This is a genomic window from Pseudomonas sp. PKS, from assembly GCF_051913525.1.
GTDB lineage: Bacteria > Pseudomonadota > Gammaproteobacteria > Pseudomonadales > Pseudomonadaceae > Aquipseudomonas > Aquipseudomonas guariconensis_D.
In genome coordinates this window covers 223026-278140 of the sequence record NZ_JBEGDO010000003.1, presented here as the reverse complement: position 1 = coordinate 278140, position 55115 = coordinate 223026, and the positions used below count along the sequence as shown (strand labels likewise).

Annotated in this window: 54 protein-coding genes, 1 tRNA gene and 2 pseudogenes (2 of these 57 cut by a window edge); 23 read left to right on the top strand and 34 right to left on the bottom strand. The window is 62.5% G+C overall.

Translation table 11 applies throughout. From position 1 onward, the window contains the following. Positions 1-823, bottom strand: the 5' portion of a protein-coding gene (locus tag ABOA88_RS05395; protein ID WP_367851075.1) for an NAD(P)/FAD-dependent oxidoreductase. 467 nt of this gene lie to the left of the window's left edge; only the first 823 of its 1290 coding nucleotides appear in the window; its start codon is at positions 821-823; the stop codon falls past the left edge of the window. Between the two features lie 153 nt (positions 824-976). Between ABOA88_RS05395 and ABOA88_RS05390 the strand changes: the two genes are divergently transcribed. The 3 genes from ABOA88_RS05390 (at position 977) to ABOA88_RS05380 (ending at position 4165) form a co-directional block, all read left to right on the top strand. Beyond that, positions 977-1864: a LysR substrate-binding domain-containing protein gene (locus tag ABOA88_RS05390; RefSeq protein WP_043212206.1), complete on the top strand. Its 888-nt coding sequence runs from the start codon at positions 977-979 to the stop codon at positions 1862-1864. Between the two features lie 94 nt (positions 1865-1958). Beyond that, on the top strand, positions 1959-3068 hold the full coding sequence (aguA, locus tag ABOA88_RS05385; protein WP_196168800.1) for an agmatine deiminase: 1110 nt from the start codon (positions 1959-1961) through the stop codon (positions 3066-3068). Next, positions 3068-4165, top strand: a complete 1098-nt coding sequence (locus ABOA88_RS05380) for an extracellular solute-binding protein (protein WP_367851074.1) — start codon at positions 3068-3070, stop codon at positions 4163-4165. The genes aguA and ABOA88_RS05380 overlap by 1 nt, the downstream gene beginning before the upstream one ends. Before the next feature lie 70 nt (positions 4166-4235). On the opposite strand, the gene ABOA88_RS05375 is transcribed toward ABOA88_RS05380, so the two are convergent. From ABOA88_RS05375 to ABOA88_RS05340, 8 genes are all read right to left on the bottom strand, one after another. After that, a complete protein-coding gene (locus ABOA88_RS05375) occupies positions 4236-6209 on the bottom strand; it encodes a DNA topoisomerase III (protein ID WP_196168798.1) in 1974 nt (657 codons plus the stop codon). 218 nt (positions 6210-6427) lie between these two features. Continuing rightward, positions 6428-6862 carry a GNAT family N-acetyltransferase gene (locus ABOA88_RS05370; RefSeq protein ID WP_196164039.1) on the bottom strand — a complete coding sequence of 145 codons (435 nt, stop codon included), beginning with the start codon at positions 6860-6862 and terminating at the stop codon, positions 6428-6430. After that, on the bottom strand, positions 6855-8021 hold the full coding sequence (locus ABOA88_RS05365) for a ribosomal protein uL16 3-hydroxylase (RefSeq protein WP_196168797.1): 1167 nt from the start codon (positions 8019-8021) through the stop codon (positions 6855-6857). The genes ABOA88_RS05370 and ABOA88_RS05365 overlap by 8 nt, the downstream gene beginning before the upstream one ends. An 81-nt stretch (positions 8022-8102) precedes the next feature. Beyond that, the gene (purB, locus tag ABOA88_RS05360) at positions 8103-9473 is read right to left on the bottom strand and encodes an adenylosuccinate lyase (protein ID WP_043212220.1); all 1371 of its coding nucleotides are present in this window, start codon (positions 9471-9473) and stop codon (positions 8103-8105) included. 140 nt (positions 9474-9613) lie between these two features. Beyond that, positions 9614-10234, bottom strand: a complete 621-nt coding sequence (gene hflD / locus ABOA88_RS05355; RefSeq protein ID WP_043212222.1) for a high frequency lysogenization protein HflD — start codon at positions 10232-10234, stop codon at positions 9614-9616. Next, positions 10231-11355, bottom strand: a complete 1125-nt coding sequence (gene mnmA / locus ABOA88_RS05350; RefSeq protein WP_196168796.1) for a tRNA 2-thiouridine(34) synthase MnmA — start codon at positions 11353-11355, stop codon at positions 10231-10233. The genes hflD and mnmA overlap by 4 nt, the downstream gene beginning before the upstream one ends. A 58-nt stretch (positions 11356-11413) precedes the next feature. Then, positions 11414-11854: an NUDIX hydrolase gene (locus ABOA88_RS05345; protein WP_196168795.1), complete on the bottom strand. Its 441-nt coding sequence runs from the start codon at positions 11852-11854 to the stop codon at positions 11414-11416. A gap of 183 nt (positions 11855-12037) precedes the next feature. Beyond that, positions 12038-14263 (bottom strand): NADP-dependent isocitrate dehydrogenase, encoded by a 2226-nt coding sequence (locus ABOA88_RS05340; RefSeq protein WP_196168794.1) that lies wholly within the window; start codon positions 14261-14263, stop codon positions 12038-12040. A 487-nt stretch (positions 14264-14750) separates the two neighbouring features. Here ABOA88_RS05340 and icd point away from each other — a divergent pair, with 487 nt between their 5' ends. Continuing rightward, entirely contained in the window at positions 14751-16007 is a 1257-nt protein-coding gene (icd, locus tag ABOA88_RS05335; RefSeq protein ID WP_196168793.1) for an NADP-dependent isocitrate dehydrogenase, read from the top strand. A 72-nt stretch (positions 16008-16079) separates the two neighbouring features. Here the strand turns inward: icd and cspD are convergent, their stop codons facing one another. Next, on the bottom strand, positions 16080-16337 hold the full coding sequence (gene cspD, locus ABOA88_RS05330) for a cold shock domain-containing protein CspD (RefSeq protein WP_196168792.1): 258 nt from the start codon (positions 16335-16337) through the stop codon (positions 16080-16082). Positions 16338-16567: 230 nt separating this feature from the next. Between cspD and clpS the strand changes: the two genes are divergently transcribed. Both clpS and clpA read left to right on the top strand, forming a co-directional pair. Then, on the top strand, positions 16568-16930 hold the full coding sequence (clpS, locus tag ABOA88_RS05325) for an ATP-dependent Clp protease adapter ClpS (protein ID WP_043212233.1): 363 nt from the start codon (positions 16568-16570) through the stop codon (positions 16928-16930). Between the two features lie 30 nt (positions 16931-16960). Next, positions 16961-19231, top strand: a complete 2271-nt coding sequence (clpA, locus tag ABOA88_RS05320; RefSeq protein WP_196168791.1) for an ATP-dependent Clp protease ATP-binding subunit ClpA — start codon at positions 16961-16963, stop codon at positions 19229-19231. Positions 19232-19378: 147 nt separating this feature from the next. Here clpA and infA read toward each other — a convergent pair whose 3' ends face one another. From infA to aat, 3 genes are all read right to left on the bottom strand, one after another. Then, on the bottom strand, positions 19379-19597 hold the full coding sequence (gene infA / locus ABOA88_RS05315; protein WP_002553999.1) for a translation initiation factor IF-1: 219 nt from the start codon (positions 19595-19597) through the stop codon (positions 19379-19381). A 103-nt stretch (positions 19598-19700) separates the two neighbouring features. Further along, a complete protein-coding gene (locus tag ABOA88_RS05310; RefSeq protein ID WP_043212238.1) occupies positions 19701-20408 on the bottom strand; it encodes an arginyltransferase in 708 nt (235 codons plus the stop codon). 55 nt (positions 20409-20463) lie between these two features. Further along, on the bottom strand, positions 20464-21144 hold the full coding sequence (aat, locus tag ABOA88_RS05305) for a leucyl/phenylalanyl-tRNA--protein transferase (protein WP_196168790.1): 681 nt from the start codon (positions 21142-21144) through the stop codon (positions 20464-20466). A 367-nt stretch (positions 21145-21511) separates the two neighbouring features. Here aat and ABOA88_RS05300 point away from each other — a divergent pair, with 367 nt between their 5' ends. From ABOA88_RS05300 to cysG, 6 genes are all read left to right on the top strand, one after another. Then, positions 21512-24010: a DNA translocase FtsK gene (locus tag ABOA88_RS05300; RefSeq protein WP_437437077.1), complete on the top strand. Its 2499-nt coding sequence runs from the start codon at positions 21512-21514 to the stop codon at positions 24008-24010. A gap of 62 nt (positions 24011-24072) precedes the next feature. Continuing rightward, positions 24073-24696 (top strand): outer membrane lipoprotein chaperone LolA, encoded by a 624-nt coding sequence (gene lolA / locus ABOA88_RS05295; protein ID WP_196168788.1) that lies wholly within the window; start codon positions 24073-24075, stop codon positions 24694-24696. A gap of 12 nt (positions 24697-24708) precedes the next feature. After that, the gene (locus ABOA88_RS05290; RefSeq protein ID WP_196168787.1) at positions 24709-26034 is read left to right on the top strand and encodes a replication-associated recombination protein A; all 1326 of its coding nucleotides are present in this window, start codon (positions 24709-24711) and stop codon (positions 26032-26034) included. Continuing rightward, positions 26031-26405, top strand: a complete 375-nt coding sequence (crcB, locus tag ABOA88_RS05285) for a fluoride efflux transporter CrcB (protein WP_070572549.1) — start codon at positions 26031-26033, stop codon at positions 26403-26405. The genes ABOA88_RS05290 and crcB overlap by 4 nt, the downstream gene beginning before the upstream one ends. A 28-nt stretch (positions 26406-26433) precedes the next feature. Next, a complete protein-coding gene (gene serS / locus ABOA88_RS05280) occupies positions 26434-27714 on the top strand; it encodes a serine--tRNA ligase (protein ID WP_196168786.1) in 1281 nt (426 codons plus the stop codon). Continuing rightward, on the top strand, positions 27715-29106 hold the full coding sequence (gene cysG, locus ABOA88_RS05275; protein ID WP_367851072.1) for a siroheme synthase CysG: 1392 nt from the start codon (positions 27715-27717) through the stop codon (positions 29104-29106). Positions 29107-29139: 33 nt separating this feature from the next. On the opposite strand, the gene ABOA88_RS05270 is transcribed toward cysG, so the two are convergent. From ABOA88_RS05270 to ABOA88_RS05235, 8 genes are all read right to left on the bottom strand, one after another. Beyond that, on the bottom strand, positions 29140-30099 hold the full coding sequence (locus tag ABOA88_RS05270) for a glutathione S-transferase family protein (RefSeq protein ID WP_367851071.1): 960 nt from the start codon (positions 30097-30099) through the stop codon (positions 29140-29142). 96 nt (positions 30100-30195) lie between these two features. Next, positions 30196-31197, bottom strand: coding sequence for a glycosyl transferase family protein (locus ABOA88_RS05265; protein WP_196168783.1), 1002 nt, complete (start codon positions 31195-31197; stop codon positions 30196-30198). Then, positions 31194-31529, bottom strand: coding sequence for a TusE/DsrC/DsvC family sulfur relay protein (locus tag ABOA88_RS05260; RefSeq protein WP_367851070.1), 336 nt, complete (start codon positions 31527-31529; stop codon positions 31194-31196). The genes ABOA88_RS05265 and ABOA88_RS05260 overlap by 4 nt, the downstream gene beginning before the upstream one ends. After that, positions 31526-31822: a sulfurtransferase complex subunit TusB gene (gene tusB, locus ABOA88_RS05255; protein WP_367851069.1), complete on the bottom strand. Its 297-nt coding sequence runs from the start codon at positions 31820-31822 to the stop codon at positions 31526-31528. Before tusB ends, ABOA88_RS05260 begins: the two co-directional genes overlap by 4 nt. Continuing rightward, positions 31822-32181 carry a sulfurtransferase complex subunit TusC gene (gene tusC / locus ABOA88_RS05250; protein ID WP_196168781.1) on the bottom strand — a complete coding sequence of 120 codons (360 nt, stop codon included), beginning with the start codon at positions 32179-32181 and terminating at the stop codon, positions 31822-31824. Before tusC ends, tusB begins: the two co-directional genes overlap by 1 nt. Before the next feature lies 1 nt (position 32182). Next, a complete protein-coding gene (gene tusD, locus ABOA88_RS05245; RefSeq protein WP_196168780.1) occupies positions 32183-32575 on the bottom strand; it encodes a sulfurtransferase complex subunit TusD in 393 nt (130 codons plus the stop codon). Positions 32576-32664: 89 nt separating this feature from the next. Next, positions 32665-34044, bottom strand: coding sequence for a nucleobase:cation symporter-2 family protein (locus tag ABOA88_RS05240; protein WP_367851068.1), 1380 nt, complete (start codon positions 34042-34044; stop codon positions 32665-32667). 239 nt (positions 34045-34283) lie between these two features. Beyond that, the gene (locus ABOA88_RS05235; protein WP_196164061.1) at positions 34284-34955 is read right to left on the bottom strand and encodes a Bax inhibitor-1/YccA family protein; all 672 of its coding nucleotides are present in this window, start codon (positions 34953-34955) and stop codon (positions 34284-34286) included. 140 nt (positions 34956-35095) lie between these two features. On the opposite strand from ABOA88_RS05235, the gene ABOA88_RS05230 reads away from it, so the two are divergent. After that, positions 35096-35183 (top strand) — tRNA-Ser (locus tag ABOA88_RS05230). 121 nt (positions 35184-35304) lie between these two features. On the opposite strand, the pseudogene ABOA88_RS05225 reads toward ABOA88_RS05230, so the two are convergent. The 3 genes and pseudogenes from ABOA88_RS05225 to ABOA88_RS05215 all read right to left on the bottom strand — a co-directional run bounded on the left by ABOA88_RS05225 (position 35305) and on the right by ABOA88_RS05215 (position 38771). Continuing rightward, positions 35305-36471, bottom strand: a pseudogene (locus tag ABOA88_RS05225) (Arm DNA-binding domain-containing protein). A 570-nt stretch (positions 36472-37041) separates the two neighbouring features. Further along, on the bottom strand, positions 37042-37968 hold the full coding sequence (locus ABOA88_RS05220; protein ID WP_367851067.1) for a hypothetical protein: 927 nt from the start codon (positions 37966-37968) through the stop codon (positions 37042-37044). After that, positions 37956-38771: a hypothetical protein gene (locus ABOA88_RS05215; protein ID WP_367851066.1), complete on the bottom strand. Its 816-nt coding sequence runs from the start codon at positions 38769-38771 to the stop codon at positions 37956-37958. The genes ABOA88_RS05220 and ABOA88_RS05215 overlap by 13 nt, the downstream gene beginning before the upstream one ends. A 151-nt stretch (positions 38772-38922) precedes the next feature. Between ABOA88_RS05215 and ABOA88_RS05210 the strand changes: the two are divergent. Both ABOA88_RS05210 and ABOA88_RS05205 read left to right on the top strand, forming a co-directional pair. Continuing rightward, positions 38923-39060: pseudogene (locus ABOA88_RS05210) on the top strand (IS3 family transposase); the annotation flags it as partial. Between the two features lie 299 nt (positions 39061-39359). Then, complete coding sequence (locus ABOA88_RS05205) at positions 39360-39743, top strand: hypothetical protein (RefSeq protein WP_196168776.1); 384 nt, start codon at positions 39360-39362, stop codon at positions 39741-39743. Between the two features lie 61 nt (positions 39744-39804). Here the strand turns inward: ABOA88_RS05205 and ABOA88_RS05200 are convergent, their stop codons facing one another. Beyond that, entirely contained in the window at positions 39805-40119 is a 315-nt protein-coding gene (locus ABOA88_RS05200; protein WP_196168851.1) for a phage holin, lambda family, read from the bottom strand. Positions 40120-40389: 270 nt separating this feature from the next. Between ABOA88_RS05200 and ABOA88_RS05195 the strand changes: the two genes are divergently transcribed. The 5 genes from ABOA88_RS05195 (at position 40390) to ABOA88_RS05175 (ending at position 45377) form a co-directional block, all read left to right on the top strand. Next, positions 40390-41163, top strand: coding sequence for an ABC transporter ATP-binding protein (locus tag ABOA88_RS05195; RefSeq protein WP_196168775.1), 774 nt, complete (start codon positions 40390-40392; stop codon positions 41161-41163). Positions 41164-41492: 329 nt separating this feature from the next. Beyond that, positions 41493-42014: a hypothetical protein gene (locus ABOA88_RS05190; RefSeq protein WP_367851065.1), complete on the top strand. Its 522-nt coding sequence runs from the start codon at positions 41493-41495 to the stop codon at positions 42012-42014. Positions 42015-42163: 149 nt separating this feature from the next. Beyond that, on the top strand, positions 42164-43018 hold the full coding sequence (locus ABOA88_RS05185; protein ID WP_367851064.1) for a DUF6502 family protein: 855 nt from the start codon (positions 42164-42166) through the stop codon (positions 43016-43018). Continuing rightward, a complete protein-coding gene (locus tag ABOA88_RS05180; protein WP_367851063.1) occupies positions 43015-44526 on the top strand; it encodes a DUF5666 domain-containing protein in 1512 nt (503 codons plus the stop codon). Before ABOA88_RS05185 ends, ABOA88_RS05180 begins: the two co-directional genes overlap by 4 nt. Before the next feature lie 98 nt (positions 44527-44624). Further along, a complete protein-coding gene (locus ABOA88_RS05175; protein WP_196168772.1) occupies positions 44625-45377 on the top strand; it encodes a hypothetical protein in 753 nt (250 codons plus the stop codon). A 73-nt stretch (positions 45378-45450) separates the two neighbouring features. Here the strand turns inward: ABOA88_RS05175 and ABOA88_RS05170 are convergent, their stop codons facing one another. Then, positions 45451-45627, bottom strand: a complete 177-nt coding sequence (locus tag ABOA88_RS05170) for a hypothetical protein (RefSeq protein ID WP_196168771.1) — start codon at positions 45625-45627, stop codon at positions 45451-45453. A 421-nt stretch (positions 45628-46048) separates the two neighbouring features. Here ABOA88_RS05170 and ABOA88_RS05165 point away from each other — a divergent pair, with 421 nt between their 5' ends. Beyond that, positions 46049-46540 (top strand): GNAT family N-acetyltransferase, encoded by a 492-nt coding sequence (locus tag ABOA88_RS05165; RefSeq protein ID WP_367851062.1) that lies wholly within the window; start codon positions 46049-46051, stop codon positions 46538-46540. A gap of 545 nt (positions 46541-47085) precedes the next feature. On the opposite strand, the gene ABOA88_RS05160 is transcribed toward ABOA88_RS05165, so the two are convergent. Further along, positions 47086-47991, bottom strand: a complete 906-nt coding sequence (locus tag ABOA88_RS05160) for a LysR family transcriptional regulator (RefSeq protein WP_196168769.1) — start codon at positions 47989-47991, stop codon at positions 47086-47088. A gap of 98 nt (positions 47992-48089) precedes the next feature. Between ABOA88_RS05160 and ABOA88_RS05155 the strand changes: the two genes are divergently transcribed. Next, positions 48090-48851 carry a sulfite exporter TauE/SafE family protein gene (locus tag ABOA88_RS05155; protein WP_367851061.1) on the top strand — a complete coding sequence of 254 codons (762 nt, stop codon included), beginning with the start codon at positions 48090-48092 and terminating at the stop codon, positions 48849-48851. A 1-nt stretch (position 48852) separates the two neighbouring features. Here the strand turns inward: ABOA88_RS05155 and ABOA88_RS05150 are convergent, their stop codons facing one another. The 5 genes from ABOA88_RS05150 to ABOA88_RS05130 all read right to left on the bottom strand — a co-directional run bounded on the left by ABOA88_RS05150 (position 48853) and on the right by ABOA88_RS05130 (position 53540). Further along, positions 48853-50262 (bottom strand): GGDEF domain-containing protein, encoded by a 1410-nt coding sequence (locus ABOA88_RS05150; protein WP_196168767.1) that lies wholly within the window; start codon positions 50260-50262, stop codon positions 48853-48855. A 161-nt stretch (positions 50263-50423) separates the two neighbouring features. Further along, the gene (locus ABOA88_RS05145) at positions 50424-52253 is read right to left on the bottom strand and encodes an SLC13 family permease (protein WP_196168766.1); all 1830 of its coding nucleotides are present in this window, start codon (positions 52251-52253) and stop codon (positions 50424-50426) included. Positions 52254-52395: 142 nt separating this feature from the next. Then, positions 52396-52788, bottom strand: a complete 393-nt coding sequence (locus ABOA88_RS05140) for a glycine zipper domain-containing protein (RefSeq protein WP_043211693.1) — start codon at positions 52786-52788, stop codon at positions 52396-52398. 79 nt (positions 52789-52867) lie between these two features. Beyond that, on the bottom strand, positions 52868-53086 hold the full coding sequence (locus ABOA88_RS05135; RefSeq protein ID WP_230387671.1) for a hypothetical protein: 219 nt from the start codon (positions 53084-53086) through the stop codon (positions 52868-52870). 163 nt (positions 53087-53249) lie between these two features. Beyond that, positions 53250-53540 carry an RcnB family protein gene (locus tag ABOA88_RS05130; RefSeq protein WP_196168765.1) on the bottom strand — a complete coding sequence of 97 codons (291 nt, stop codon included), beginning with the start codon at positions 53538-53540 and terminating at the stop codon, positions 53250-53252. Between the two features lie 116 nt (positions 53541-53656). Between ABOA88_RS05130 and ABOA88_RS05125 the strand changes: the two genes are divergently transcribed. Further along, the gene (locus tag ABOA88_RS05125; protein WP_367851060.1) at positions 53657-54007 is read left to right on the top strand and encodes a hypothetical protein; all 351 of its coding nucleotides are present in this window, start codon (positions 53657-53659) and stop codon (positions 54005-54007) included. A gap of 1 nt (position 54008) precedes the next feature. Here ABOA88_RS05125 and ABOA88_RS05120 read toward each other — a convergent pair whose 3' ends face one another. Then, positions 54009-54707 carry a YoaK family protein gene (locus tag ABOA88_RS05120; RefSeq protein ID WP_367851059.1) on the bottom strand — a complete coding sequence of 233 codons (699 nt, stop codon included), beginning with the start codon at positions 54705-54707 and terminating at the stop codon, positions 54009-54011. Positions 54708-54722: 15 nt separating this feature from the next. Beyond that, positions 54723-55115: the 3' end of a PAS domain S-box protein gene (locus ABOA88_RS05115; RefSeq protein WP_367851058.1), read on the bottom strand. Its footprint extends 681 nt past the window's final position; 393 of the gene's 1074 nt are visible here — the last part of the coding sequence; its start codon lies beyond the right edge, outside the window; it ends in the stop codon at positions 54723-54725.

The following is a 55115-nucleotide window of genomic DNA, read 5'->3' as shown; positions in this document are numbered from 1 at the left end:
GGGCCATGGCCGGATCCAGCGGCGCGGTGGCCACCTGGTAGGAGCCGACCGGCAGCAGACGGCGCGACAGGTCGCGGTCGAGGCGGTCGATGTAGGCATTGCAGGCCAACACCAGCACCTGGCTGCGAACTTCGCCCAGGCCTGTTCGGGCGACGAAGCCGCTCGGGCTTTCGTGGTAGTCGAGCACCTGGCTTTGCTCGAAGATCTGTCCGCCAGCGGCCTCGATGGTGGCGGCCAGGCCCTGGGCCAGCTTGAGGGGGTTGAGGTGGGCACCGTTGGGGTCGTACAGGGCGGCCTGGTAGCGGGGGCTGTCGATCCAGTCGGGCAGCTCGTCGCGGCCAATCAAGCGCAGGCAGTCATAGCCCCATTTCTGTTCGGCTTCGTGCTTGGCCTCTTCAAGTATCTTCACGCGGCGAGGCATCACCGCGGTCCACAGGCTGCCGACCCGGTAGTCCACGTCGAAGCCGTGCCGCCCCGGCAGCTCGCGCATCTCTTCGGCGGCCCAGCGCATGCTGTCCCAAAGGCGCCGGGCGCCCTCGACGCCCAAGGCCTTTTCCAGGGGCGGCATGTCGCAGGACCAACCCAGCAGCGCCTGGCCTCCGTTGCGCCCGGAGGCGGCCCAGGCCACCCGGCTGGCCTCCAGCACGACCACGCGCTTGCCGGCCAGGGCCAAGCGCAGTGCCGTGTGCAGGCCGCTGAAGCCCGCGCCGATGATCAGTACGTCAGTGTCCACGGCGCCTTGCAGGGCAGGGCGCAGAGGGATCGTAGTGGGGTAGGTCTGGGCGTAGTAGCTGGCAACGTGCTGCGCGGACTGCTTGAACATGCGGACCTCGTGAAATTTGTTGTTATTAATTTCATGAAAAAGTAACAGAAAAAATTCACGGCGCCAGCCCCTTCATGGGTAAAGGCTTAACGGGAGTCTGAAAATGCCCTATATGATTCGGCTCTGATTACCTCGACCCGCGGAAAGACCTCCATGCGCCGTCTGCCTTCCCTGACTGCCCTGCGCACGTTCGAATGCGCCGCCCGCCATGGCCACTTTGGCCGTGCTGCCGCCGAGCTGTGCGTGACCGACAGCGCGGTCAGCCACCAGATTCGCCAACTGGAGGATCAGCTTGGCGTGGCCCTGTTCGAACGGGCGGGCCGCCAGGTGCGCCCGACCACCGAGGCCGAGCGCCTGCTGCACCATTTGCAACAGGCTTTCGAGCTGATCGGCAAGGCCTGTGACGAGCTGCGCGACCCTGCCTCCCAGGCCGTGCTGCGGGTCGCGGTCACGGCGGAGCTGGCGCAGAAATGGTTGGTCGCACGGCTTGCCGACTTCAGCAGCCGTTACCCGCACATCACCTTGCACCTACACGAACAGCCCATCAACGCGGGTGCTCCGGCTTTGGATATCGACATCGCCATCACCTACGGCACCAGTGCGCTGGATGCCAGCACCCACTTCGTACGCCCGTTGCCGCTCTTGCAGTTCTTCCCCGTGTGCAGCCCGGGCCTGTTCAACCAAGGCGGGCTCAAGCGCCCGCGGGACCTGGTACGCCATTGTCTGCTGCACGATGATCAGGACGGACGCACCTGGACCACCTGGCTGGCCACGCACGCCGAGGACGCTTTGCCCACCCGCCAGCTGTACTTCCCCCATGCGGCGCTGGCCCTGGAGGCGGCGGTACTGGGGCAGGGGGTGGCAATGGGCGACAACCTGACCTGCCAGGCCGACCTGCAAAGTGGCCGCCTGGTGCGCCCGTTCAGCGCCAGCGTGACCGCTCAGGGCCAGTACGCGCTGGTATGCGAGCGCCTGCGCCTGGAGCGGGGCGCGGTGGCCGAATTCATCGACTGGTTCACCGAACAGATCACCGAACCTTGAATTGAATTCAGCTATTGGCAAGTTTTCATCGTTGGAAGCCTGGGCCCGCGCGGCGTAGCGTGCAGTCATCACTCACCGATGACGAGGTTGACCCATGGCACGTTCGCTCACCACCACCCCCAAGGCCGATGGTTTCCGCCTGCCTGGCGAATTCGAGCGCAAGACGCGCTGCTGGCTCGGCTGGCCGGAGCGTCCGGATGTGTGGCGCAACGGCGGCAAGCCTGCGCAGAAAGTCTGGGTCGACATCGTCACCGCCATCGCCTCCAGCGAACCGGTGACCGTGTGCGCCTCCGCCGCCCAGTACGCCAATGCCAGGCGCCTGCTGCCGGCTCATGTGCGGGTGGTGGAGATGACCTGCAACGACACCTGGTTCCGCGACAGCGGCGCCTGCTTCGTGGTCAATGACAGTACCGGCGAAGTGCGTGGTGTGGATTTCGAGTTCAATGCCTACGGCGGTTTGGATGGCGGCCTCTACTACCCCTGGGACAAGGATGATCAGATCGCCCAGAAGATGCTGGAGATCGAGGGCCTGGACCGCTACCGCGCACCGCTGATCGCCGAGTTGGGTGGCATTCAGAGCGATGGCCAGGGCAGCCTGCTGACCACCGAACAGTGCCTGCTCAACCGCAACCGTAATGCCCACCTGGGCAAGGACGAAGTCACCCGCAGGCTCGAGGATTACCTGGGCGCCGAGCAGGTCATCTGGCTGCCGCGTGGCTGTAAGTTCGACGAGACCGATGGCCACGTCGACGACCTGGCCTGCTTCGTGCGCCCAGGCGAGGTGGTGCTGCAATGGACCGATGATCGCAACGATCCGCAGTGGGAGATCTACCAGGAGGCCTATGACATCCTGCGCAGCACCCGTGACAGCCGTGGCCGCGAGCTTAAGGTGCACAAGCTGCCGCAACCCCAGGTGCTGGAATGGACCGCCGAGGAAGCGGCCGGGCTTGACCAGGTCGACGGCACCCACCTGCGCCAGGCCGGCACCCGAATCTGCGCCTCCTACATCAACTATTACGCTGGCAACTCGGCCATCGTCGTGCCGCTGTTCGGTGATCGCAATGACAGCGTGGCGCAGGCCACCTTGGCCGAGCTGTTCCCTGACCACCGCATCATCGGTATCGAGAACTCGCGGGAAATCCTGCTCGGTGGTGGCAACGTCGCCTGCATCACCATGCCGCAATACGCCGCTGGAGGTCGCTGATGAAACTTGCCCCGCTGGCCCTGGCGGTCGCCCTGGGTTGCGCAGCGTCGGCGGCCCTGGCAGCCGACGCACAACAGCCGACCGTCAATCTGTACATCTGGGGCGAATACCTCGCCCCAGACACCTTGACCAACTTCGAGAAGCAGACCGGCATCCGCGTGGTGGCCGACCACTTCGACTCCCTGGAAACCGCCGAGACCAAGTTGCTCACCGGCGGTAGTGGCTACGACGTGGTGCTCAGTGCCGGCCAGCACCTGAGCCGGGCGATTGCCAGCGGTGCCCTGCAGCCGCTGGACAAGGGCAAGCTGCCGCACCTGGCGGGCATCGGCGAGGAGTTTCGCCAGCACATGGCGGTGTTCGACCCGGGCAATCGCTATGCCGGCACCTACGCCTGGGGCACCACGGGCGTGGGCTACCAGCAGCAGGCGGTGACGGCGCGGCTCAAGGGGGCACCGCGCGACAGCTGGGCGATGCTGCTCGATCCGCTGGTGGTGGCGAAGTTCGCCGATTGCGGGGTGAGTTTCCTCAACGACCCTAACGAGGTGTTCGCTGCGACGATGCGCTACCTGGGGCTGGACATCAACCAGCAGCGCCTGGAGGACCTCAAGACCGCCGAGGTGCACCTGCGCAAGGTACGTCCGTATATCCGCTATTTCGACAACGACCGCAATATCAACGACCTGGCCAACGGCGAGACCTGCGTGGCGATGTCGTGGAACGGCAACGTGGCCATCGCCCAGGCCCAGGCCGAGCAGGCAGGCAAACCGTTCACGCTGGATTACAGCATTCCAAAGGAAGGCACGTTGATCTGGCTGGATGCGCTGGTGGTGCCCAAGGATGCGCCGCATCCGGAGGCCGCGTGGAAGTTGATGGACTACCTGATGCAGCCGGAGGTGATCGCGCCAATCACCGACACCATTCACTATGCCAACGCGATCACGGCGGCCGACGCCCTGGTGGACCCGAAGATCCGCAATGCGCCAGGGACCTATCCACCAGCCGACGTGAGGGCGCGGTTGTACAGCAAGAACGACAACGCCAAGGCCTTCAACCGGGAGCTGACCCGTGCGTTCAGCCGGCTCAAGAGCGGGACCTGACAGGAGGGGCGTTTGCCTGTTCCGGCCCTTTCGCGGGTAAACCCGCGAAAGGGCCAGAACAGGCGACGCATCAACGCGAAGCTTTGCGCCGTGGTTGCCTCGGCTTGCTGCCCGTAGCTTTGGCGCTGTCGCCAGAAGCCTTGCCTTTCCCGCCACTGCGCCGTTTTTTCTTCCAAGGCGCCCCCTTGCTCCCCGCCGGCACCGGCGGCCCGCTGATGGTCAGGCGCATGCCGCTGCAGCGCTGCACCAGCTTGCCCATCCAGGCCGATTGCCGGGCGACGAACTCCTCCAGGCTCATCTCGCCGCTCTGCACCATGTCCAGTGCTTGCTCCCAGATAGCGGTGGTGCCGGGGTCGGCGATGGCGCGGGGCACGGCGTCGATCAGGCTGAAGGCAGCCGGTGTGGCGCACAGGGCCTTGCCGTTCTTGACCAGGTAACCGCGGTCGAGCAGGCCCTGGATGATGCTGGCCCGGGTGGCCTCGGTGCCGATACCGGTGGTTTCCTTGAGCTTCTGCTTGAGCAGTGGGTCGTCCACCAGCTTGGCGACGTTCTTCATTGCCTTGATCAGATCGCCTTCGGTGAAGGGTTTGGGCGGTTGGGTCCACAGGTCCTTGAGTTGCAGGTCATGCACGGCGCAGGCCTGGCCTTGGTTCAAGGTCGGCAACACCTGAGGCGGTGGCGCTTCGCGGCCTTTGGCCGGGGTCAGCGCCTCGGGCAGGGCCCGACGCCAACCGGGCTCGACGATCTGCTTGCCCACCGCGCGCAGGGCGTGGCCGGCGCAGTCGAATTCGGCCTGGGTGCGATCGAACTCGTGATTGGGCAGGAACTGCGCCAGGTAGCGGGCGCGGATCAAGGTGTAGACGGCCTTGTGCTTGGGCGGTAGGCGCGAAGGGTCGCTGGCGGCGGCGGTGGGGATGATGCCGTGGTGGGCGCTGACCTTGGCATCGTTCCAAGCCCGCGAGCGGCGCTGGGGCTCCAGGTGCGCTTGCAAAGGCGCAAGGCTCGCATCGGCGCGTTGCAGGGCAGCCAGGATCATCGGCGCCTCGCCGTGCTGGCTGAGCGGCAGGTAGCCGCAGTCGCTACGCGGGTAGGTGATCAACTTATGGGTTTCGTACAGGGCCTGGGCGATATCCAGGGTCTCCTGGGCGCCGAGACCGAGCTTCTTCGAGCAGACTTCCTGCAGGGTGCCCAGGTCGAACGGCAGGGGCGCCGCTTCACGCACGCGTTCGGTGGCCACCTTGGTCACCTGGGCGCTGCCGGCGGCCTGCATGTCAACGGCGGCCTGCTGGGCCAGTGCCGGGTTCAGGCAGCGGACCTGATCGTCACAGGCATCCTCGGGCGCACGCCATTGGGCGGTGAAGACGCTGCCGCTGCTCTGGAGTTGCACATCGATAGCCCAGTAGGGCACCGGCACGAAGTCAGCGATGCTGCGGTCGCGGTCGACCACCAGGCGCAGGGTCGGCGTCTGTACCCGGCCCACCGGCAGCACGCCCTGGTAGCCGGATTGGCGGCCCAGCAGTGTGAACAGGCGGCTCATGTTCATGCCGATCAACCAGTCTGCGCGGGAGCGGCCTAGGGCCGAATGGTAGAGGCTGAAAGTCTCCTGCCCTGGCAGTAGGCGGGCCAGGGCCTTGCGGATCGAGGCGTCGTCCAAGGCCGAGAGCCACAGGCGCTGGATCGGGCCGCGGTAGCGACAGTGCTCCACCAGTTCGCGGGCGATCATCTCGCCTTCGCGGTCGGCGTCGGTGGCGATCACCAGTTCCCGGGCTTCACCGAGCAGGCGCTTGACGGCCTTGAACTGGCTGGCGGTCTTGGGCTTGACCAGCATCTTCCATTTTTCCGGAATGATCGGCAGGTCCGCGAGGTTCCAGCGCTTGTAGCGCTCGTCGTAGCTGTCGGGCGGGGCGGTTTCGAGCAAATGGCCGATGCACCAGGTCACGCAGACGTCGGTGCCTTGCCAGCAACCATCGGCCTTGCGGGTGGCGCCGAGGACTTTGGCGATGTCCTTGGCCTGGGAGGGTTTTTCGCAGAGGAACAGGCGCATGGCCGGGAACGCTTCATCGCAAATGAGGGCGCTAGGATGCGCAAGCCAGGGCGCGGAAGCAAGCTTTGTCTGGATGGATATACAGCTTTTTGTCAGGGCGGGTTTCAGCGTCATTCCTGACTGTTCGCGGGCAAACCCGCTTCCACTGGTGCTTCGCTGAGCCCTGTGGGAGCGGGGTTACCCGCGAATAGGTCCGTCGAGTCAGCCCAATTTGCGGGTCAGGCCAGTTCGCGGGAGTCGCGCACCATGTCCACGTGCGGGATGCCGGCCTCCAGGAATTCCTCGCTGACCACGCGGAATCCCAGGCGCTCGTAGAACGGCGTGGCGTGTACCTGGGCGCTGAGCATCTGCTGCTTGAGGTCACGGTTCTGCGCTTCGACGATCACTGCGCGCACCAGGGTGTCGCCGACCTTCAGCCCGCGCCAATCCTTGAGTACGGAGATCCGGCCGATGGTGCCATCGGGCAGCAGGCGTGCGGTGCCGATCGGGTAGTCGCCTTCCAGGGCCAGGAAGTGCAGGGCGTCCTGGTCTTCGGCGTCGAACTCCAGCTCTGGTGGAATGTGCTGCTCTGCGACGAACACCGCCTCGCGAATGCGGCGGATATCGGCGTTGTCTTTATGCCAGTCGGCGAGGCGAACGCTGATCTTATTCATTGGCAAATCCCAGGCTTCCTTGTTTGACCAGCTGGCACAGCAATGTCAGACCTTCTTCGTCTTCAAGCCACTGAGAAAGGTTTTCGATGTGCAGTGCGTCGGCGGCACAGACTAGCTTGAGCAGCTCACGCAGATGGCCCGAGAGCAGGCGGCTCTGGCCACTGGCGAACAGCAGCAGGTTGTCGTCGACTTCCGACCAAGCCATGCGCGCGCTTGGGTTGCGGATCAGGATGGCGCCTTGCTCCAGGCTGTCGATCAGGTCTTCTTCGCTCAGCTCTTCACCGGACACCAGTTCCGGATAGCGCGGCTCGGTCATGAACTGGCCGAACCAGGTCAGCAGCAGGCGCTCGTCACCCATGTGCTCGGCCAGCAGGGCCTTGAGACGGTCCAGGGCATCGTGCTGGATCTGGTGCGGGTCAGCAGCCGGCTGGGCGTCGGCATCGCTGTAGCGCTCCTCGTCCGGCAGGAACTGGCTGAGGAAATCGGTGAAGTGGGTCAGTACTTCAGCGGCGCTCGGGGCGCGGAAGCCCACCGAATAGGTCAGGCAGTCGTCTTCGGCCACGCCATAGTGGGCCAGGCGCGGCGGCAGGTAGAGCATGTCGCCGGGCTCCAGGGTCCATTCGCCGCTCTGTTCGAATTCGGCGAGGATGCGCAGGTCGGTGTGCTCCAGCAATGGGCTGTCGCTGTCGCACATCTGGCCGACTTTCCAGTTGCGCTTGCCATGGCCCTGGAGCAGGAACACGTCGTAGTTGTCGAAGTGCGGGCCGACGCTGCCGCCAGGCGCGGCGAAGCTGACCATCACGTCATCGATACGCCAGCTCGGCAGGAAGCGGAAATGCTCCAGCAGCTCGGCCACTTCCGGCACGAACTGATCCACTGCCTGGACCAGCAGTGTCCAGTCGCGCTCGGGCAGGGTGGCGAATGTGTCCTCGGCGAAGGGGCCGCGGCGCAGCTCCCACGGGCGCTCGCCATGCTCAAGCACCAGGCGCGACTCGACTTCCTCTTCCAGGGCAAGGCCGGCCAGCTCGTCAGGGTCGATCGGGCTTTCGAAGTCCGGGAAGGCCTGGCGCACCAGCAGGGGCTTCTTCTGCCAGTAGTCGCGAAGGAATTCACGGGCCGTCAGGCCGCCCAGCAGCTGCAGTGGAGTATCAGGATTCATGTTCAACCTATTGAAAAAACGTAATTTTCATCCGGGAATAAAAACGCCCGGCCAGGCCGGGCGTTGATCACGGGGCGCAGGTCAGATGCGTTTGGCCTGGGCCGCCGCGTTGCCGATGTAGGTAGCCGGGGTCAGCTGCTTGAGCTCGGCCTTGGCTTCAGCGGGCATGTCCAGCCCATCGATGAACGCCTGCAGCGCTTCGGGGCTGATGCCCTTGCCGCGCGTGAGCTCCTTGAGCTTCTCGTAGGGGTTCTCGATGTTGTAGCGGCGCATGACGGTCTGGATCGGCTCGGCCAGGACTTCCCAGCACGCGTCCAGGTCTTCGGCGATGCGGGCGACGTTCACTTCCAGCTTGCCGATGCCCTTGAGGCTGGCCTCGTAGGCGATGACGCTGTGGGCGAAGCCCACGCCCAGGTTGCGCAGCACGGTGGAGTCGGTCAGGTCACGCTGCCAGCGGGAGATCGGCAGCTTGCTGGCCAGGTGCTGGAACAGCGCGTTGGCGATACCCAGGTTGCCTTCGGAGTTCTCGAAGTCGATCGGGTTGACCTTGTGCGGCATGGTCGAGGAGCCGATCTCGCCGGCGACGGTCTTCTGCTTGAAGTAGCCCAGGGAGATGTAGCCCCAGACGTCGCGGTCGAAGTCGATGAGGATGGTGTTGAAGCGGGCGATGGCGTCGAACAGCTCGGCGATGTAGTCGTGCGGCTCGATCTGGGTGGTGTAGGGGTTGAACTGCAGGCCCAGTTCGTCTTCGATGAAGGCGCGGGCGTTGGCTTCCCAGTCGATCTGCGAATAGGCCGACAGGTGGGCGTTGTAGTTGCCCACGGCGCCGTTGATCTTGCCCAGCAGCGGCACGGCGGCGACCTGGGCAATCTGGCGCTCCAGGCGGTAGACCACGTTGGCCAGCTCTTTGCCCAGGGTGGTCGGCGAGGCCGGCTGACCGTGGGTGCGCGACAGCATCGGCACGTCGGCGTGGGCGTGGGCCAGGGCGCGGATGGCCTGGGCGATCTGGCGCATCAGCGGCAGCAGCACTTCGTCACGACCGGCGCGCAGCATCAGGGCGTGGGACAGGTTGTTGATGTCCTCGCTGGTGCAGGCGAAATGGATGAACTCGCTGACCTTGGCCAGTTCCGGCAGGGTCGCGGCCTGCTCCTTGAGCAGGTATTCGATGGCCTTGACGTCGTGGTTGGTGGTGCGCTCGATTTCCTTGACGCGCTCGGCGTGCTCGAGTTTGAAATCGGTGGCCAGGGTGTCCAGCAAGGCGTTGGCTTCGGCGGAGAACGCCGGTACTTCGCCGATCTGCGGGTGAGCGGCCAGACGCTGGAGCCAGCGCACCTCGACCAGGGCGCGGAAACGGATCAGGCCGTACTCGCTGAAGATGGGGCGCAAGGCCTGGGTTTTGCCGGCGTAGCGGCCGTCTACAGGGGAAACCGCAGTGAGCGAGGAGAGCTGCATGGGGTGTTCTCGGACAGTCAGGCTTTTGGAAGGGCGCATATCATACATGAAAAAGGCAGGCGGCGAGCTTCTAGCTGCAAGCAGCACGTAAAAGCCGACGTGCTGCTTCTGGTTGGTGCATGCAGCTTAGAACTAGCAGCTTACCCTCGCATCATGTCGTACAGTTCGTTGAGCAATTTGCGACGGCTGAACACCAACTGCCAGCGGTGCCCACCCAGCTGACGCCACAGGCGCGCGGCGCGGATGCCGGAGAGCAGCAGGGCGCGGATCTTCGAGGCATTGCCGGCCTGCTGAAGGAAGCGCATGTCGCCATGCACCTGGATGCGCTGGCGCAAGGTGCTCAGGGTGTCCTGGTACAAGGCTCCACTGGATGCGATGACATTATCGTGAACCAGGCCGAAATGATCGGCCTGGGCCTGGATCTGGGGCAGGCGCTTGCCGATGGTCTCGAGCATGTCGTCTCGCTTGGCCAGCTGGCGCTCCAGGCCGAGCATCGACAGGGCATAGCGCAGCGGCTCGCGCTGCAGGCTGCTGGGGTCGCGCTCCAGGGCGCCGACCAGGGCGCGGTAGCCGTCGCGCAGGTTCAGGTCATCGCCGCCGAACACCTCCAGGGTGTCCTTGGGGTCACGCACCAGCAGGCTACCCAGCATACAGCCGATGTTGGCCTCGCTGGCCTGGCCGGTCCGGGCGATGCGGTCAACCAGCACTGCGGCCTGGAACACGCCGCCCAGGGCGACCAATTGCTCCTGGAGAGTATTCATTGGCGGGGGCTCCAAGGCTCGGCGGTCTCGATCACGCCTCCACCCAGGCATACCTCGCCGTCATAGAACACCACCGACTGCCCCGGGGTGACAGCGCGTTGCGGCTCGTCGAAGACCGCGCGATAGCCATGCTCGGTGCGCTCCAGGGTGCATTGCTGGTCGCTCTGGCGGTAGCGCACCTTGGCGGTCAGCCTGCGCGGGCTGCTCAGGTCGATCGGGTTGACCCAGAAGATCTCCGAGGCGAGCAGGGCGCGGGAGAACAGCCAAGGGTGTTCGTTGCCCTGACCGACCACCAGCACGTTGCGAGTCAGGTCCTTGTGCAGCACGTACCACGGCTCGTCGCCGGCATCCTTCATGCCGCCGATGCCCAGGCCCTGGCGCTGGCCGATGGTGTGGTACATCAGGCCATGGTGACGCCCGATGACTTCGCCGTCGGTGGTCTCGATGTCGCCCGGCTGGGCGGGGAGGTACTGCTTGAGAAAATCGCTGAAGCGGCGCTCACCGATGAAGCAGATGCCGGTGGAGTCCTTTTTCTTGGCCGTGGCCAGGCCGTGTTTCTCGGCAATGGCACGTACTTCGGGCTTTTCCAGCTCGCCGACCGGGAACAGGGTGCGGGCGATTTCCTTGCCGCCGACGGCATGCAGGAAATAGCTCTGGTCTTTGTTCGGGTCCAGCCCCTTGAGCAGTTCGGTGAGCTCGCCGGTGTCGCGGCGGCGCACATAGTGGCCGGTAGCGATCAGGTCGGCGCCCAGGGACAGGGCATAGTCGAGGAAGGCCTTGAACTTGATCTCGCGGTTGCACAGGATGTCCGGGTTCGGTGTACGCCCGGCCTTGTACTCCTCCAGGAAATGCTCGAACACGTTGTCCCAGTATTCGGCTGCGAAATTGGCAGTGTGCAGCTTGATACCGATGCGATCGCACACGGCCTGGGCGTCGGCCAGGTCCTCGCGGGCGGTGCAGTATTCGGTGCCGTCGTCCTCTTCCCAGTTCTTCATGAACAGACCTTCCACCTGGTAGCCCTGCTCCATGAGCAAAAGGGCGGAGACGGAAGAGTCCACGCCGCCGGACATGCCGACGATAACGCGGGTCTTGGCGGGGTCTTTGAGTGCTGGGCTGGTCATGGCTACCGGTGTGTATCTGGGGGAAAAATTCCGATTCTATCAGGCCAAGGGCCGGACGTCAGTCGCGCAGCAAGGCGAGGCTGTGCAGTGGGCCGGCCAGGTAATCGTCGATGCAGCGCGGTACCAGCTCGCTACGCCAGCGTGCGGGGTCGGCCAGCAGTTGCTCGCGGGTCAGCCAGACGGCGCGGACGATATCGCTGTCCAGGGGGTGGTCGGCGTGGTGGTGCACGGGGCGCGCGGCGAAACAGATGCGCTGGTAGGTAACGCCATTGCTGGGGGCGGTATAGAGGTAGATGCCGACCACGCCGGTGAGTTCGACCTCCCAGGCGGTTTCCTCCAGGGTTTCGCGCAGGGCGGCCTGGGTCAGGGTCTCATTGGGCTCAAGGTGCCCGGCGGGTTGGTTGAAGACGTGTTGGCCGGCCTTGAACTCTTCGACGAAGAGGAACTTGCCCTCGTGTTCGACGATGGTAGCGACGGTGATGTGGGGGTGCCAGGTCATGAGCAGCTCCGTAAGGGGCGGCGCGGACCCTGTAGGCGCGGGTTTACCCGCGTATGCGATGGTGACCCAAGGGCGCATTCGCGGGTAAACCCGCTCCTGTAGGGGGCGTTGGCCGCCGGCAACAATATCCAGAAAGCACAAACCCCGGTGCGTGGCCGGGGTTTGTGGTGTTACTTCAGAACCTTACAGTGCGGCAATGGCGCTGTTGAGGGTCTGGCTTGGGCGCATGACCTTGGCGGTCAGCTCGGCATCCGGTGCGTAGTAACCACCGATGTCGGCCGGCTTGCCCTGAACGGCAGCCAGTTCGGCAACGATGGTCGCTTCGTTCTCGGCCAGGGTCTTGGCCAGCGGTGCGAAGCGCGCCTGCAGGGCGGTGTCGTCGGTCTGGGCAGCCAGAGCCTCGGCCCAGTACAGGGTCAGGTAGAAGTGGCTGCCGCGGTTGTCGATACCGCCGACTTTGCGCGATGGCGACTTGTTGGTGTCGAGGAACTTGCCGGTGGCCTGGTCCAGGGTGTTGGCCAGGACTTTGGCACGTGGGTTGTCGTAGGTGTTGCCCAGGTGCTCCAGGGAGGCGGCCAGGGCCAGGAATTCACCCAGCGAATCCCAACGCAGGAAGTTCTCTTCGACCAGCTGCTGCACGTGCTTGGGAGCCGAACCGCCGGCGCCGGTTTCGAACAGGCCACCGCCATTCATCAGCGGGACGATCGACAGCATTTTGGCGCTGGTGCCCAGTTCCATGATCGGGAACAGGTCGGTCAGGTAGTCGCGCAGGACGTTGCCGGTCACCGAGATGGTGTCCTTGCCTTCGCGGATGCGGGCCAGGGAGAACTTGATGGCATCGACCGGTGCCAGGATACGGATGTCCAGGCCGCTGGTGTCGTGGTCCTTCAGGTACTTCTGGACCTTCTCGATCATCACGCCGTCGTGGGCGCGGGCAGGGTCCAGCCAGAACACCGCCGGGGTGTTGCTCAGGCGGGCGCGGTTGACGGCCAGCTTGACCCAGTCCTGGATCGGTGCGTCCTTGGTCTGGCACATGCGGAAGATGTCGCCGGCTTCGACGCTCTGCTCCAGCAGCACCTTGCCCTTGCCATCGACCACGCGCACGACGCCGTCGGCCTGGATCTGGAAGGTCTTGTCGTGGGAGCCGTACTCTTCGGCTTTCTGAGCCATCAGGCCGACGTTCGGCACGCTGCCCATGGTGGTCGGGTCGAAGGCGCCATTGGCCTTGCAGTCCTCGATCACGGCCTGGTAGATGCCGGCGTAGCAACGGTCAGGGATGACGGCCTTGGTGTCCTGCAGTTCACCGACGGTGTTCCACATCTTGCCCGAGTCGCGGATCATCGCAGGCATCGAGGCGTCGACGATGACGTCGCTCGGTACGTGCAGGTTGGTGATGCCCTTGTCGGAGTTGACCATGGCCAGGGCCGGACGAACGGTGTACAGGGCCTGGATGTCGGCTTCGATCTCGGTCTGCTTGTCAGCTGGCAGGTCCTTGATGCGGGCGTACAGGTCGCCAATGCCGTTGTTGGCGTTGAAGCCGACTTCGGCGAGGGCTGCGGCGTGCTTGGCCAGCACGTCGTTGTAGAACTCTTCGACGATGACGCCGAACATGATCGGGTCGGAGACCTTCATCATGGTGGCTTTCAGGTGGACCGACAGCAGCACGCCGGATGCCTTGGCATCGGCGATTTGTTCGGCGATGAAGGCTTTGAGGGCCTTGCGGCTCATGACGGCGCAGTCGATGACTTCAGCGGCTTTGACGGCGGTCTTTTCTTTCAGGACGGTGGTGGTGCCGTCTTTGCCGACCAGCTCGATACGCAGGCTGTCATCGCCTTCGATCAGTGCGGCTTTTTCGCTGCCGTAGAAGTCGCCTTGGGTCATGTGGGCGACGTGCGACTTGGAGTCGGCAGTCCAGGCACCCATCTTGTGCGGGTGCTTGCGGGCATAGTTCTTGACCGACAGCGGGGCGCGGCGGTCGGAGTTGCCTTCGCGCAGAACCGGGTTCACGGCGCTGCCTTTGATGCGGTCGTAGCGGGCGCGGGATTCTTTTTCTTGCGCCGTGCTCGGCTCGTCAGCGTAGTCAGGGATGTTGAAGCCCTTGCCTTGCAGTTCCTTGATCGCGGCCTTGAGCTGCGGTACCGAGGCACTGATGTTCGGCAGCTTGATGATGTTGGCTTCCGGGGTGGTGGCCAGTTGGCCCAGCTCCGCCAGGTGATCGCCTACGCGCTTCTCGGCGCCCAGTTGCTCCGGGAATGCCGCGAGGATACGGCCAGCCAGGGAAATGTCGCGGGTTTCGACGGCGATGTCGGCCGAAGCGGTGAAGGCTTCGATGATCGGCAGCAGGGAATAGGTGGCGAGGGCGGGAGCTTCGTCGGTGAAGGTATAGATGATCTTGGAACGGGTGGGCATGCGGGTTAACTCTCTGTTTTGCTGAGCGTGCTCGAAGTCTCGAGATGCGCAGGGTAGGCGCTACGCCCTGGCAGCGCCATGGGCAATTGGTCGAGAGGCTTGCGAGCGGTGATGGTGGATGCATCAGTCGAGCGTCAAACGGCTGGGCGGCGGTAACAGCCCAGGCTTTTTGGCCATTCTTGGCCGAGGGCGAGCCGCGTTTTTCCAAGGGTTCGCCCCAATGACCCTACGGTCAGGGCCGGAGTATACCAAACCCTTTGGGCTATGTGATATCGGGCCGCTTATAAGACGAAAGGCGTAAGGGCAATGTGGCGCGATGCCGCAGCCCTCGACGTCTGCGCGCGGCACAAAGTGTGTGCGGGCATGTCAGTGGTCGCTGCCGTCAGCTTGCAACTTGCAGCGCGAAGCTTGCAGCTCAGGAAAGCTGGTTTAGGCTCATTGGATCGCAGGATGTCCAATCACACCTGGAAAAGCGGAGTAGTGCAGCATGGGATACCAGAAAATCAAGGTTCCGGCAGACGGCGCGAAAATCACCGTCAATGCAGACCATTCGCTCAACGTTCCCGACAATCCCATCATCCCGTACATCGAGGGCGACGGTATCGGTGTCGATGTCTCGCCGGTGATGATCAAGGTAGTGGATGCTGCCGTGCAGAAGGCCTACGGCGGCAAGCGCAAGATCGCCTGGATGGAGGTGTACGCCGGCGAGAAGGCCACGCAGGTCTACGACCAGGACACCTGGCTGCCCCAGGAAACCCTCGATGCAGTGCGCGACTATGTGGTGTCGATCAAAGGACCGCTGACCACGCCGGTCGGTGGGGGTATCCGCTCCCTGAACGTAGCCTTGCGCCAGCAGTTGGACCTGTACGTATGCCTGCGTCCGGTGCTGTGGTTCCAGGGGGTGCCGAGCCCTGTGAAAAAGCCTGGTGACGTCGACATGGTGATCTTCCGTGAGAACTCCGAGGACATCTATGCCGGCATCGAATGGAAAGCCGGCTCTCCTGAAGCCAACAAGGTGATCAAGTTCCTCAAGGAGGAAATGGGCGTCACCAAGATCCGCTTCGACGAGAACTGCGGCATCGGCGTCAAGCCGGTCTCCGAGCAAGGTACCAAGCGCCTGGTGCGCAAGGCGCTGCAGTACGCCGTGGACAACGACCGTGAGTCGGTGACCCTGGTGCACAAGGGCAACATCATGAAATTCACCGAAGGGGCCTTCAAGGATTGGGGCTACGAGGTGGCGCGGGACGAATTCAAGGCCGAGCTGCTCGATGGCGGCCCGTGGATGAGCTTCAAGAACCCCAAGACCGGGCGCCAGATCGTGGTCAAGGATGCGATTGCCGACGCCATGCTCCAGCAGATCCTGCTGCGTCCGGCCGAGTACGATGTGATCGCCACCCTCAATCTCAACGGCGACTACCTTTCCGATGCCCTGGCGGCCGAGGTCGGGGGCATCGGTATCGCCCCGGGTGCCAACCTGTCCGACACCGTGGCGATGTTCGAGGCGACCCATGGCACGGCGCCCAAATATGCCGGACAGGACAAGGTCAATCCGGGCTCGGTGATTCTGTCGGCGGAAATGATGCTGCGCCACATGGGCTGGACCGAGGCGGCCGACCTGATCATCAAAGGCACCAACGGCGCCATCGCGGCCAAGACCGTCACCTACGACTTCGAGCGCCTGATGGACGGCGCCAAGCTGGTCAGCAGTTCCGGATTTGGCGATGAGATGATCAAGCACATGTGAGGGCAATGAAAACCGGCCAGCCCTCGTGGGGGTGGCCGGTTGCCGATGTGCCTGCAGAAGGTCAGGGGTGGATCAGGCCTGGACGATGCTCTCGACCGGCTGGGCTTCGACTTTCGGTGCCGTGGCGCCGGCGCCGCAGATGTTGACGGCGTGCAGCCCCTTGGGTCCCTGGACGATGTCGAAGGTCACGGACTGGCCAGCCTTGAGTGTCTTGTAGCCGTCCATCTGGATATGCGAATAGTGGGCGAACAGATCTTCGCTCTTGCCCTCCTCGTTGACGAATCCATAGCCCTTGGCATTGTTGAACCACTTGACTTTACCGCTCGCCATCCTCATGTCCCTCTGCAAAGGACTCCATCACTGGAGTATCATCCACGTCATCCGCATACGAACCATGCGAAAAAATCTGGTTGACTGCGCGGATCTTTATCGACCACGGTGGGTTCTTATTGGTTGTAACACCGTTTTGCCGATAGTCAAGGTCAGACGGCCCCCGCGCCGGCAGCGGCCTACGCGGTCAAACCATCACCTTAACTTGTCGTTATGATGAAATTCTTTCCATGCAACCACTCAGCCAGATTCGACTAACATTCAATCAGGATCGCCCGCAATCTAATGAGGACGACGGCTCCGGTCTGGCGGTACAGGAAGCCAAGCCGATCCTGCAGGCGCCACCGATGTACAAGGTGGTTTTGTTCAACGATGACTACACGCCAATGGATTTCGTCGTCGAAGTGCTCGAGACGTTCTTCAATCTGAACCGCGAGCTGGCGACCAAGATCATGCTGACCGTCCATACCGAAGGGCGGGCAGTGTGCGGATTGTTTACCCGTGACATCGCCGAGACAAAGGCCATGCAGGTCAACCAATACGCCAGGGAAAGCCAGCATCCGCTACTCTGTGAAATCGAGAAGGACGGTTAATCGCCGACCACTTGGGTATGAGGTGAAGCTATGTTAAACCGCGAGCTCGAAGTCACCCTCAATCTGGCCTTCAAGGAGGCTCGTTCGAAGCGTCATGAGTTCATGACCGTCGAGCACCTGCTGCTTGCACTCCTTGACAATGAGGCCGCCGCGACCGTTCTGCGCGCCTGTGGCGCCAATCTCGACAAGCTCAAGCACGACCTGCAAGAGTTCATCGACTCCACCACGCCGCTGATTCCTGTCCATGACGAGGACCGCGAGACCCAGCCGACCCTGGGCTTCCAGCGCGTACTGCAGCGTGCCGTGTTCCATGTACAGAGCTCCGGCAAGCGCGAAGTCACTGGCGCCAACGTGCTGGTGGCGATCTTCAGCGAGCAGGAAAGCCAGGCCGTGTTTCTGCTCAAGCAGCAGAGCGTGGCACGCATCGACGTGGTCAACTACATCGCCCATGGCATCTCGAAGGTGCCGGGCCACGGTTCGCACAGCGAAAACGATCAGGACATGCAGGACGAGGAGGGCGGCGAATCCACTTCCTCGAGCAATCCACTGGATGCCTATGCCAGCAACCTGAACGAACTGGCCCGTCTGGGCCGCATCGATCCGCTGGTGGGTCGTGAGCAGGAAGTCGAGCGCGTGGCGCAGATTCTTGCGCGTCGGCGCAAGAACAACCCGCTGCTGGTCGGCGAGGCCGGCGTGGGCAAGACCGCCATCGCCGAAGGTCTGGCCAAGCGCATCGTCGACGGCCAGGTGCCGGACCTGCTGGCCCAGAGCGTGGTGTATTCCCTGGACCTTGGCGCACTGCTGGCCGGTACCAAGTACCGTGGCGACTTCGAGAAGCGTTTCAAGGCGTTGCTCGGCGAGCTGCGCAAGCGTCCACAGGCCATTCTGTTCATCGACGAGATCCATACCATCATCGGTGCAGGTGCTGCATCGGGTGGCGTGATGGATGCCTCCAACCTGCTCAAGCCGCTGCTGTCGTCGGGCGACATCCGCTGCATCGGCTCGACCACCTTCCAGGAGTTCCGTGGCATCTTCGAGAAGGATCGCGCCCTGGCGCGGCGCTTCCAGAAGGTCGACGTCACCGAGCCGTCGGTCGAAGATACCGTGGGTATCCTGCGGGGCCTGAAGGGTCGTTTCGAGAGTCATCACAACATCGAGTACAGCGATGAAGCCTTGCGCGCCGCCGCCGAACTCGCTGCGCGTTATATCAATGACAGGCACATGCCGGACAAGGCCATCGACGTGATCGACGAGGCGGGTGCCTATCAGCGCCTGCAGCCAGAAGGCAGTCGCGTCAAGCGCATCGATGTGCCTCAGGTCGAGGACATCGTCGCCAAGATCGCGCGGATCCCGCCCAAGCATGTCACCAGCTCCGACAAGGAGCTGCTGCGCAACCTTGAGCGCGATCTCAAGCTCACCGTGTTCGGTCAGGATGCCGCCATCGATTCGCTGGCCACCGCCATCAAGCTGTCCCGTGCCGGGCTCAAGTCGCCGGACAAGCCGGTCGGCTCATTCCTGTTCGCAGGTCCTACCGGTGTGGGCAAGACCGAGGCGGCCCGTCAGCTGGCCAAGGCGCTTGGGGTGGAGCTGGTGCGCTTCGACATGTCCGAGTACATGGAGCGGCATACCGTATCGCGCCTGATCGGTGCGCCTCCAGGCTATGTCGGGTTCGACCAGGGTGGCCTGCTAACCGAGGCGATCACCAAACAGCCGCATTGTGTGCTCTTGCTCGATGAGATCGAGAAGGCCCACCCGGAGGTCTTCAACCTGCTGCTGCAGGTGATGGATCACGGGACCCTGACCGACAACAACGGGCGCAAGGCGGACTTCCGCAACGTGATCCTGATCATGACCACCAACGCCGGCGCCGAAACTGCTGCGCGGGCCTCGATCGGCTTCACTCAGCAGGACCACACTTCTGATGCTATGGAGGTGATTCGCAAGAGCTTCACGCCGGAGTTCCGCAACCGTCTGGACACCATCATCCAGTTCGGCCGCCTGAGCCACGAAACCATCAAGAGCATCGTCGACAAGTTCCTCATCGAGCTGCAGGCGCAGCTGGAAGACAAGCGCGTGCTGCTGGAAGTCAGTGATGATGCCCGCGGTTGGCTGGCGGCTTCTGGTTATGACGTGCAGATGGGCGCGCGGCCGATGGCGCGGCTCATCCAGGACAAGATCAAGCGGCCGCTGGCCGAAGAGATCCTGTTCGGCGAGCTGTCCGAGCATGGTGGTGTGGTGCATGTCGACCTGCGTGATGGCGAGCTGGTGTTCGACTTCGAGACCACGGCTGAGGTTGCATGAGGTCGGGGCTGCTCGCAGCCTCTTTTGCGACACAAGGGCTTCTCCTGAAGGAGCTCTGTCGCGAAAGACTGCAAGCAGCGCCCCTCTGCTTTCGAGCGAGCACAAAAAAGCCCGGCACATTGGCCGGGCTTTTTTATTGGCTGAGACTCAGCGGGCGCGGTAGGTGATGCGGCCCTTGCTCAGGTCATACGGCGTCAGTTCGACGCGGACCTTGTCGCCAGTGAGAATGCGGATGTAGTTCTTGCGCATCTTTCCGGAGATGTGCGCGGTTACGACGTGCCCGTTTTCCAACTCCACGCGGAACATGGTGTTGGGCAGGGTGTCGACGACAGTACCTTCCATTTCGAAGCTGTCTTCTTTCGACATGCAGTAAAGCCCTCGGTATCCAGTGAATGGCCCGATACGCAACTGCACCGGGCAAAAAAGTGGCGTGGATTATGCCCGAAAACTGTGTTTCAAGCCAATGCTTTCAATTGAGGGTAACCCAGCGCTGGTTGATCAGCAGTTCAATAGGCCGGTACTGGGTCTTGTAGTTCATTTTCTTGCAGTTCTTGATCCAGTAGCCGAGGTAGACCGCGTCGAGGTTTTGGCGCAGGGCTTCGGTGATCTGCCAGAGGATGGCATAGCGCCCCAGGCTGCGGCGCTCTTGTTCGGGCTCATAGAAGGTGTAGACCGCCGACAGGCCGTTGGGCAACAGATCGCTCACGGCCACTGCCATCAGTTTGCCTTCCAGGCGGAACTCATAGAACCAGCAGAACGGCAGGTCGCGCACCAGGAAGGTGGAGAACTGGTCACGGCTGGGTGGGTACATGTCGCCATCGGCATGGCGTTGCTCGATGTAGCGGCGGTACAGGTCGAAATATTCTTCGCGAAACGCCGGGCGGGCGGCGGTGACGGTCAGATCGGCGTTGCGTTTGAGGATGCGCCGTTGCTGGCGGTTTGGGATGAAGCGTGCAGCCGGAATGCGCGCGGGCACGCATGCGTTGCAGTTCTGGCAATGAGGGCGGTACAGGTGATCGCCACTGCGGCGAAAGCCCATTTCCGACAGGTCGGCATACACATGCACGTCCATCGGTTGGCTGGGATCCAGGAACAGCGTAGTGGCCTGCTCCTCTGGCAGATAGCTGCAGGAGTGGGGTTGAGTGGCATAGAACTTCAACCGCGCCAGCTCTGTCATGATCAACCCCTCGGTAAGACTTTGACTTAAGTGTAAGCCAGCTGGCAGAACTCGCCTAGCGAGCCCAGGTCGCCGTGCTTGGGGTGTCGAGATAGCGTTCCAGGTGCTCTGCAAAGCGGGCCCGGCTAATGGCGCGGGCGCCGAGGCTGTGCAGGTGGTTGGTTGGCATCTGGCAGTCGATCAGCACGAATCCGGCGGCTTTCAGGTGTTCGACCAGGGCTACGAAGCCGACCTTGGAGGCATTGTCGGCGCGGCTGAACATCGACTCGCCGAAAAACAGTCGGCCCATGGCCAGGCCATACAGCCCGCCCACCAATTCACCGTCGCAGCGCACCTCGACCGAGTGAGCGATGCCACGTCGGTGCAATTCGCAATAGGCCGCTTGCATGTTGTCGGTGATCCAGGTGCCGTCGGCATAGTCGCGTGGTGCGGCACAGGCAGCAATGACGGCAGGGAAGTCGGTGTCGAAGCTGACCTGGTAATGGTCCTGGCGGATGAACTTGGCCAATGAGCGCGATACGTGCAGCTCGTCCGGGAAAAGCACGGTGCGAGGGTCCGGTGACCACCAGAGGATCGGTTGGCCATCCTGGTACCACGGGAAGCAGCCGTGGCGATAAGCCTGCACCAAGCGCTCCGGCGTCAAGTCGCCGCCCGCGGCCAGCAGGCCGTTGGGGTCGTGCAGGGCTTTTTCCAGGGGCGGGAAGTTCAACGAGTCGCGGGTCAGCCAGGTGAGCATGGTCTTTCGGCGGTGGGGGAGGGGAGGGCAACCAGCATGGCGCGCTGCTGGTTTGAGGTCAATGTGTGGCCTTGTGGTGTCAGTGGGTGGCGCGCCGAGAGGGTTGCTTCACGTCCTCTTTCGCGGACACCCCGCTTTCACGGGCGCAGGGCTGGCCCTTTGCGAGTTAATTTCCTACACATTCAGGCGTCCATCGGCACCATCCGGCACATTTGCTGTCATACCTGTGCAAAAACACAGCATAAGCCTTTGTCACGAAAGAAAATGCATGCTCAAATTGCACCCATAGGAAATCCGCGCCGCTCCAGCCTCATCTGGCGTGCCGCCATGGCGGCTGGCGGGCAGTAATGTTAAAAGTAGTGGTTCATTGACCGGACACCGGGTCGATCACTACTGGACGCGCAGCAAGCGCAGGAATAGACGCGTTTTGAAGAAATCCACCGCAACCCCGCCCCCTTTGCCCGTGCCTCTGTGGCGGCAGCAGCTGCATTACCGCCTCAAGGAAGGTGCGCTGATTGCTGTCGGCGCCCTGTGCCTGTACCTGTGGATGGCACTGCTGACCTACGACACGTCTGACCCAGGCTTCAGCCACACCAGCAATGCCGAACAGGTGCAGAACGCCGCTGGCCGCGCCGGTGCCTATTTCGCCGATATCCTGTTCATGGTGCTGGGCTACTTCGCCTATATCTTCCCGTTGCTGCTGGCGATCAAGACCTGGCAGATTTTCCGCGAGCGTCACCAGCCCTGGCAGTGGAGCGGCTGGCTGTTTTCCTGGCGGCTGATCGGGTTGGTATTCCTGGTGCTGTCGGGCGCGGCGCTGGCGCATATCCATTTCCATCCACCGGCGAGCATGCCGTTCTCCGCCGGTGGTGCCTTGGGCGAGAGCCTGGGCGATCTGGCGCGCAACCTGCTGAACGTGCAGGGCAGCACCTTGATGTTCATCGCCCTGTTCCTGTTCGGTCTGACGGTCTTCACCGACCTGTCCTGGTTCAAGGTGATGGACATCACCGGCAAGATCACGCTCGATCTGTTCGAACTGGTGCAGAGCGCGGCAAACCGTTGGTGGGAAGCGCGCAACGAGCGCAAGCGTCTGGTGGCGCAACTGCGCGAGGTGGATGAGCCGATCCTCGACGTGGCGCCGATGACCGCCGAAAAGCGCGAGCCGATCAAGCCGCAGCCGCGCGAGCGTGTCAGCGAGCGCGACGAAACGCCCGCCAGGCCGGTGGTGCCGCGCGAACCTGTGGTGCCACGCGAGCAACCGGTCGCGCCTGTGATCATGCCGCCAACCCCGGTCAAGGCGCCTGAGCCGAGCAAGCGGGTGATGAAGGAGAAGCAGGCGCCGCTGTTCGTCGACAGCGCCGTGGAAGGTACCTTGCCGTCCATTTCCATTCTCGACCCGGCCGAGCAGAAGAAGATCGAGTACTCGCCAGAATCCCTCGCCGGTGTTGGCCAGTTGCTGGAAATCAAGCTCAAGGAATTCGGCGTCGAAGTTACGGTGGACTCGATCCATCCGGGTCCGGTGATCACGCGTTACGAGATCCAGCCGGCCGCCGGCGTGAAGGTCAGCCGCATCGCCAACCTGGCCAAGGACTTGGCGCGTTCGCTGGCGGTGACCAGCGTGCGTGTGGTTGAAGTCATCCCGGGCAAGACCACCGTGGGTATCGAGATTCCCAACGAAAACCGGCAGATGGTGCGCTTCTCCGAGGTGCTGTCCACGCCACAGTACGACGAGCAGAAATCGCCGGTCACCCTGGCCCTGGGCCATGACATCGGTGGCAAGCCGGTGATCACCGACCTTGCCAAGATGCCGCACCTGCTGGTGGCCGGTACCACCGGTTCCGGTAAGTCGGTGGGCGTCAACGCCATGATCCTGTCGATCCTGTTCAAATCGAGCCCTGAAGACGCACGCTTGATCATGATCGACCCGAAGATGCTCGAACTGTCGATCTACGAGGGTATTCCGCACCTGCTCTGCCCGGTGGTCACCGACATGAAGGACGCCGCCAACGCACTGCGTTGGAGCGTGGCCGAGATGGAGCGTCGCTACAAACTGATGGCCGCCATGGGCGTGCGGAACCTGGCGGGCTTCAACCGCAAGATCAAGGACGCCCAGGAGGCCGGCGAGGTCATCCACGACCCGCTGTACCGCCGCGAGAGCATGGACGACGAGCCGCCTGCGCTGAAGACGCTGCCGACCATCGTGGTGATCGTCGACGAATTCGCCGACATGATGATGATCGTCGGCAAGAAGGTCGAAGAGCTGATCGCCCGTATCGCCCAGAAAGCGCGGGCCGCCGGTATTCACCTGATTCTTGCCACCCAGCGTCCGTCGGTGGATGTGATCACCGGCCTGATCAAGGCCAACATTCCGACCCGGATGGCGTTCCAGGTGTCCAGCAAGATCGACTCCAGGACCATCATCGACCAGGGTGGCGCCGAGCAGTTGCTCGGTCACGGTGACATGCTCTACATGCCGCCAGGCACCAGCCTGCCGATCCGTGTACATGGCGCGTTCGTCTCCGACGACGAGGTGCACCGAGTCGTCGAAGCCTGGAAGCTGCGTGGCGCGCCGGACTACAACGACGACATCCTCAACGGTGTCGAGGAAGCCGGCAGCGGCTTCGAGGGCGGCGGTGGCGGTGGCGGCGATGGCGATGATCCGGAAGCCGATGCGCTGTACGACGAAGCCGTGCAGTTCGTGCTGGAAAGCCGTCGGGCGTCCATTTCCGCGGTGCAGCGCAAGCTGAAGATCGGCTACAACCGCGCCGCGCGGATGATCGAGGCGATGGAGATGGCCGGTGTGGTCACCCCCATGAACAGCAACGGCTCGCGGGAAGTGATTGCCCCGGGCGGCCCACGCGATTGATGATCACCTTGCCGGACGCCGAAGGCGGCGCCCGGCCCATTCACTGTTCAACGAGGATTCCCATGCGCGCGATTCGCATGCTGTTGGTTTCTGCCCTGGCCTTGGGCGCTGTGTCGGTCCAGGCCGATGAGAAGGACGTTGCACGCCTGACCCAGTTGCTGGAGAAGTCGCAGACCATCTCGGCCCGTTTCTCCCAGCTGACCCTCGATGCCAGCGGCACGAGTTTGCAGGAGACCAGTGGCGAGATGTCCGTCAAGCGCCCAGGCCTGTTCTACTGGCACACCGACGCGCCCCAGGAGCAGGTGGTGGTGTCCGACGGGCAGAAGGTCACCCTGTGGGACCCGGACCTGGAGCAGGCCACCATCAAGAAGCTCGACGTGCGTCTGAACCAGACCCCGGCGCTGTTGCTGTCCGGTGATGTGTCCAAGATCAGCCAGAGCTTCGATATCACCTCCAAGGAGCAAGGCGAAGTCATGGACTTCACCTTGAAACCCAAGACCAAGGACACCCTGTTCGACTCCTTGCGCGTGTCGTTCCGCCGCGGTCTGATCAACGACATGCAACTGGTCGACAGCGTGGGCCAGCGCACCAATATCCTGTTCAACGGGGTCAAGGCCAACGAGGCGATCCCGGCGAGCAAGTTCCAGTTCAAGATCCCGGAAGGCGCTGACGTCATCCAGGAGTAACGAGAGCGCATCATGGACCTGTTTCGAAGCGAACCTGTCGCCCAGCCCCTGGCCGCCCGGCTGCGTCCGTCCAACCTGGACGAGTACGTCGGCCAGGAGCACCTGCTGGCGCGTGGCAAGCCGCTGCGTGAGGCGCTGGAACAGGGCGCGCTGCACTCGATGATCTTCTGGGGGCCGCCTGGGGTGGGCAAGACCACCCTGGCGCGGCTGCTGGCGCAGTTCTGCGACGCGCACTTCGAGACGGTGTCGGCGGTGCTGGCCGGGGTCAAGGAGATCCGCCAGGCAGTGGAGGTGGCCAAGCAGCAGGCAGGTCAGTATGGTCGCCGGACCATCTTGTTCGTCGATGAGGTGCACCGCTTCAACAAGTCCCAGCAGGATGCCTTTCTGCCTTACGTGGAAGACGGTACGCTGATCTTCATCGGCGCCACCACCGAGAACCCCTCGTTCGAACTGAACAACGCCTTGCTGTCGCGAGCGCGGGTGTACGTGCTCAAGAGCCTGGACGAAGCGGCCTTGCGCAAGTTGGTCAATCGCGCCCTGACTGAGGAGCGCGGCCTTGGTGCACGCCAGCTGAGTGTCGGCGACGAAGCCTTCAAGATGCTGATGGCCGCAGCTGACGGCGATGGCCGACGGATGCTCAACTTGCTGGAGAACGCTTCGGACCTCGCCGAGGATGGCGGTGAGATCGGCGTCGATCTGTTGCAGAGCTTGCTCGGCGACAGCCGGCGTCGCTTCGACAAGGGGGGCGAGGCCTTCTACGACCAGATTTCGGCGCTGCACAAGTCTGTGCGTGGCTCCAATCCCGACGCGGCGTTGTACTGGTATGCGCGGATGCTCGATGGCGGCTGCGATCCGTTGTACATCGCTCGTCGAGTGGTGCGCATGGCCAGCGAGGACATCGGCAACGCCGATCCTCGCGCCTTGAGCCTGTGCCTGGCTGCCTGGGACGTGCAGGAGCGTCTGGGCAGCCCCGAGGGCGAGCTGGCGGTGGCCCAGGCCATTACCTACATCGCCTGTGCGCCGAAGAGCAATGCCGTGTACATGGGCTTCAAGGCTGCCATGCGCGAGGCCGCCGAGCACGGTTCGCTGGAGGTGCCGTTGCATTTGCGCAACGCTCCGACCAAGCTCATGAAACAGCTGGGATATGGCGAGGAATACCGCTACGCCCACGATGAACCCGATGCGTACGCCGCAGGCGAAGACTACTTCCCCGAACAGCTCGAACCGCGCCAGTACTACCAGCCGGTACCTCGGGGCCTGGAGCTCAAGATCGGCGAGAAACTGCGCCACCTGGCAGAGCTGGACCGCACCAGCCTCCGGCAACGGAGAAAGCCATGATCGCTCTCATTGCCGCGGTCAGTGCGGGCGGTATCGCCGGAACCTTGTTGCGCTTTGCCACCAGCAATTGGGTGGCGGCCCACTGGCCACGCCATTTCTATCTCGGTACGCTGGCGGTCAACCTGATCGGCTGCCTGCTGATCGGCCTGCTCTATGGCCTGTTCTTGCACAAGCCGTTGGCGCCGGTCGAACTGCGCGCCGGCCTGATCGTCGGCTTTTTGGGTGGCCTGACGACTTTTTCTTCTTTCTCGCTCGATACCGTGCGCCTGATGGAAAGCGGGCAAGTCCCGCTGGCCTTGGGCTATACCGGTATTAGCGTAATCGGCGGGCTGCTTGCCACTTGGGCCGGCCTGTCGCTGACCAAATTCTGAACCAACACTCACATAACGAGAGAACGATATGCTCGATTCCAAACTGTTACGCGGCCAACTTCAGGAAGTGGCAGATCGCCTGGCCTCCCGTGGCTTCAGCCTGGATGTCGCGCGCATCGAATCCCTGGAAGAGCGCCGCAAGGCCGTGCAGACCCGCACCGAGCAACTGCAGGCCGAGCGTAACGCCCGTTCCAAGTCGATCGGCCAGGCCAAGGCCAAGGGCGAAGACATCGCGCCGCTGATGGCGGATGTCGAGCGCATGGCAGGCGAGCTGGCCGATGGCAAGGTAGAGCTGGATGCCATCCAGGCCGAACTCGACGCCATCGTGCTGACCATCCCCAACCTGCCGGACGCCAGCGTTCCGGTCGGCCCGGACGAGGAGGCCAACGTCGAGGTGCGCCGCTGGGGCACCCCGCGTGACTTCGACTTCGAGATCAAGGACCACGTGGCGCTGGGCGAGATCAGCGGCGGCCTGGACTTCGAGACTGCGGCCAAGCTCTCCGGCGCACGCTTTGCCCTGCTGCGTGGCCCGATCGCCCGCATGCACCGCGCCTTGGCCCAGTTCATGATCAACCTGCACACCAGCGAGCACGGCTACGAGGAGGCCTATACCCCGTATCTGGTGCAAGCGCCGGCCCTGCAGGGCACCGGCCAGTTGCCGAAGTTCGAGGAAGACCTGTTCAAGATCGCCCGTGAAGGCGAGGCGGACTTCTACCTGATTCCGACCGCCGAAGTGTCGCTGACCAACATCGTCGCCGGCGAGATCATCGATGCCAAGCAACTGCCGATCAAGTTCGTCGCCCACACTCCGTGCTTCCGCAGCGAAGCCGGTGCTTCGGGGCGCGATACTCGCGGCATGATCCGCCAGCACCAGTTCGACAAGGTCGAGATGGTGCAGATCGTCGAGCCGTCCAAGTCGATGGACGCTCTCGAAGGCCTGACCGCCAACGCCGAACGCGTGCTGCAAGCTTTGGAGCTGCCGTACCGTGTCCTGGCCCTGTGCACCGGCGACATGGGCTTCAGCGCCGTGAAGACCTACGATCTGGAAGTCTGGGTGCCGAGCCAGGGCAAGTACCGCGAGATCAGCTCCTGCTCGAACTGCGGTGACTTCCAGGCCCGCCGCATGCAGGCCCGCTGGCGCAACCCGGAAACCGGCAAGCCCGAGCTGGTACACACCCTCAACGGCTCCGGCCTGGCGGTCGGCCGTACCCTGGTGGCGGTACTGGAGAACTACCAGCAGGCCGATGGCTCGATTCGCGTGCCGGAAGTACTCAAGCCCTACATGGGTGGTGTCGAGGTCATCCGCTAAATGGATTTCCTGCCGCTGTTCCACAAGCTGCAGGGTGGTCGGGTACTGGTCGTCGGTGGCGGAGAGATCGCCCTGCGCAAGGCACGTCTGCTGGCCGATGCCGGCGCCGCGCTGCGGGTAGTGGCACCGGAGGTCGACGGCCAGTTGGCCGCGCTGGCCCGCGAGGGTGGCGGTGAGGTCCGGGTGCGTGGTTACCAGCCAGGCGATCTGGACGGTTGCCGGTTGGTGATCGCCGCTACCGACGACTCCGTGCTCAACGCCCAGGTCTCTGCCGATGCCCAAGCGCGCAGCCTGCCGGTCAACGTGGTGGATGCGCCGGCCCTGTGCACGGTGATCTTCCCTGCGATCGTCGATCGTTCGCCCTTGGTGGTGGCCGTGTCCAGCGGTGGCGATGCGCCGGTGCTGGCGCGGCTGATCCGGGCGCGCCTGGAGGCCTGGATTCCAGCCGCCTATGGCGAGTTGGCCGGTTTGGCCGCGCGTTTTCGCGACAAGGTCAAGGCGTTGTATCCGGACGTCAACCAGCGTCGCGGTTTCTGGGAGGATGTCTTCCAGGGGCCGATCGCCGAACGCCAGTTGGCTGGGCAGGGCAGCGAGGCCGAGCGCCTGTTGCAGGCCAAGGTCGATGGTGCGGCGGTGCAGCAAGGCGGCGAGGTGTATCTGGTCGGTGCTGGCCCGGGTGACCCGGACCTGCTGACCTTCCGTGCCTTGCGCCTGATGCAGCAAGCCGACGTGGTGCTGTATGACCGACTGGTGGCGCCGGCGATCATCGAGATGTGCCGACGTGATGCCGAGCGTATCTACGTGGGCAAGCGCCGCGCCGATCACGCGGTGCCTCAGGAGCAGATCAATCGCCTGCTGGTGGACCTGGCGCGCCAGGGCAAGCGAGTGCTGCGCCTGAAGGGCGGCGACCCGTTCATCTTTGGCCGTGGCGGTGAGGAGATCGAAGAATTGGCCGAGGAGGGTATCCCGTTCCAGGTGGTACCAGGCATCACCGCGGCCAGTGGTTGCTCAGCCTATGGCGGGATTCCGCTGACCCATCGGGATTACGCCCAGTCGGTACGCTTCGTCACCGGGCATCTGAAGGATGGCACCAGCAACCTGCCCTGGGATGATCTGGTGGCGCCTGCCCAGACCCTGGTGTTCTACATGGGCCTGGTCGGCCTGCCGACCATCTGCGCCGAACTGATTCGCCATGGTCGCGCAGCCAGTACCCCGGCAGCGCTGGTGCAGCAGGGGACCACGCGTAACCAGCGGGTCTTCACCGGGACCCTGGCGGATCTGCCGGAGCTGGTGGCGCGTCATGAAGTGCATGCGCCGACCCTGGTGATCGTCGGGGAGGTGGTGCGGCTACGCGAGAAGCTGGCGTGGTTCGAAGGATCACAACAAGGGTGACATGATTGGGGCCGCTAAGCGGCCCCAGCTGTTTCAGGCCTGCCAGATGCCTTTGCCCGCCAGCCGCTCGCGATCATGCGGCTGGTTGAAATCCTGCAGCGGTCCTTTGGGCACGATGCCATTCGGGTTGATGGTCTTGTGGCTCATGTAATAGTGCTTCTGGATGTGTTCCATGTTCACGGTCCCGGCCACGCCGGGCCACTGGTACAGCTCGCGCAGCCAGTTGGACAGGTTCGGGTAGTCGGCCAGGCGACGCAGGTTGCACTTGAAGTGGCCGTGGTACACGGCGTCGAAGCGCACCAGGGTGGTGAACAGGCGTACATCGGCCTCGGTGAGATATTCCCCCGCCAGGTAGCGTTGACGGCCCAACAGGGTCTCGAGGTGGTCCAGTTCAGCGAACACTTGATCGAACGCCGCCTCGTAAGCCTCCTGGGTGGTGGCGAAGCCTGCGCGGTACACGCCGTTGTTGACCGCTGGGTAGATGCGTTCGTTGAGCGCATCGATGGTCGCCCGCATAGGCTCGGGGTAAAGGTCCAGCCGGTTGCCGGTCAACTCATCGAAGGCGCTGTTGAAGATGCGGATGATCTCTGCCGACTCGTTGTTGACGATGCGCTTTTGCTGTTTGTCCCACAGCACCGGTACCGTCACGCGGCCGGTGTAGTGCGGGTCATCCTGGGTGTAGCGCTGGTGGAGGTACTGCAGGTCGTCCAGGTGGTCGCCGGTGGCGCCGTGCTGACGATCGAAGGCCCAGCCATGCTCGCCCATCAGCCAACTCACTACAGAGACGTCGATCAGCGGCTCCAGGCCCTTGAGGGCACGGAAGATCAAGGTGCGGTGAGCCCAGGGGCAGGCCAGGGAGACATACAAGTGGTAGCGCCCGGCTTCGGCGGCAGGCAGTTGATTGCGGCGTTGGGCGTTCTCGCGTTGGAATGCGCCGTCCTTGCTGTTCTGGTACCACTGGTCATGCCAGCGGCCGTCGATCAAAAGGCCCATGGTGAGCTCCTCGGAACACAGTCGTTTGTCGTTGGAGCTCAGTCTAGGCAACTCTGTTCGAATAAATAGCGCAAAGACTGCCGTTATCAGATCGATTTATTCGATGTTTTTGCGTTGCGCCCAGTAGCTGCGTGCGGTTTCGAAGGCCTGCTCACGGCTTTGGCCAAGCCCACGCAGTGCCATCGCCATGGTCGCCAGCACTGCCAGTTCGCCATAGCTGTCCTCGGTTTCGCCACGCCATACCCTCAGCAAGTGCTCAGGTTGCAGGGTGGCCGGCTTGACGTGGCGTTGGGCGCTCAGCGCCGGCCATTCTTCGTCCCAGGCAGCGCCGGCGGTGGTGCCATAGAGATGGCTGATCACATCGGGGTTGACCTCGATCTCCCCGCCGTCGCCCTTGATCACCACTGCATGGTCGCCCAGCAGGCGGCTGGCCTCGCGGTGCACGGCCTGGTAACCAGGATGGAAGATGCTTTGCAGGCCGCAGCGTGCGCCCAGCGGATTAAGCACCCGGGCCAGGGAGTGAATCGGTGAGCGCAGCCCCAAGGTGTTGCGCAGGTCGATCATCCGTTGCAGTTGCGCAGCCCAGTCCTGCAGGGGGGCGAAGGCCAGGCAGCGCTCGTCCAGGGCCTGGGCCACGGCGGGCCAGTCACGGCACAGAGGGATGTCCAGCAGGTCAAGCAATTGCTCGGTGTACAGGCGCCCCGCGGTGTGCGCTCCGCCGCCATGCAGGAGAATGCGCACCCCGTTACCCGCTAGGCATTTGACCGCAAGCAGGTACCAAGGCAGGTGGCGCTTCTTGCCGGCGTACGTGGGCCAATCCAGGTCCACGTTGATGGCAGGGGGCTGCAGGTGAGCGCGTAAGGCCTCGGTGAAGCCGGCGAGCTCCTCGGCGCTTTCCTCCTTGTGTCGCAGCAGCATGAGGAAGGCACCCAGTTGGGTGTCTTCGACCTTGTCTTCGAGCAGCAAGGTCATGGCCCTGCGGGCCTCTTCACGGGTCAGGCCGCGGGCCCCGCGCTTGCCTTTGCCGAGGATGCGTACGAATTCGGCGAACGGATGTTCGTTCGGGGTTTGCAAGGTGAGTGGGCGAGCGATGGTCATATGCAGTTGGTCGGCTTTGGCAGGCCCGCCAGCTTGGCGGCGAGTTTGGCGGGAGTGCCGTTGAACAGACGATTAAGGTGCGGACTGTTGCCTTTTTCCGGGCCCAGCTTGAGGGCGGTGTACTTGATCAGCGGGCGGGTGGCCGGTGATAGCTGGAACTCATCGTAGAACTGGCGCAGCAGTTCGAGCACCTCCCAGTGCTCAGGCGTCAGTGCGATGTTCTCGCGTGCGGCCAGCGCCTGGGCGACCTCAGGGGACCAGTCTTGCAGGTCGGCCAGAAAGCCGTCCTTGTCCAAGGCGATCTGCTGATCGCCGACAGTGAGGTTGCTCATAGCCAGCTGTTGACCTTGTGGTAGTGCAGTGACAGTTCGACGAAGGCCGGGTAGTCCACGGGCTTGGCCGGCGCGCTGTCGACGGCGCGGGCTTGCAAATCCTCGGCGAGGGCGTAAAGGCGGTTACCCACGGCGGCGGCTTCGAGCTTGCGCCTAGGCTCACTGCCGGCGCGCAGCGCATAGACAGCGTCGCCGCACAATAGCAGTGCGTCATCCGGGCCCAGCAGGCGCAGGCAGCTGTCCAGGCGATTGTCGCCGAAGGGCGAATGACTGATTACATGCAAGGTCGTCATCAGAGCGTTACCACCTGGTCGAAACGGGCAATCAGGGCGGTCAGGGCTGCGCTATCCAGCACTTCGACCGGCAGTTCCAGCGAATCCCCCGCCAGGCCGCGCTCGGCCAGGCTGTGGCCGCAGGCGAACAGCTCCTCGACACCGAACATCGGCAGCGCCTGGAGATTGGCGGCGAGATTTTTCTGTTGCAGTGCGCCTGGCTGTTGGCCGGGGGCGAGTTGGAATACGCCATCATCGAGAAAGAGCATGCCCAGGGGCAAATCGAAGGCGCCGCCGGCCAGGGCGATGTCCAGGGCTTCGCGGGCGCTGGGGCCATTCCAGGGCGCCTGGCGGCTGATGATCAACAGGGATTTGGCCATCTCAATCACCTCCGAAGCAGATCAGGCGGTCGGCCACTTGTGCCGCTTCATGCAACTGGCCGAGGCCCGACAGCTCCCAAGGGGCCGGCAGGTTCACGGCCGGGCGCTGATAGCGGTTGGCTTCGCTCTCATCCAGTACGCCTCGACGCAGGGCTGCGGCGATGCAGACTACGGCATCCAGCTGATGGCTATCGATGAAGGCGCGCCATTGGGCAGCAACGTCCAGTTCATCCTGGGGGGCAACGATATTGGCCGAGGCGCTGTGTACCCCGTCCTGGTAGAAGAACAGCCGGGCAATCTCGTGCCCAGCGGCCAGCACTGCCTCAGCGAAGCGCAGGGCGCGACGCGAGGAGGGCGCATGGGCCGGGGAAAAAACCGCGATGGCGAATTTCATGGAAAGCTCGTGCAAAGGAATGGGGCCATGATAAAGCAAAAAAGCCCGCACCTGTCGGCGCGGGCTTTTCGGGCCAACGGTAGTATGCGTCAGGCCTGGCCCTTGCTCTCTGGCAGGAACCAGTTCAGCACCAGGGCGCAGATGCCGCCGGTGGCCACGCCCGACTCCAGCACGTTGCGCAGCGCCGCCGGCATGTGCGCCAGGAACTCCGGCACCTGTGCCACGCCCAGGCCCAGGGCCAGGGATACCGAGATGATGAGCAGTGCCCGACGGTCCAGGCGGGTGCTGGCCAGGATGTTGATACCGGAGGCGGCTACCGCGCCGAACATCACCATGGCTGCGCCACCGAGCACTGGTTCCGGCACCGCCTGGATTACGCCGGCAACACTCGGGAACAGGCCCAGCAGCACCAGCATCAGGGCAATCCACACACCGATATGGCGGCTGGCGATGCCGGTCAGCTGAATGACGCCGTTGTTCTGCGCAAAGATCGAGCTGGGGAAAGTGTTGAACACACCGGCCAGCAGCGAGTTGGCACCGTTGACCAGTACGCCACCCTTGATGCGCTGCATCCACAGCGGGCCTTCGACCGGCTGGCGCGAGACCTTGCTGGTGGCCGTGACGTCACCGATGGCTTCCAGCGAGGTCACCAGGTAGATCACCAGCATCGGAATGAAGAGGGCCCAGGAGAAGCTCAGGCCAAAGTGCAGCGGCATCGGCACTTGGAACAGGGCGGCTTCATGCATGCCGGTGAAGTCCAGACGGCCGAGGTAACCGGCCAGGGCATAGCCCACGGCGAGGGCGATGACGATGGCGCAGCTGCGCATCCACACCACCGGAATGCGGTTGAGGATCACGATGATCGCCAGCACCACGCCCGACAGCAGCAGGTTCTCGCCGTTGGCGAAAGTGCCGTTACCCATGGCGGTGAAGCCACCTCCCATGCTGATCAGACCGACCTTGATCAGCGTCAGGCCAATCATCAGCACCACGATGCCAGTCACCAGAGGGGTGATCAGGCGTTTGACGAACGGCAGGATGCGTGACACGCCCATCTCCACGAAGGAGCCGGCGATCACCACACCGAAAATTGCAGCCATCACGCTCTCTACCGGGGTGCCCTGCTTGACCATCAGTGCACCACCTGCGATCAGCGGCCCGACGAAGTTGAAGCTGGTGCCCTGCACGATCAACAGCCCTGCGCCGAACGGCCCGAAGCGCTTGCACTGGACGAAGGTCGCGATACCGGAAATCACCAGCGACATGGAGACGATCAGGTTGGTATCACGCGGGGAGACCCCCAATGCCTGGCAGATCAGCAGACCAGGGGTGACGATCGGCACGATGATCGCCAGCAAGTGCTGAAGCGCAGCCAGCAGGCCGATCAACGGCCGTGGCTTGTCCTCTAGACAGAGGACCAATTCATTGGCAGGCGCCGCCGCGCCCGGCCCGTGTTCGATGGAACTCATGGGAAGCTGCCCAGGATGAAAAAAGGAGCGCATTCTACGGGGCAGGACTGGATTGGGGTAGGGGAAAATGCGTGAGGGCGGGCGTGCCTGAGGCCTGACAGGCTTTTGCAGGACCACGCATGGCTCATGTGTTCGCAAAGCGCTGCAGGAGCTGGCTAGTCCGCGGTGGGTGTGCAGGGACTTGAAAATCAGCCATGAAAAAGCCCGCCGAAGCGGGCTCTTTCTTGTATCAGGGCTAATCAGTCGTCACGGCCCATGATGCCGAACAACTGCAGCAGGCTGACGAACAGGTTGTAGATCGATACATACAGGCTGATGGTCGCCATGATGTAGTTGCGCTCACCACCGTGGATGATCGCGCTGGTCTGGAACAGGATGCAGACCGACGAGAACAGCACGAAGCCCGCGCTGATCGCCAGTTGCAGGCCGCTGATCTGGAAGAAGAAGCTGGCCACGACAGCGCCCAGCAGCACGAAGAAGCCAGCGGTGATGAAGCCGCTGAGGAAGCTCATGTCCTTGCGGGTGACCAGCACGTAGGCCGACAGACCACCGAACACCAAGGCGGTCATGGCGAAAGCCGAGCTGACCACTTCGGCGCCGCCGCTCATGCCCAGGTAGCGGTTGAGGATCGGGCCGAGGATGAAGCCCATGAAACCGGTGAGTGCGAAAGTGGAGACCAGGCCCCAGACGGAATCACGCAGTTTGGCGGTGAGGAAGAACAGACCGTAGAAACCGATCAGCACCACGAACACGTTCGGGTAACCGACCCGCATCTGCTGGGCGATGAACGCCATGACGCCGCTGAAGGCGAGGGTAAGCGCCAGCAGGCTGTAAGTGTTGCGCAGGACGCGGCTGACTTCCTGCTGCTCGGCCTGCTGGCCGTGGTGGACGGCATAATCCTGTTCGCGCATGGCGACACTCCTGTGGTGTGAAACCTATGGTTTCGAAACGAATGGTTGCAATGAGGATACCAGAGCAGCCGCAAGCCGCGACACAGAGAGTTTGACAGCTTGTTTCATTACGGTATGATTGCCGCCGCAAAATTGATCTTGGAAGCGTGGCCGAGTGGTTTAAGGCAACGGTCTTGAAAACCGTCGATGGGCAACTATCCTAGAGTTCGAATCTCTACGCTTCCGCCATCTAAGCGCCTGATTTCATTGATGTTCACGACTGCTGATCCCTCGAATGGGAGCGTTTTGGGAACACTTTGGGAATGACGGGCAAGAGAAAGGGGCCCTCTGTGGCCCCTTTGTCATTTCTTCAGCTCAGCCTGAGCGCCTGGTTCAACAACCCCACCACATCCGGTCCATCCTCGCTGATCCACTTCGCGTAGTGCTTGAAGATCATCGCCGTCGATGTGTGCCCATCTGGTCCGAGATCCATTCCGGTGTGGCAATGCCGCTGCTCAGCATCTGTCTGGCGAACGTATGCCTGCAGGTGTTCGGCCCGCGCTGGTGGACACCGGCTTTTTCCAAGTGCGTGATCCACCATACATGACGCAATACGTCTGAGGAGCGGTATGGCTCGCCGGTGGCGGTGTTCTGGAAGACGAACCGCACACGTTGCTCGCGCACCGTCCGGTTGTCTCGATCGAGAACCTCGATCAGCTCCGCCGGCAACTCCCTGGTGAACCGCGTCTGGTCCTTCAATGCACGCAGGGCAGGGGCGAGGAGCTTGATCTTGCGCGTCGAGCGCTGGGTCTTGGTCACCTTATGCTGCCCGGCCACGCGCGCGCGGCGGATCTCCACGTGCCGGCGACCAGGTCGACGTCTTCCCAGGCCAGGGCAATCGCCTCACTTACCCGCGGGCCGGACCAGATCATGTACTCCGACAGGTTGATTTCCTGCTGCCGGTCGGTCGGGTGCCCGAGGATCGCGTCGATCTCTTCCCGGGTGAATGGGTCGGGATCATCGGCATCCGAACGAGATGGTGATCCCGTCGGTGGGGTCGAACGCGAAGCGGTTCCGGGTGCGGTACAGACGGAAGATCTGCCGCAGGTGGCTCACGATCTCGCGCACGGTTTTGTTGTGCAGCTCGGGCATCAGCACGGTTTGCACCCAAAGCTGGATATCCAAATAATCGATACGGTCGGCCTGTAGGGCACCCCAGCGTGGCCGGATGTGCTTCTCGGTGCGGCTGAGGTACATGGCGAAGCCGCTGGCTGCCATCTGATTGCGTTTGATCTCCAGCCACAGGTCGATGTAGTTGCCCAAGGTATTGGTTTTCGCCATGGGCGAGTCGGGGAAATGCCGGGCATAACTGAAAGTGCCGGTCTGGATTTCGTAGTTGATGATTCCCACCAAGCGCTCAGCGTTGGCCACGCTGGCGGGGGAGGCGTCGCCTGGGGATGGACTCCCGGCATAGTTCGCCCTGGTAACGGAAGTACACGCGGACACGATTGCCACGCACTTCGACTCCACCTGCCATTGAAATTCACTCAGTAACGAAGAAACGGCCCAGTGTATGGGCCGTTGACGGGGGTTGGCTTGTTGCCGGATCTAGGAGATCAGAGCGTCAGTTCTAGCATGCTGAGAAGTTGCGCCTAACGAACGTTGCGGTGATTTCCTTGTGCCCGTTTCGCTTCGACGTTGGCCATGTAAGCGGCCCAGAACTCGGATTGACGCTGCTGGCGAATCTTGCTGCAACTCTGATGGTTACCGTGCGAGCGAGCTTTGTTGCAGACGTCGCAGTGGTTCGGAAGGTCCAGTGAATGGCTGGCCAGACGAGGGCGGGTTTGCTGGGGCATTCCGAAGTCTCCCCCATCAGGGCGCGGGTCAGCGCGTTACGTTCACTGGCATGTGTCAGGTGTTTGAGCATCACGTTACCTTTCATGCCATTGCGATATTTCACCGTGGCGCGTGCACCATAGATTTCAAAGATGGTCCCGTCCGATCACCTATCGCTACCGAAGTGATCACCGGGAACGATTGACGAGAGGGTATTCGTATTTGCGAGGAGCATTTGACTGGACGTCAGGCGGACAAATACCGTGCGTGGTCATCCTCCGCATTTCTGGATCAGCGCGGCAAATTGTTCAGGGTGGTCGATGGAGAGATTCGATGCCCGCACTCCGTCGTTGAGAACGGCACATTCCGACGCTGCCGCGGGCTGTTTCGATGAGCCGGTGACGGTAGAGGTCTTGCCGGGTCGCGGGTAAGCGTCGCCCATCTCCTTGATGGTTTTCCGCAACCCCTGCATCTCACCGAGCATCTGCTGTTGCATGCTGCCCAGTGCTTCGAAGCTTTCGCTCTGGATCGCCCTGATGATCGGGTTTTCACTCATGAATGTCGAACCCTGGGTCATCTTCTTGAAGCCCCAGTCATAGAACTGGTCCGTCGCCTCGATGCCATAAGGATTGAGCCTGCCATTGGTGTCGAATACGGTATCGACAAACTTGCGTTTGTTCTCCTCGCTGAGTTTGTCTGCGATTTTTTCTCTTATATAGCCTTCTGGGTCGGTGACGAATGCAGGGTAGGCGTTGATTTCACCCACCAAGGCATCGGCCTCGATGATGTCGGAAAGCACCTTGTCCGTTCCGGATGACCTGCTGCTTTGAGCCCTGCTCTGTTCCAGGCACTGGTCAGCGTCCGCTGAAGCCCTGACCAACGCGCAGTGATACTCCGCATCCTGGCAATGCGGCCAAGCGTGTAGACCGGTACTCACCTGCCCGGTCAAGTCATTGCACTCAGCACCGTAGGAGATATCTGCGCTGGTCGAGGAAATACAACTCAGCTCCTTCTGGAACTGTGCATGCAGTGCCTGATAGACGTCTTCCTTGTAGGCTTTGCAATTTTCCACGCTCTCTATGACCGGATGGCCCGGAATGTCCTTTTCGCCTGCCAGCACCGACGTCGACGCCATCAGCAGGGCGACCAGCAGCCCGCCACCCTGCAGTGCCTTGAGCGGCCTCGTCAAAGCACCCATTGATTGGTCCTTTTGAAGCACATCAAGTTTGCCGCTGCTGCCCGGGCGGCAATCGCGCCATATTTGGCGACAATGGCTGCACACAACGCGGAGTCGTGGATGCCGGAGCAAGTGCCGACGGAGATGTTGCCTGATTTGATAGCGCGTTCGAATTCCACATCGGTCGTGCCGAAGACATTGACTTGTTCTGCGGTCGATAAGGCATCGCGCGCACTTTGATCGTAGGCGTCGGCCTGCTGCAAAGTCTGTTGTATGGCGACTTCCGGTGAAATGCCTTGTTGATTGATGGTGCCCATCATGGCGATCATGTCGAGCGCCAGTATTTGGTTTCTCACGTCATCTATCAGGGCAGGTTTGAACTTTTTCAGTCGACTGGACAAATAGGAAAGGTTTCGTTCACAACCGCCCCCTGGCTTGTAGGCAGAAGCGTCGAATCCGCTCACGTCATAACCACCGGATGAGTCGGCGGCCTGGGTAGCCGCAGCGGTATCCGAAGTGCTGTAAGTCAGAAGATCCATCGACTGCTGCATCATCTGCTGGTTTTGCGTCGCCCCTGTCGAAGACTGCGCGGCAGTCGTCACGGGCGCCCAGGCGGCTTCGGACTCCTCAGGTGTAAGCGTGCCGCCCAGGCTCACGACATCGACCACGCCTGCGATGAAAACGCCGACGGTAGAGCGCACTGCCACAGCCATGTAGTCGCCGCGGTCAGCGAACTTTCCAATATCGTCGAAGTTCTTTTGGGAGTGGGCGCAACCTGATAGAACGGTGCTGGCAAGAATCAGAGAAGTTATTTTTATTTTCATGGCGATAACCCTGGGGAAGTTGACCAGAGTGCCATCCATTGCGTTGTAAGGAAGTGTAGTTGTGGTAATGAATAAGCCGGGTGGGTGCAAGTATATCTTTTTGCGATAAGTGCTTTGGCTGACTTGTCTTAATGCTTGGTCAGCCAGAGGGACCGGACAGCAAGCTCAACGAGACATAAGCCAGTACCTGATGAACCATTACAACTGGATCCGCCCCCATCAATTCAATGATGGACTGGCTCCGGCGAAAGCTGAAGAAAAACTCAAAACCGTGTCCAGGATGAGTTGACCACTACAGACCCTGAGGTTCGAGGTCATGCTGTTCGAGCGTGATGTGCCGCTTGAGTTGCTGGAATACGCCCGCTATTGCTTGGGGAGTTCGTGCCGTACATTCAAGAACGAGCGCCATTCGTTGTATAGAGCGAAGGGATTTCGTTTCTATAGCGAACTGAAATAGATGAGCTTTTTTACGCGCCAAACACCAAAGGAGGGTGTAGGCTCGAAAATCGAACTGCGGCATTTATTTCAAAAAAAGGGGCAGTGTGGGTCCGAACCTATCCATTTCAGTGGGGTGGCCGGAGATTTCACATGAACAGTTCCATTTCACCCAAAACGATGGCGCATGGCGCGATGCTGTCGATCCTTGCGGGTTTGTTTCTTGTCGGCTGTACACACGATCCCGACATCCGCATGGGGCATGACAATTCCTCGGGGTACACGGGGAAAAACCCATCGGCTTACTTGAGTTGTGTGAAGAGTGAGCTTCCGGTGAGCGCGAAGACCTATACGCAAGAACATCAGGGCGCGCTCGCGCTATATGTCGACAGTACCGACCCGAACCAGGCTACAGGCCTTGTCGAAGTCAAAGGTTCAGGTCAGCAGCATCAGTATCTGGCGTACCAGCGAGATGCCTGGTACGACCAGGGTCGGTTACTCGATGCGGCGCTGATGTGTTCAAGAGCCAGTCTCTGAATGTTCTCTCCCTCATCAAGCCCAGCCTGTGCTGGGCTTTTTGTATCGCCCTTGCGCAGCGTCAGGGCAACGTTTTTTTTTGAACGAGGAACTTGATGACTGCGGCACGTATGCCTTCGACGCCGAGCAGTCCGATCACGCCGCCGAAGAACGGCGCGGTCTCGCTCGGTACGCCGATCAGTGAAAGGCCGTGGCTTGCAGCGAGTGCGAGGGCGCCGCACAAGGGGGATTCGATCAGCATCCGTCGCAGCGGGCCGCCCCCATAGATCACGCGTAACGCTGCGATGATCACGGCCAAAAGGCCTGCGTACAGCCCTGGCCAATTGTCGTGAAGCCAGCGTTCGAGCCAGGCCCAGGCCTCAGGTCGGTCAATCATGATTGCGCACTCCCTCATGGCGATGCGGTTGTGGCTGGTCAGGGCGATAAAGACCGGCAATGTTTTTCGTGAAGCAATAGGCAGGGCTGGGCATGGAGGAGTCCTGTTAACGGCGCGATATCGCCTTGATGAGGGCATGGTCAGCAGCAAGTCGGAAAACGACAATCCGCAGATGTTCTAGGATTGGCGCTTCGTGGCGCGCTGCACGTCTTTCCGTTTGTGTACATCGGCGGCACACTCTGCGTTCGTTTGCCCTCAGATGAGCCAGCCATGATCGATATCCATAATGTGACTGCCTTCCAGCAGCAGACCCGCGTACTCGATGGGTTTTCCCTGTACATCGGCGAAGGCGAGAAAGTCGCCATCCTGGGCCCCAACGGCGCCGGCAAGAGCACGCTGCTCAAGCTGATCACCCGTGAGCTCTACCCGGTGGAGCGCGAAGGCAGCCACTTGCGCCTATTCGGGAGCGAGACGGTCAACCTGTGGGCGTTGCGCAGCCGCATCGGGTTCATCTCTCAAGACCTGCAGGATGATTACACGCCCTATACCCAGGCCCTGGATGTGGTGGTTTCCGGTTTCTTCGGCGCCATTGGCGCTCATGGCCACCTGCAGCCGAGCGATGAGCAGCGCGAGCAGGCGCGTCAGTTGCTGGCAGTGGTCGAGATGGCCGGATACGAGCAGACCATGTTCCAGCGTCTGTCCACCGGGCAGCGACGCAGGCTTCTGCTGGCACGGGCGTTGGTCCATCAGCCGAGGGCGCTGATTCTCGACGAGCCGGCCAATGGCCTGGACATGGGTGCCAGCCTGGGCATGCTCAAACTGTTACGGCGTTTTTGCGGTGAAGACCATGCGATGATCATCACCACCCACCATATCGACGAAATCATTCCGGAGATCGAGCGCGTGGTGTTGCTCGAGAAGGGGCGCATTATCGCCGATGGTCCCAAGGCCGAAGTGCTGACCAGCGAACGCTTGTCCGCCCTCTACCAGACACAGTTACGCATCACCGAACAGGATGGCTGGTACCGCTGCTGGCATGCCTGAGTGCCGCTGGCCTGTCTTGCCCGCGCCCTTTAATTACCACCCCTGGCATTCCCCGAAGGGCGGGGCTTCCCCTGACCAATCCCTGCACCCAATAACCGGATAACCGGTCATTGACTCTCGAGAGCAGAGGACTAATCTCATGACGTGGGAAATATTCCCACGCAATAAAAAGACGCTGACTGGCTTAGAAGGGAACGTGCACAAGTCTCTGCACTTTCATCATGAAGGAGCGACCGCTGGTTGGCTGGTTGCCCGCAGGGCGGCTGGGATTCATGGGTTGTTGCGTTCGATTCGAGTATGAAAATGCAACTCTGAAACGGAGATTTGTCATGCTGCTCAAAAAATGCTTGTTGGCGCTGGCCATCGGTGGCGTCCTTTCGGCATCGCTGGTGTTGGTGCCTGACTCGATCAGTGACTTCTCCAGCGCATACGCCAAGGATGGCGGCGGCGGTGGAGGTGGCGGTCATGGCGGCGGCGGCGGCGGTGGCCACGGTGGTGGCGGTCATGGCGGAGGTGGTCACGGTGGCGGCGGAGGCGGTCATGGCGGCGGTAGCGGCGGGGGCCATGGCGGTAGTGGCGGCGGCCACGGCGGCTCAGGTCACGGAGGCGATGGCGGCCACAGCGGTAACAGCGGCCATGGCAACTCGGGGCGTGGCAGCGATGATGGTGGTGCCCATGGGGTCGGCCACGGTGCCGATGATGGCGCCAACCATGACGCCGGCGGGCCTCATGGTGTCGGCCACGGCGCAGATGATGGCCCCAACCATGACGTTGGCGATGATCACGGTGCAGGTCGTGGCGCCGATGATGGCCCCGACCACGATGTTGGCGATGATCGTGGCGGTGCCTGACCGCTGAACCTCGGAAGCCGAAACCCGGAGCGATCCGGGTTTCGGGTCGGGGAGGCGGGCCCTGAACGGTTGTGATGTGCTGGGCAAGGTGCTGGAATGTAACGCCCATGAGCATCGTGCGCTCGCCCCTTGGTTAAGGAAGCTTTGCAATGCATCTGCCCACTTTACCGCCCTCCCTTTTGCCGGCATTGCGCTCTGTGATGCGGCCATTGGTGCGGTTGATGCTAAGAAAGGGGGTGACCTTCAATAGCTTCGTCAACCTGCTCAAGGAGGTCTTCGTGGAGGTCGCCGAGCGCGAGTTCCGGCTTGACGGTAAACCGCCCAGCGACAGTCGGATCAGCTTGCTCACTGGGGTTCATCGCAAGGACGTCCGGCGCTTGCGGGCCGAGGTTCTGGAGGACGAGGCCAGCCTGCCGGAGGCTGTATCTTTTGGCGCGCATCTGGTGAGTATCTGGCTGAATCATGCGCCATTCTGCGAACAACCCGGTCAACCTCGGGTATTGCCGCGTTTGGCCAGCGTGGGCGGCGACCTTTCGTTCGATGCCTTGGTCGCGTCGCTGAGCACGGATATCCGCGCCCGTGTCGTGCTGGATGAGTGGCTCCGCCTAGGGGTCGTGAGCGTCGATGAAGACGATCAGGTCCATTTGCAGACCCGAGCATTCATCCCCCAGCGCGGTTTCGAGGAAAAGATCGCCTATTTTCGGCACAACCTGCATGACCATGCTTGTGCTGCTGTACATAACCTGACCGACGCAGGCGAGCCGTTCTTCGAGCGCAGCGTGCACTACGACAGCTTGTCCCTGGCGAGCGTCCAGCAGCTCAGAGACGCTGTGCGTACCGATGGCATGCAGGCCCTGCTTGCGCTCAACCAGCTGGCCGCCGAACTCGAGCAGCGCGAACAGCCGCCTGCTGACGCCCGTCAGCGCATCACGGTCGGCCTTTATTTCTACTCCGAACCCAGTCCGCCCGAGGCCGCGTCCGCGACCAAGGCCAGTGAACCATGAACATGACGTCGCGCCTGCTGAGTTCGCTCGCAGCGCTGTGCTGCGCGCTTGTCCTGTCGGCGTCGCTGAGTGCAGCGCCTGCCTGCCTCGAGCCGGGTGGCAGCGGCGGCACAGGCATGATGGCGCCGGGCGGCGTCGGTGGGACCGGAGCGCCCGACAGTGGGGGCGTCGGCGGGACCGGTGCGCATCCGGGCGGTGGTGGCATCGGCGGTACCGGAGCGCCGCAGGACGAAGGTGGTGTGGGTGGTACGGGCATTGTCGGCACCATCACAGGATTCGGTTCGATCTGTGTCAATGGCGTGGAGGTCCATTTCGATAACAAGGTGGTGCTCAGCGAGAACGGCTTGCCTGCCGGCAGCCAGCGATTGGCGATCGGCCAGGTGGTGGCCGTTGAGGCCCAGCCGTCCCGTCGGGGCCTGGAAGCGCGCAGCATCGCCATACTCAATGCCTATGAAGGGCCTGTGACCGGGCTTGCGTCCGGCGATACGCCGATGCGCGTCATGGGCCAACCGGTGCGGGTGGCGGCAGGCGCCCGGGTGGCGCCGGGCCTGCACATTGGCGAGCCGGTGCGTGTCAGCGGTTTGCGCAATGCCCAGGGCGAGGTGGTGGCCAGCCGCGTGGATCGAGCACCGGGTCTGGTACAGGCCAGTGCCATCGGCGATATCGGCAAGCCGGGCAACTTGCACGGCCTGGCCCTGAGCAAGGCGTTGCCATCTACGGGGGAGGTGCTGGTGCGCGGCGCCTGGAACGGCCAACAACTGAACGTGGCGCAAGCCAGCCGGGATCCGAGCTTCCCCTTCGCTGGGCGTGTGCGCAATGCCTTGGTCGAAGGGCTGGTGCGTGGGCAGCAGGGTAATCGCATCGAGGTCGGTGGTTTCACAGCCTATGTCGACCGCGCTACCCGGGGACAGGTCGAGACGCTTGCTATCGGCCAGCGCGTCCGCGTCAGCGGTGTGTTCGACACTGGGCGTACCATTCATGCGCAGCGGGTCGAGGTGGTGCATGAACATCACGGCGACAGCCACTCGCATGGCGTGCAGCCCGCTCAATCTCAGGGGGGCGAGTCCGATGAGCCCCGGGAGGTCGAATCGGGGAAGCAAGGTGGCAGTGGCTCCAGCCATGAACAGGGTCAGACTCGTGAGCGCGTCGAGAGTGGCGAAGCCCGAGAAAAGGTGGAGCGCACAGAGGTATCGGACTCGGGTGACGTGGAGCGTCGAGAACGCATCGAGACGCGCGAATCCGGCGATCGGGTGGAAACGCGCGAGCGCATCGAGGTCTTCGAAAACGGCGTGCGTGTTGAGCGGATCGAACGGATTGAGAAGATCGAGCGTTCGGACCGACCAGACAAGCCTGACCGCATCGAGAAGATCGAGCGCATCGAGAAAGTCGAGCGTCCCGAGAAGGTAGAGCGGCCGGAGAAAGTCGAACGTCCTGAGAAGGTCGAGCGCCCTGAAAAAGTGGAACGGCCCGAGAAGCTCGAGCGCTCTGAACATTCTGGCTCTCATTAGGCTCGGTTTGCCTGCGCCCGGCTATGCTTCAAGGCATCCAGACCAGGCTGTACCGCACCAGATGTGAATGTGAATGTCCTGATCGCCACGAGGTAGGCATGATTTCAATGCGTGCGTTGTTTCCCTGCCTGATGACTTTGGCCTGGCCAGCCCTGGCCGATGAAGTGACCTTGTCCACGGGTGTGGATTACTCGCGGGGGGACTATGGCACGGCGGCCACCAGCGAGACCTGGTACGTCCCGGTCATCGGCAAGTACGAAACCGGCCCGATGATCTACAAGTTGACCATTCCCTATCTACGTATCACCAATCCTGCGGTAGGACCGGGTGGTGAACCGCTGGCGGGTGACAACTGTGGCCGCGTCGAGAGCGGGCTCGGCGATACGGTGGCCAGCGCCGACTATGCACTGCTCGATGGCCGCGACGGCGGCAATCTGCTTGTGGATCTGGTGGGAAAGATAAAGCTGCCCACCGCAGATGAAGACCATTGCCTGGGCACCGGCAAGACCGATTATTCCGCCCAGGTGGATCTGGTACGGGCATTCGGCGCCGTGAGTGGCTTTGCCACATTGGGTTGGAAGAAGTTCGGCGATCCAGCCGATACGGATTTCCATGATCCGATTTTCACTTCAATCGGCCTGGTCAGCCGGATCGCACCTGACACGTCGATAGGGGCGGTGTACGACTGGCGACAGAAAGTGACATCCGACGGCGATGAGATCCAGGAATTCACTCTGTTCCTGACTCAAAAGCTCAGCGAGGACTGGAAGGTCCAACTGTATGCGTTGAAGGGCTTTTCCGACGCGAGCCCTGATTCTGGCGGCGGGCTGCTGCTCAACCATTCGTTTTGACCCGGGACGGGTGCCATTGCCTCGGGGTTGCTTGCCGCCTGGCCGTGAAACCAGGCGGCTTCCGTGTCAGGTATTACTGCAGGGTAGGGGTGTCCGGTACCTCGCGCAGTGTCGCTTCTATGCCCGCGATGGTTCTGGCGAGCTTGTCGGCTTCCTGGTCGCGGCCTTGGGATCTGAGTAGGTCACGCTGTTGGCGCAGGTTGAGCAGCGTCTTCTGCAGGGCCAGGGCGGAGGTTCGATAGGGGTCCATGTCGCTCTCGTGCGTTCCATGCTGGGGTAGGAGGCCGCGACCGTATCAGCTCGTTCAAACAGGTGAAACTGATGTTTCATACAGCAGCGCCCAGGCTCGTAGTCTGAAGACTACTAGTGCATAGGAACGCTCCTACATGAAAGGTGGCAGGAGTGTTTCAGGTCATGTAGCGCCTGCCGCTTGGCACTCAATGTTCATGGGGGCTGCATGGGCTCCAGCCTGCTCAGTGTTGCGCTCAGGCCGCGTAGGGTCAGTGTCGGTCCACTGAAAAGTTATGTTGCAAATGGGGCCCGAACTCACGCGTCGCCCATGGCTTGTCGCTCCAGAGGTCGCGACCACGACCGCCGCCGATCCCGTTCGGTCTGAGGCACAGACTTGCGCTAGCATGTCGCTCCGTTTTCGTCTTTCGGATATTGCCCCCATGAGTACCCCGCATTTGCGCCAGGCCACCTCCAAGGATGTGGATCGTTGCTATCAGATCGAGATCAGCGCCTACGAAGGTGACGAGGCCGCCACCCGCGAGAAGATCGCCACGCGCATCGCTCAGTACCCAGAAGGGTTCCTGGTGCTGGAGCTTGAGGGGGCGGTGGTCGGGTTCATCAACAGTGGCTGTGCGTTTGACGTGGTGATGTCCGACGAGGCCTTCAAGGAATTGGTCGGCCACGACGCCCAGGCGCCGAATGTAGTGATCATGTCGATGGTGGTCGACCCTGACTTTCAGGGGCGAGGGTTCGCTGGCCTGCTGATGAGCCACTTCGTCGACCAGATGCGTCAGCGCGGTAAGGCGACCATCCACTTGATGTGCAAGGACCGGCACGTGGGGCTGTACGAAAAAATGGGCTACCGCTACGTGCAGCCTTCGGCCTCCGACCATGGCGGGATGGCTTGGCACGAGATGGTCATGGCTTTGTGAAGTTTGCTGTGCGCCTGGGCCTGCGGGCCCATCTGATATGCTTTTTTTCCAAGAACCTGAATCTGTAACCGTATCAGCCTTGATCAGACAATACCCATCAAGCCCAGCCTTCCGAACCGGCGTGCGCTGGGCAAGCTGCGCTGCTCTGCAACAGCACCGGCCAGCCTCGCCGTTTCGTCATTATCTGTAGAGGTTCCGATGGGCAAGCTCGCACTGTTCCTGGGTGGATTCCTGTTGCTGACAATCCTGGTCGGCCTGTTAGGCACTATTCCGCCAAGCTGATACGTTCGCGTCGGCCCGCCTCGTCAATGGGCGGGCTTGTTTCCTGGGCATAGCCCGCTTCCAGACGCTGCAGAGCAATACCCTGCGGCGTTGCTGTGCGTGCGATAAGTCATTCTTGGCGTTGGGAAATCTGTCCACAAAAAACGTGGGTAGGTCTGTGGATAAATCGCTGCAACCCAAGCCGGCGGCGGGCTCTGTTAAATTGAACAGAATTTGAGCAGCGCTGTCGGGAAGGTGCCATGCGCGCGCGAAGACTCCCTGACCTAGTGCTGTGGATAGGCGCGGCGCACCCATTGCAGTAGTTCGCGCACCCGCACGGGCAGGTCGCCGGCTGGATACAGCGCGTGCATCTGCGGATCCTGGCCGCTGCTCGAGGTCAGGCGGTAGTCGGTGCAGACGCGAACCAGGCGCCCGGAACGCACCAGTGGCTCGGCCACCCAATCGGCCAGGCGGGCGACGCCTGCACCGGCTAACGCGCTTTGCAGGATCGCGCCCCCAGCGCTCAGGCGCAGCCGCGGATGTGGGCGCAGGCTGGTGATCTGGCCATCGCGATAGAAGTGCCAGGCCTTTAGCACGCGCGGTGCGGTATGCAGGATCAGCGCGTGCTCATGCAATGCCTCGGGGTGCTCTGGTGTGCCGTGGCGGGCCAAGTAGTCGGGACTGGCGTACAGGTAGCGCCGATAGGACCAAAGGGGATAACCGATCAGCTCGCTGGACTGCGGGAAGGCACCTCGGATGACGAAGTCGAACTTGCCCTGCAGCGGATCGAGGGCCTGGTCGCTGAACTGCACGTCCAGGGTGACCTGCGGATATTGCTGGGAGAATGAAGCGAGCACCGCGGGTAACAGTTGCTGGCCGAGCAGTTCCGGCGCGGCGAAGCGAATCCAGCCTTGGGACGAGCCGCTGAGTGCCGCCAGTTCGTCGACTGCGTCCCGTTGCACATCCAGCAAGCGCTCGGCATGCGGTAGCAGGCGTTCACCGGCCTCGGTGAGGGTCACGGTACTGGCGCTACGATTGAGCAGCTTGGCCCCGGCATTGTCTTCCAGCGCCTGCACGGCGCGTGTAACTGCGCTCGGCGAGCGCCCCAGGGCACGGGCGGCGGCGACGAAGCTGCGCTTGTGGGCGACGCTGACGAAGGCCTGGATTTCGCGCAACATGTCCAATGCCATGGAAGCTCCTGATTGCAGTTTTCGCAACGTCGCATTTCAACATAAGCGCCGGCGTTTGATTAGCCTTGGCGCTCTGCTTTTCGTTCTGGAACCCACCCATGATGGATATCGCGCTGCTTTCGTTGTTCGCCTTCGCCGCCGGCCTGATCGATGCCGCTGTTGGCGGTGGAGGGTTGATCCAGATTCCGGCGCTGTTCAACGTGCTGCCGAACGCGCAACCGGCCGCGCTACTGGGTAGCAACAAACTGGCCTCGGTCTGCGGCACCTCGTTCGCGGCCCGTTCGTTCCTGCGCAAGGTGCATCTGGATTGGGGCCTGATCGTGCCAGCCGCAGCCAGTGCCTTCGTCATGTCGTTCGCCGGTGCCGCCACGGTGTCGCTGGTACCGCCCAGCGTGATGCGCCCGGCGGTGCTGGTGCTGATCGTGCTGATGGCCATCTACACTTTCTGCAAGAAGGATTTCGGGGCCCTGCACAAACCTGCCCGGATCGGTCGCAAGGAGCAGTGCCTGGCGGTGCTGATCGGTGGCGCCATCGGCTTCTACGATGGCCTGTTCGGACCGGGCACCGGAAGCTTTCTGATCTTCCTGTTCATTCGCTTCTTCGCCCTGGATTTTCTCCATGCCTCGGCGTCAGCCAAGCTTGTGAACATCGCCACCAACCTGGCTGCACTGGTGTTCTTCATTCCATCTGGCAATGTGCTGTGGGCCATCGCATTGCCGATGGCCGCCTTCAACATCCTGGGGGCGCTGACGGGCACTTGGCTGGCGGTGCGCAAGGGGGCAGGGTTCGTTCGCGGTTTGTTCCTGGTGCTGTTGTGCGTGCTGATTGCCAAGCTGTCCTGGGACATGCTGGCAGGTTGAGTCAGACGACCTGGCGCTGCGCGTCGGACTGCTCGATGCGGTTGCGGCCTGCGGCCTTGGCACGGTAGAGCGCTTGGTCAGCCTGTGCCAGCAAGCTGTCGAGGCTGGGCGCCAGCTGCTGTGCGCGGCAACCCGCCAGGCCGATGCTGACGGTGATCTGCAGGCGGCGTTCGAGCAGCACCACGCGCAAGTCCTGCACGGCGCGACGCAGGCGTTCGGCAGTGAATGTGGCCTGCTCCGGCGCAAGCCCTGCCACAATGATGACGAACTCTTCGCCGCCGAGACGGGCGAACAGCTCGCCTTCGTGCAATTGATCCTGAATGGTATGGGAGAACTGGCGCAGCACCTGATCGCCTACAGCATGGCCGTACTGGTCGTTGATGTTCTTGAAGTGATCGATATCCAGCATCATCAAGGTCAGGGGCATGGCTTGGGCAAGCTGCTGACGGCTCTCGAGCAGGGCGTTGGCACGACGGGTGAAAGCGCTGCGGGTCAGGGCGCCGGTGAGGTGATCGATGGTGGCTTGGTGCGCCAGGCGTGCCAGCAGACTGCGGTTGGCATTGCTGACACAGGCGACCACCAACGGGCCGAGCACAAGCATGGCGATGCCCAGGCGCGCCGACATCAGAGTGTTCACCCCAGGTATGCTCTGCGGGAGACTGAAATGCATGAGGCTCAGCGCCACGGCGACGATCAGCGTGGTACCGGTGGTGAAAGTCAGCAGCGACACCATGAATGATGAGTACGTCCAGGCGCACCACAGCAGGGCGGCGATGGGGAAGGCGATGGCGCCTGGCCCGCCGAAGGCGATGCTCAGGGCCAGGGAGCCTAGCAGGATCAGTAGCGGCATCAGGCGAATCGCCTGGCCGCCGCCTCGAATCAAGGAGCGCAGGTTCGGTGCGGTGAGTAGCATCGGCAACACCAGCACATTGGTTGAGAACTGTTCGCTGAACCAGGCCAGCCAGGTGGCCTTGAGCGATTCCTGGAACCAGGGGGCGGCCACTACACACGCCATGCTCGCCGCGACGACGGCTCCGGCGGCGCTGGCGCCGAATACACGCAGTACCCCTTCTGGCGTGCGCATGCGGCGGTGCACCCGCGGCAAATGCGACAACACCCGCCAGAGGGTGATGATCACCCCCAGGTTGCACAGGTTGAACCACAACGCAGGCTTCCAGGCGCTGCCGGTGGCGAGGTCGGCGGTGACCATGGCCAGCCAGACCAGGCCGAATCCTGCAAAGGTGGCCTGGCGTGGGTAGCGCAGCAGCACGCCTGCGAGCACCGCATTGACGGGCCAGAACAGCGACAGGGATTCGATCGGTCGGGCTAGGATACCGCCCAGGGTCAGGGCGAGGGACAGGCCGAACAAGGCAAGAAGGGGAAGCAGGCGCGACTGGGCTGGGAACACCATGGGCTCGACCGGCTAGCGGAGACGGAATCCAGGAAAACGCCTGTAAGCACCTGGGGTAATGAGGCGTCAGTGTGTTTCCTGAACGGAGGGATGTCAATTCGCTGGTGTCTGGGCAGCCTTTTATGCGCCAGCGGCAATTTTCGTCGAATTATTGACGCTGGCTACAGGCCGAAGAACCACGGCACCATGAAAACGGTCACCAGCAGCACCACCACCGTGAACGGCACCCCAACCTTGACGAAGTCGCCGAAGCGGTATTGGCCTGGCCCCAAGACCAGCGTGTTGACCGGCGAGGACACTGGCGTCATGAACGCCGCCGAGGCCGCCAGGGCGACGGTCATGGCGAACGGGTAGGGCGACATGCCTAGCTGCTGTGCAGTGCTGATTGCAACCGGTGCCATCAGCACCGCCGTGGCGGTATTGGAAATGAACAAACCGATCAGCGCGGTGACGGCGAACAGGCAGCCGAGTATGGCGTAGGGCCCCGCATCGCCAAGCAGGCTGACCAGGCCGCTCACCGCCAAGTCGATGCCACCTGTTTTCTGCAGAGCCAGGGCGAAGGGCAGCATGCCGACGATCAGCACCAGGCTTTGCCAGTGGATGGCGCGGTAGGCGCTGTCCATGTCGATGCAGCGTCCGGCGCCCATCAGCACGCAACCGATCAGCGCGGCAACGACGTTGGGCACCATGCCGCTCACCATCAAGCCGACCATCACCATCAGGCTGATCAACGCAAAGGGGGCTCGGGTCCGGGCCGGAGCTACTTGGTCGATTTCCGCGGGCAGGCTCAGGACCAGAAAGTCCTTGGGCTGGCTTTGCAGTTGGCGTATGGCCTTCCAGGGACCGACCACCAGCAGGGTGTCGCCCAGGCGCAGTTTTTCTTCCACCAGTTGCTCGTCGATGGCGGTCTGCTCACGACGCAGGCCGACGACATTCAGCCCAAAGCGGCTACGGAAGGCCTGCTCCAGGATGCTCTTGCCGAGCAATTGCGAACCGGGCGGCAGGGAAACCTCGGCCATGCCCAGGTCCTGGGACTGGTCGATGAAGTAGGCGGCCTTGAAGTGCAACGGCTCCAGTTGCATGGTCTGGCACAGGCTGCGCAAATCATCGCGATTGGCGAACAGATCGAGCAGCAGCACATCGCCTTGGTGCAGCACTGTGCTCGAATCGGCGACCATGACCCGGGTGGTGAACTTGTGCTGGCGCTCGATGCCAATCACGTTGGCGCCGTGGCGGGTGCGCAGCTCCAGCTCGCCCAAGGTGTGTCCGATCAGCGGCGAGTGAGGGCGAATGCGCAGGCGGCGCTCGCGGCCGTTGAGTTTGTAGTCCAGCACCAGGTCCAGGAGGGTGCGGCGGGTTTCCACCCGGCCATCCTTGCGCACCTCGCCATTGAGCCAGCGGCGGGCAAACAGCATGTAGCCGATGCCGAGGACCAGCACCACCAAGCCGAACGGGGTGAAACTGAAGAAACTGAACCCCGGGCTGCCATGACGCACCAGTTCGCTGTGCACCACCACGTTGGGCGGTGTGGCCACCAGGCTGAGCATGCCACTGATCAGGCCGGCGAAGCTCAGCGGCATCATCAGTCGACTGGGCGATAGCCTAAGGCGCGCAGCGATGCTCAGCACCACTGGGATGAAGATCGCCACCACTCCCGTCGAACTCATGACCGAACCCAGTCCGGCCACTGCAATCATCAGCAACACCAGCAGACGCGCCTCGCTGTTGCCGGCCCGTTCGCTCATCCATTCACCGATGCGGTAGGCAATGCCAGTTCGTACCAGGCCTTCGCCGATCACGAACAGCGCTGCGATCAGCACCACGTTGGGGTCGCTGAAGCCGGCCAGGGCCTGCTCGATCGTGAGGATGCCCGAAAGCGGCAGGGACAGGATCACTAGCAGGGCGACCACGTCCATGCGCGGGCGGTTGATGACGAAAAGTGTGACGACGATGGCCAGCAGGCCGAGGACCCAGAGCAGCTCATGGTTCATGGAGAGGGGTGTTCCTTCACTCAAGGGGCACGGTAGAGAGTAGCGCCGAGTGTGGCACCGTGCAGTGAAGGTGGTGTTGATATGTTGCAGTGTTTGGTGACAAGAAGGGGCTGCAAGCAGCCCCTCAGGTATAGCGGCAGGATCAGTGACGGTGACGACGGTGGTGCCTGTGGCCGCCGTCGTTGTCACCCATGTGGTTGCCCAGCGCGCCACCTGCTGCGCCACCCAGGCCCGCGCCAATGGTCGAACCGGTGGATCCGCCAACCGCGCGGCCCAGGATCGAGCCGCCGGCCGAACCCAGGCCACCGCCAATAGCGGCTTCGGTACGATTGCCCTTGCGTGCGCCAACCGCACTGCCGGCAGCGCCGCCCAGGCCTGCGCCGATGGCAGCACCGGTACCGCCGCCGATCTGTTGGCCAACAATGTTACCAAGGGCGCCACCCAGGCCGCCGCCGATGGCAGCGGTGCCGTCGCCGGCAAATGCGCCCTGGCAGAGCAGCAAGCCGAGGGCAAGGGAAGGCAGAGTCAGACGCATGATGTGAACCTCAAACGAATCATCAGGGTAAGGTGCCGCGGCACGGGCGGCGGGTCAGGGGAACAAAGGCGTTGCAGTGTCAGTCGTCGTCATCGTCGTTGCGGTCGCGATGACGGTGGTAGCGATCACGGCGGTCATGGTCTCGATAGCGATAGCCGTCGTCATCACGGTCGCGGTAGTAGCGATGGTCCCGGTCACGACCCCGCCAGCCATCATCATCGTCGTGGTAGTGGTGGTAGCAGCCACTGAGGGTGAGCACGGTGGCAATCAACGCAAAACTCGCAATGCGCTTCATCACGATATAGGTCCTTGATCCGCAAAGATTTACGGGGTACCTCCTGAGACCGGAAGCGCGCGATTTGGTTTCTTGGGCACGCAAAAATCTGTCGCTCCAGCGATGAGCGGCATGTCGGGCGTTTTTTGATCCGGCCGCGCCTGGCGGTCGGCATATCCGGGCCTTGCTAGTTCGAGGCGGGCTCGATGGCGAGAATCACCCCATTGGTGGTCTGCACCAGTATGTAGTGGTCAGCCAGGCGTACCCAGTGGCTTTCCTTTTCCGGAGCCGGCAGGCCCTTGGCGTGCCAATCGCGGATAACCCAGTCGTCGCGCTTGTACTGATCCGGGGCTTTATCGCCCACTTCAAGTTCGCGTTGGCTGTGCGGGGCCGTGACGCTCTGTTCGTTCGGGTCCGCTGCTGACGCGATCAGGGGGAGGGCGGCGGTGAGTGCTAGGGCATAGAGCAATGGCTTCATGAGGGCTCCTTGAAAGCAGGACATGCCCTATCTGCGACCCTCACCTGCGCGGGATAATTCATTTGCCGTGACTGCAGTGCTAGAGTCGCGTTCTTTTTTGCCTTGAGGATGGAAAAATGCGAGCACTCGTGCCGATGGTCGCCGCTCTGGTGTTGGTCGGTTGCGCCTCTGCCACCATGCAAGCTGCACGTGGCAACGCGCCGACCGCGCAACTCGACTCGCACAAGGCGCCGGAGATCGTCGCCCAATGCATCCAGTTCAGCTGGCAGGAAGAAGCGGCGTTCGGGGTCGATGCCAGCGGTTATCTGGAGCCACGCAAGCAAAGTGGTTTCACTGTCTATACCCGCGAGGCCGAGTCGTTCGCCGACATCTATCCGCAGGCCGGCGGCACCCATGTGGATTACTACGCGCAGAAGAACGACACCATGGCCCTGCGTCGCCGCGCCGCGGCAGCGACCTGCCTGTGATTCAACGGGGCATATAGCGAAGCTGCCAGCGCCTGGGGATTTTCAGCGAGGCCAGGCCCAGCAAGACTGCCAGCAGGGCGCTGGCGATCAGGGCCAAGCGGTCGAAGTGCTGTTCCAGCAAGACGCCGGCGATGGCTCCCAGGAGCATGCCGCACCAGGGGATCAACTGCACCCGCCAACCCAGCTTGCGCTGGCCGAGCAGGGTGCGTCCCAGGCCACGGCCAAAGCGCGACAGGGCACCGGTGACATAGGTCAGCCCGATGGGTAGGCCGTTCACTTCCTCTACCACGGCATTGATCATGCCCATGGCCATGACCGCCGCCAGCAAGGCGGGCAGTTGAAGAGGCTCGGGCAGCAGGCCGGCCAGGGCCAGCAGGGCGGCGATCAGGCTCAGCAATGGCCAGGGACGACGGCCTGTCTTTGCCGCAACGACCACGCCCAAGGCGTTGCCCAGAACGAACGCACCGATCACCAGCATCAGGCGCAACACCGGGCCCAGCTCGGCGCTGCCCAGTGACACCGCCAGGCGTGTGGTGTTGCCACTCATGAACGAAACGAAATCGCCTGTGGCCATGAACCCGATCGCATCGGTCATGCCAGCCAGCACGGACAGGCCGGCGACGAAGTAAAGGCCCACCGCGCCGCGGCGCTGCACGTGTCTATGGCACTGACCATTAACCGATTGGCTTCCTGGTAGCATCGTCGGTTCTCCGGTTCAGTTCAGGCGGGCCTGCAGCCCGGCGATATGGGCTTGCAGACGTTCATGCTGGTCGCGTTCGGCGGTGATGTCTTCGAACACACTGATCAGATGTTCTGGTCGGCCGTCGGCGTGTCGCTGCAGTGAAGTGCGGGCGCGTACCCAGAGGTAGTGGCCGTCCTTGTGGCGGACGCGCTTTTCCACTTCGTAGCGGTCGATTTCGCCCGCCAGCATACGTTTGAGGAGCACCAGGTTGTCTGGCAGATCGTCGGGGTGGGTGAGCTGCTGGAAGGTCATGCCATACAGTTCCTGCTCGGTGTAGCCGAGCAATTCGCAGAAGGTGCTGTTGACCCGCTGCCAGCTGCCATCAGGGTCGATGTAGGCCAAGGCGCCCCAGGCCAACTCGAAGAT

Bases quoted from the DNA above. Each gene is read 5' to 3' on its own strand.
- ABOA88_RS05390 (WP_043212206.1), top strand. From the start codon at position 977: ATGCGCCGTCTGCCTTCCCTGACTGCCCTGCGCACGTTCGAATGCGCC.
- aguA (WP_196168800.1), top strand. From the start codon at position 1,959: ATGGCACGTTCGCTCACCACCACCCCCAAGGCCGATGGTTTCCGCCTG.
- ABOA88_RS05380 (WP_367851074.1), top strand. From the start codon at position 3,068: ATGAAACTTGCCCCGCTGGCCCTGGCGGTCGCCCTGGGTTGCGCAGCG.
- ABOA88_RS05375 (WP_196168798.1), bottom strand. From the start codon at position 6,209: ATGCGCCTGTTCCTCTGCGAAAAACCCTCCCAGGCCAAGGACATCGCC.
- ABOA88_RS05370 (WP_196164039.1), bottom strand. From the start codon at position 6,862: ATGAATAAGATCAGCGTTCGCCTCGCCGACTGGCATAAAGACAACGCC.
- ABOA88_RS05365 (WP_196168797.1), bottom strand. From the start codon at position 8,021: ATGAATCCTGATACTCCACTGCAGCTGCTGGGCGGCCTGACGGCCCGT.
- purB (WP_043212220.1), bottom strand. From the start codon at position 9,473: ATGCAGCTCTCCTCGCTCACTGCGGTTTCCCCTGTAGACGGCCGCTAC.
- hflD (WP_043212222.1), bottom strand. From the start codon at position 10,234: ATGAATACTCTCCAGGAGCAATTGGTCGCCCTGGGCGGCGTGTTCCAG.
- mnmA (WP_196168796.1), bottom strand. From the start codon at position 11,355: ATGACCAGCCCAGCACTCAAAGACCCCGCCAAGACCCGCGTTATCGTC.
- ABOA88_RS05345 (WP_196168795.1), bottom strand. From the start codon at position 11,854: ATGACCTGGCACCCCCACATCACCGTCGCTACCATCGTCGAACACGAG.
- ABOA88_RS05340 (WP_196168794.1), bottom strand. From the start codon at position 14,263: ATGCCCACCCGTTCCAAGATCATCTATACCTTCACCGACGAAGCTCCC.
- icd (WP_196168793.1), top strand. From the start codon at position 14,751: ATGGGATACCAGAAAATCAAGGTTCCGGCAGACGGCGCGAAAATCACC.
- cspD (WP_196168792.1), bottom strand. From the start codon at position 16,337: ATGGCGAGCGGTAAAGTCAAGTGGTTCAACAATGCCAAGGGCTATGGA.
- clpS (WP_043212233.1), top strand. From the start codon at position 16,568: ATGCAACCACTCAGCCAGATTCGACTAACATTCAATCAGGATCGCCCG.
- clpA (WP_196168791.1), top strand. From the start codon at position 16,961: ATGTTAAACCGCGAGCTCGAAGTCACCCTCAATCTGGCCTTCAAGGAG.
- infA (WP_002553999.1), bottom strand. From the start codon at position 19,597: ATGTCGAAAGAAGACAGCTTCGAAATGGAAGGTACTGTCGTCGACACC.
- ABOA88_RS05310 (WP_043212238.1), bottom strand. From the start codon at position 20,408: ATGACAGAGCTGGCGCGGTTGAAGTTCTATGCCACTCAACCCCACTCC.
- aat (WP_196168790.1), bottom strand. From the start codon at position 21,144: ATGCTCACCTGGCTGACCCGCGACTCGTTGAACTTCCCGCCCCTGGAA.
- lolA (WP_196168788.1), top strand. From the start codon at position 24,073: ATGCGCGCGATTCGCATGCTGTTGGTTTCTGCCCTGGCCTTGGGCGCT.
- ABOA88_RS05290 (WP_196168787.1), top strand. From the start codon at position 24,709: ATGGACCTGTTTCGAAGCGAACCTGTCGCCCAGCCCCTGGCCGCCCGG.
- crcB (WP_070572549.1), top strand. From the start codon at position 26,031: ATGATCGCTCTCATTGCCGCGGTCAGTGCGGGCGGTATCGCCGGAACC.
- serS (WP_196168786.1), top strand. From the start codon at position 26,434: ATGCTCGATTCCAAACTGTTACGCGGCCAACTTCAGGAAGTGGCAGAT.
- cysG (WP_367851072.1), top strand. From the start codon at position 27,715: ATGGATTTCCTGCCGCTGTTCCACAAGCTGCAGGGTGGTCGGGTACTG.
- ABOA88_RS05270 (WP_367851071.1), bottom strand. From the start codon at position 30,099: ATGGGCCTTTTGATCGACGGCCGCTGGCATGACCAGTGGTACCAGAAC.
- ABOA88_RS05265 (WP_196168783.1), bottom strand. From the start codon at position 31,197: ATGACCATCGCTCGCCCACTCACCTTGCAAACCCCGAACGAACATCCG.
- ABOA88_RS05260 (WP_367851070.1), bottom strand. From the start codon at position 31,529: ATGAGCAACCTCACTGTCGGCGATCAGCAGATCGCCTTGGACAAGGAC.
- tusB (WP_367851069.1), bottom strand. From the start codon at position 31,822: ATGACGACCTTGCATGTAATCAGTCATTCGCCCTTCGGCGACAATCGC.
- tusC (WP_196168781.1), bottom strand. From the start codon at position 32,181: ATGGCCAAATCCCTGTTGATCATCAGCCGCCAGGCGCCCTGGAATGGC.
- tusD (WP_196168780.1), bottom strand. From the start codon at position 32,575: ATGAAATTCGCCATCGCGGTTTTTTCCCCGGCCCATGCGCCCTCCTCG.
- ABOA88_RS05240 (WP_367851068.1), bottom strand. From the start codon at position 34,044: ATGAGTTCCATCGAACACGGGCCGGGCGCGGCGGCGCCTGCCAATGAA.
- ABOA88_RS05235 (WP_196164061.1), bottom strand. From the start codon at position 34,955: ATGCGCGAACAGGATTATGCCGTCCACCACGGCCAGCAGGCCGAGCAG.
- ABOA88_RS05220 (WP_367851067.1), bottom strand. From the start codon at position 37,968: ATGGGTGCTTTGACGAGGCCGCTCAAGGCACTGCAGGGTGGCGGGCTG.
- ABOA88_RS05215 (WP_367851066.1), bottom strand. From the start codon at position 38,771: ATGAAAATAAAAATAACTTCTCTGATTCTTGCCAGCACCGTTCTATCA.
- ABOA88_RS05205 (WP_196168776.1), top strand. From the start codon at position 39,360: ATGAACAGTTCCATTTCACCCAAAACGATGGCGCATGGCGCGATGCTG.
- ABOA88_RS05200 (WP_196168851.1), bottom strand. From the start codon at position 40,119: ATGATTGACCGACCTGAGGCCTGGGCCTGGCTCGAACGCTGGCTTCAC.
- ABOA88_RS05195 (WP_196168775.1), top strand. From the start codon at position 40,390: ATGATCGATATCCATAATGTGACTGCCTTCCAGCAGCAGACCCGCGTA.
- ABOA88_RS05190 (WP_367851065.1), top strand. From the start codon at position 41,493: ATGCTGCTCAAAAAATGCTTGTTGGCGCTGGCCATCGGTGGCGTCCTT.
- ABOA88_RS05185 (WP_367851064.1), top strand. From the start codon at position 42,164: ATGCATCTGCCCACTTTACCGCCCTCCCTTTTGCCGGCATTGCGCTCT.
- ABOA88_RS05180 (WP_367851063.1), top strand. From the start codon at position 43,015: ATGAACATGACGTCGCGCCTGCTGAGTTCGCTCGCAGCGCTGTGCTGC.
- ABOA88_RS05175 (WP_196168772.1), top strand. From the start codon at position 44,625: ATGATTTCAATGCGTGCGTTGTTTCCCTGCCTGATGACTTTGGCCTGG.
- ABOA88_RS05170 (WP_196168771.1), bottom strand. From the start codon at position 45,627: ATGGACCCCTATCGAACCTCCGCCCTGGCCCTGCAGAAGACGCTGCTC.
- ABOA88_RS05165 (WP_367851062.1), top strand. From the start codon at position 46,049: ATGAGTACCCCGCATTTGCGCCAGGCCACCTCCAAGGATGTGGATCGT.
- ABOA88_RS05160 (WP_196168769.1), bottom strand. From the start codon at position 47,991: ATGGCATTGGACATGTTGCGCGAAATCCAGGCCTTCGTCAGCGTCGCC.
- ABOA88_RS05155 (WP_367851061.1), top strand. From the start codon at position 48,090: ATGATGGATATCGCGCTGCTTTCGTTGTTCGCCTTCGCCGCCGGCCTG.
- ABOA88_RS05150 (WP_196168767.1), bottom strand. From the start codon at position 50,262: ATGGTGTTCCCAGCCCAGTCGCGCCTGCTTCCCCTTCTTGCCTTGTTC.
- ABOA88_RS05145 (WP_196168766.1), bottom strand. From the start codon at position 52,253: ATGAACCATGAGCTGCTCTGGGTCCTCGGCCTGCTGGCCATCGTCGTC.
- ABOA88_RS05140 (WP_043211693.1), bottom strand. From the start codon at position 52,788: ATGCGTCTGACTCTGCCTTCCCTTGCCCTCGGCTTGCTGCTCTGCCAG.
- ABOA88_RS05130 (WP_196168765.1), bottom strand. From the start codon at position 53,540: ATGAAGCCATTGCTCTATGCCCTAGCACTCACCGCCGCCCTCCCCCTG.
- ABOA88_RS05125 (WP_367851060.1), top strand. From the start codon at position 53,657: ATGCGAGCACTCGTGCCGATGGTCGCCGCTCTGGTGTTGGTCGGTTGC.
- ABOA88_RS05120 (WP_367851059.1), bottom strand. From the start codon at position 54,707: ATGCTACCAGGAAGCCAATCGGTTAATGGTCAGTGCCATAGACACGTG.